General features: G+C 68.8%; 47 protein-coding genes and 2 tRNA genes (1 of these 49 running past the window's edge). 23 read left to right on the top strand and 26 right to left on the bottom strand.

The annotated features are described in order from the left end of the window. Together ABFX36_RS15030 and nuoN are read left to right on the top strand one after the other, a co-directional pair. On the top strand, positions 1-1,077 hold the 3' portion of the coding sequence (locus ABFX36_RS15030; protein WP_346077036.1) for an NADH-quinone oxidoreductase subunit M. The gene continues 513 nt to the left of window position 1, outside the view; the window shows 1,077 of its 1,590 coding nt (coding positions 514-1,590); its start codon lies off the left edge, out of view; its stop codon occupies positions 1,075-1,077. Next, positions 1,074-2,738 (top strand): NADH-quinone oxidoreductase subunit NuoN, encoded by a 1,665-nt coding sequence (gene nuoN, locus ABFX36_RS15025; protein WP_062367589.1) that lies wholly within the window; start codon positions 1,074-1,076, stop codon positions 2,736-2,738. The genes ABFX36_RS15030 and nuoN overlap by 4 nt, the downstream gene beginning before the upstream one ends. On the opposite strand, the gene ABFX36_RS15020 is transcribed toward nuoN, so the two are convergent. From ABFX36_RS15020 to ABFX36_RS15000, 5 genes are all read right to left on the bottom strand, one after another. After that, complete coding sequence (locus ABFX36_RS15020) at positions 2,694-3,224, bottom strand: NUDIX hydrolase (protein ID WP_278126990.1); 531 nt, start codon at positions 3,222-3,224, stop codon at positions 2,694-2,696. The two genes, nuoN and ABFX36_RS15020, sit on opposite strands and share 45 nt — an antisense overlap. Before the next feature lie 10 nt (positions 3,225-3,234). Beyond that, a complete protein-coding gene (locus tag ABFX36_RS15015) occupies positions 3,235-3,543 on the bottom strand; it encodes a 4a-hydroxytetrahydrobiopterin dehydratase (protein ID WP_278126989.1) in 309 nt (102 codons plus the stop codon). 3 nt (positions 3,544-3,546) lie between these two features. Next, positions 3,547-4,491 carry an esterase/lipase family protein gene (locus tag ABFX36_RS15010; protein ID WP_375002194.1) on the bottom strand — a complete coding sequence of 315 codons (945 nt, stop codon included), beginning with the start codon at positions 4,489-4,491 and terminating at the stop codon, positions 3,547-3,549. A 4-nt stretch (positions 4,492-4,495) separates the two neighbouring features. Continuing rightward, positions 4,496-5,044, bottom strand: a complete 549-nt coding sequence (locus ABFX36_RS15005; RefSeq protein WP_062367587.1) for a GNAT family N-acetyltransferase — start codon at positions 5,042-5,044, stop codon at positions 4,496-4,498. A gap of 66 nt (positions 5,045-5,110) precedes the next feature. After that, positions 5,111-5,878 carry a crotonase/enoyl-CoA hydratase family protein gene (locus ABFX36_RS15000; RefSeq protein ID WP_346077032.1) on the bottom strand — a complete coding sequence of 256 codons (768 nt, stop codon included), beginning with the start codon at positions 5,876-5,878 and terminating at the stop codon, positions 5,111-5,113. An 82-nt stretch (positions 5,879-5,960) separates the two neighbouring features. On the opposite strand from ABFX36_RS15000, the gene ABFX36_RS14995 reads away from it, so the two are divergent. The 3 genes from ABFX36_RS14995 to ABFX36_RS14985 all read left to right on the top strand — a co-directional run bounded on the left by ABFX36_RS14995 (position 5,961) and on the right by ABFX36_RS14985 (position 9,082). Beyond that, complete coding sequence (locus ABFX36_RS14995; RefSeq protein WP_062367586.1) at positions 5,961-7,169, top strand: acetyl-CoA C-acetyltransferase; 1,209 nt, start codon at positions 5,961-5,963, stop codon at positions 7,167-7,169. Positions 7,170-7,291: 122 nt separating this feature from the next. Then, complete coding sequence (locus ABFX36_RS14990) at positions 7,292-8,260, top strand: acyl-CoA thioesterase (protein ID WP_346077030.1); 969 nt, start codon at positions 7,292-7,294, stop codon at positions 8,258-8,260. A 54-nt stretch (positions 8,261-8,314) separates the two neighbouring features. Then, complete coding sequence (locus ABFX36_RS14985; RefSeq protein ID WP_346077028.1) at positions 8,315-9,082, top strand: YggS family pyridoxal phosphate-dependent enzyme; 768 nt, start codon at positions 8,315-8,317, stop codon at positions 9,080-9,082. A 19-nt stretch (positions 9,083-9,101) separates the two neighbouring features. On the opposite strand, the gene ABFX36_RS14980 is transcribed toward ABFX36_RS14985, so the two are convergent. Continuing rightward, positions 9,102-9,878, bottom strand: a complete 777-nt coding sequence (locus ABFX36_RS14980; RefSeq protein WP_082781307.1) for an IclR family transcriptional regulator — start codon at positions 9,876-9,878, stop codon at positions 9,102-9,104. 159 nt (positions 9,879-10,037) lie between these two features. Between ABFX36_RS14980 and ABFX36_RS14975 the strand changes: the two genes are divergently transcribed. Beyond that, entirely contained in the window at positions 10,038-11,318 is a 1,281-nt protein-coding gene (locus ABFX36_RS14975) for a DUF6986 family protein (protein WP_346077026.1), read from the top strand. A 30-nt stretch (positions 11,319-11,348) separates the two neighbouring features. Beyond that, a complete protein-coding gene (locus ABFX36_RS14970; protein WP_006896556.1) occupies positions 11,349-12,173 on the top strand; it encodes a bifunctional allantoicase/(S)-ureidoglycine aminohydrolase in 825 nt (274 codons plus the stop codon). 89 nt (positions 12,174-12,262) lie between these two features. Here the strand turns inward: ABFX36_RS14970 and ABFX36_RS14965 are convergent, their stop codons facing one another. Both ABFX36_RS14965 and ABFX36_RS14960 read right to left on the bottom strand, forming a co-directional pair. Next, positions 12,263-12,985 carry an aspartate/glutamate racemase family protein gene (locus tag ABFX36_RS14965; RefSeq protein WP_346077024.1) on the bottom strand — a complete coding sequence of 241 codons (723 nt, stop codon included), beginning with the start codon at positions 12,983-12,985 and terminating at the stop codon, positions 12,263-12,265. Positions 12,986-13,032: 47 nt separating this feature from the next. Then, the gene (locus tag ABFX36_RS14960; protein WP_346077022.1) at positions 13,033-14,586 is read right to left on the bottom strand and encodes an NCS1 family nucleobase:cation symporter-1; all 1,554 of its coding nucleotides are present in this window, start codon (positions 14,584-14,586) and stop codon (positions 13,033-13,035) included. 245 nt (positions 14,587-14,831) lie between these two features. Between ABFX36_RS14960 and allB the strand changes: the two genes are divergently transcribed. Next, on the top strand, positions 14,832-16,223 hold the full coding sequence (gene allB, locus ABFX36_RS14955; RefSeq protein ID WP_346077020.1) for an allantoinase AllB: 1,392 nt from the start codon (positions 14,832-14,834) through the stop codon (positions 16,221-16,223). 213 nt (positions 16,224-16,436) lie between these two features. Then, positions 16,437-17,132: a DUF4352 domain-containing protein gene (locus ABFX36_RS14950; RefSeq protein ID WP_346077019.1), complete on the top strand. Its 696-nt coding sequence runs from the start codon at positions 16,437-16,439 to the stop codon at positions 17,130-17,132. Between the two features lie 4 nt (positions 17,133-17,136). On the opposite strand, the gene ABFX36_RS14945 is transcribed toward ABFX36_RS14950, so the two are convergent. From ABFX36_RS14945 to ABFX36_RS14935, 3 genes are read right to left on the bottom strand one after another with little or no spacing between them, the layout of a single operon-like run. Continuing rightward, positions 17,137-18,588, bottom strand: coding sequence for a wax ester/triacylglycerol synthase domain-containing protein (locus ABFX36_RS14945; protein ID WP_375002203.1), 1,452 nt, complete (start codon positions 18,586-18,588; stop codon positions 17,137-17,139). Continuing rightward, positions 18,578-20,086 carry an HAD-IB family hydrolase gene (locus ABFX36_RS14940; protein WP_006896550.1) on the bottom strand — a complete coding sequence of 503 codons (1,509 nt, stop codon included), beginning with the start codon at positions 20,084-20,086 and terminating at the stop codon, positions 18,578-18,580. The genes ABFX36_RS14945 and ABFX36_RS14940 overlap by 11 nt, the downstream gene beginning before the upstream one ends. Then, on the bottom strand, positions 20,083-22,356 hold the full coding sequence (locus ABFX36_RS14935) for a glycerol-3-phosphate 1-O-acyltransferase (RefSeq protein WP_006896549.1): 2,274 nt from the start codon (positions 22,354-22,356) through the stop codon (positions 20,083-20,085). The genes ABFX36_RS14940 and ABFX36_RS14935 overlap by 4 nt, the downstream gene beginning before the upstream one ends. A gap of 170 nt (positions 22,357-22,526) precedes the next feature. Between ABFX36_RS14935 and ABFX36_RS14930 the strand changes: the two genes are divergently transcribed. Together ABFX36_RS14930 and ABFX36_RS14925 are read left to right on the top strand one after the other, a co-directional pair. Then, positions 22,527-23,867 (top strand): MFS transporter, encoded by a 1,341-nt coding sequence (locus ABFX36_RS14930; protein WP_006896548.1) that lies wholly within the window; start codon positions 22,527-22,529, stop codon positions 23,865-23,867. Further along, a complete protein-coding gene (locus ABFX36_RS14925) occupies positions 23,864-25,378 on the top strand; it encodes a pyridoxal phosphate-dependent decarboxylase family protein (RefSeq protein ID WP_006896547.1) in 1,515 nt (504 codons plus the stop codon). Before ABFX36_RS14930 ends, ABFX36_RS14925 begins: the two co-directional genes overlap by 4 nt. Here the strand turns inward: ABFX36_RS14925 and ABFX36_RS14920 are convergent. From ABFX36_RS14920 to ABFX36_RS14910, 3 genes are all read right to left on the bottom strand, one after another. Next, positions 25,359-26,501, bottom strand: coding sequence for an acyl-CoA dehydrogenase family protein (locus ABFX36_RS14920; RefSeq protein ID WP_006896546.1), 1,143 nt, complete (start codon positions 26,499-26,501; stop codon positions 25,359-25,361). The two genes, ABFX36_RS14925 and ABFX36_RS14920, sit on opposite strands and share 20 nt — an antisense overlap. Positions 26,502-26,729: 228 nt before the next feature. Continuing rightward, positions 26,730-27,938, bottom strand: a complete 1,209-nt coding sequence (locus ABFX36_RS14915) for a L,D-transpeptidase (RefSeq protein WP_006896545.1) — start codon at positions 27,936-27,938, stop codon at positions 26,730-26,732. Positions 27,939-28,109: 171 nt separating this feature from the next. Then, positions 28,110-29,405, bottom strand: a complete 1,296-nt coding sequence (locus ABFX36_RS14910; protein ID WP_006896544.1) for an NAD(P)/FAD-dependent oxidoreductase — start codon at positions 29,403-29,405, stop codon at positions 28,110-28,112. 133 nt (positions 29,406-29,538) lie between these two features. On the opposite strand from ABFX36_RS14910, the gene ABFX36_RS14905 reads away from it, so the two are divergent. Next, on the top strand, positions 29,539-30,405 hold the full coding sequence (locus tag ABFX36_RS14905) for a LysR family transcriptional regulator (protein ID WP_278126966.1): 867 nt from the start codon (positions 29,539-29,541) through the stop codon (positions 30,403-30,405). Between the two features lie 71 nt (positions 30,406-30,476). Here ABFX36_RS14905 and ABFX36_RS14900 read toward each other — a convergent pair. Both ABFX36_RS14900 and ABFX36_RS14895 read right to left on the bottom strand, forming a co-directional pair. Next, positions 30,477-30,549 (bottom strand) — tRNA-Lys (locus tag ABFX36_RS14900). A 139-nt stretch (positions 30,550-30,688) separates the two neighbouring features. Further along, a complete protein-coding gene (locus tag ABFX36_RS14895) occupies positions 30,689-30,910 on the bottom strand; it encodes a DUF3618 domain-containing protein (protein WP_006896542.1) in 222 nt (73 codons plus the stop codon). Between the two features lie 112 nt (positions 30,911-31,022). Between ABFX36_RS14895 and bcp the strand changes: the two genes are divergently transcribed. Both bcp and ABFX36_RS14885 read left to right on the top strand, forming a co-directional pair. Further along, positions 31,023-31,496 (top strand): thioredoxin-dependent thiol peroxidase, encoded by a 474-nt coding sequence (bcp, locus tag ABFX36_RS14890; protein WP_006896541.1) that lies wholly within the window; start codon positions 31,023-31,025, stop codon positions 31,494-31,496. A gap of 19 nt (positions 31,497-31,515) precedes the next feature. Further along, positions 31,516-32,166 (top strand): TetR/AcrR family transcriptional regulator, encoded by a 651-nt coding sequence (locus ABFX36_RS14885; RefSeq protein ID WP_006896540.1) that lies wholly within the window; start codon positions 31,516-31,518, stop codon positions 32,164-32,166. On the opposite strand, the gene acpS is transcribed toward ABFX36_RS14885, so the two are convergent. Together acpS and ABFX36_RS14875 are read right to left on the bottom strand one after the other, a co-directional pair. Continuing rightward, a complete protein-coding gene (gene acpS, locus ABFX36_RS14880) occupies positions 32,163-32,564 on the bottom strand; it encodes a holo-ACP synthase AcpS (protein WP_006896539.1) in 402 nt (133 codons plus the stop codon). The genes ABFX36_RS14885 and acpS overlap by 4 nt on opposite strands. Then, the gene (locus tag ABFX36_RS14875) at positions 32,561-41,812 is read right to left on the bottom strand and encodes a fatty acid synthase subunit beta domain-containing protein (RefSeq protein WP_346077013.1); all 9,252 of its coding nucleotides are present in this window, start codon (positions 41,810-41,812) and stop codon (positions 32,561-32,563) included. Before ABFX36_RS14875 ends, acpS begins: the two co-directional genes overlap by 4 nt. A gap of 333 nt (positions 41,813-42,145) precedes the next feature. On the opposite strand from ABFX36_RS14875, the gene ABFX36_RS14870 reads away from it, so the two are divergent. The 4 genes from ABFX36_RS14870 (at position 42,146) to ABFX36_RS14855 (ending at position 44,629) form a co-directional block, all read left to right on the top strand. Continuing rightward, complete coding sequence (locus ABFX36_RS14870) at positions 42,146-42,943, top strand: SCO4651 family lipoprotein (protein ID WP_045536681.1); 798 nt, start codon at positions 42,146-42,148, stop codon at positions 42,941-42,943. Between the two features lie 28 nt (positions 42,944-42,971). Beyond that, complete coding sequence (locus ABFX36_RS14865) at positions 42,972-43,376, top strand: DUF4189 domain-containing protein (protein ID WP_346077011.1); 405 nt, start codon at positions 42,972-42,974, stop codon at positions 43,374-43,376. A gap of 81 nt (positions 43,377-43,457) precedes the next feature. Beyond that, positions 43,458-43,883, top strand: a complete 426-nt coding sequence (locus tag ABFX36_RS14860; RefSeq protein ID WP_006896535.1) for an HIT family protein — start codon at positions 43,458-43,460, stop codon at positions 43,881-43,883. After that, the gene (locus tag ABFX36_RS14855) at positions 43,880-44,629 is read left to right on the top strand and encodes an SIR2 family NAD-dependent protein deacylase (protein ID WP_346077009.1); all 750 of its coding nucleotides are present in this window, start codon (positions 43,880-43,882) and stop codon (positions 44,627-44,629) included. The genes ABFX36_RS14860 and ABFX36_RS14855 overlap by 4 nt, the downstream gene beginning before the upstream one ends. 357 nt (positions 44,630-44,986) lie before the next feature. Here ABFX36_RS14855 and ABFX36_RS14850 read toward each other — a convergent pair whose 3' ends face one another. After that, positions 44,987-46,777 carry a DEAD/DEAH box helicase gene (locus ABFX36_RS14850; protein ID WP_006898244.1) on the bottom strand — a complete coding sequence of 597 codons (1,791 nt, stop codon included), beginning with the start codon at positions 46,775-46,777 and terminating at the stop codon, positions 44,987-44,989. A gap of 141 nt (positions 46,778-46,918) precedes the next feature. On the opposite strand from ABFX36_RS14850, the gene ABFX36_RS14845 reads away from it, so the two are divergent. Then, positions 46,919-48,706, top strand: coding sequence for an AMP-dependent synthetase/ligase (locus tag ABFX36_RS14845; RefSeq protein ID WP_062367946.1), 1,788 nt, complete (start codon positions 46,919-46,921; stop codon positions 48,704-48,706). 170 nt (positions 48,707-48,876) lie between these two features. Beyond that, positions 48,877-50,109, top strand: a complete 1,233-nt coding sequence (locus ABFX36_RS14840; protein ID WP_346077006.1) for a trans-sulfuration enzyme family protein — start codon at positions 48,877-48,879, stop codon at positions 50,107-50,109. Here the strand turns inward: ABFX36_RS14840 and ABFX36_RS14835 are convergent. After that, a complete protein-coding gene (locus tag ABFX36_RS14835) occupies positions 50,106-50,627 on the bottom strand; it encodes a TetR/AcrR family transcriptional regulator (RefSeq protein ID WP_346077004.1) in 522 nt (173 codons plus the stop codon). The two genes, ABFX36_RS14840 and ABFX36_RS14835, sit on opposite strands and share 4 nt — an antisense overlap. A 63-nt stretch (positions 50,628-50,690) precedes the next feature. Between ABFX36_RS14835 and ABFX36_RS14830 the strand changes: the two genes are divergently transcribed. Both ABFX36_RS14830 and ABFX36_RS14825 read left to right on the top strand, forming a co-directional pair. Continuing rightward, positions 50,691-51,341 carry a lysophospholipid acyltransferase family protein gene (locus ABFX36_RS14830; protein ID WP_006898240.1) on the top strand — a complete coding sequence of 217 codons (651 nt, stop codon included), beginning with the start codon at positions 50,691-50,693 and terminating at the stop codon, positions 51,339-51,341. 3 nt (positions 51,342-51,344) lie between these two features. Then, the gene (locus tag ABFX36_RS14825) at positions 51,345-51,959 is read left to right on the top strand and encodes a LysE family translocator (protein WP_346077002.1); all 615 of its coding nucleotides are present in this window, start codon (positions 51,345-51,347) and stop codon (positions 51,957-51,959) included. A gap of 31 nt (positions 51,960-51,990) precedes the next feature. Here ABFX36_RS14825 and ABFX36_RS14820 read toward each other — a convergent pair whose 3' ends face one another. Next, complete coding sequence (locus tag ABFX36_RS14820) at positions 51,991-53,493, bottom strand: DUF7782 domain-containing protein (protein ID WP_346077000.1); 1,503 nt, start codon at positions 53,491-53,493, stop codon at positions 51,991-51,993. 32 nt (positions 53,494-53,525) lie between these two features. Here ABFX36_RS14820 and ABFX36_RS14815 point away from each other — a divergent pair. Next, positions 53,526-53,613: transfer RNA gene (locus tag ABFX36_RS14815), tRNA-Leu, on the top strand. On the opposite strand, the gene ABFX36_RS14810 is transcribed toward ABFX36_RS14815, so the two are convergent. From ABFX36_RS14810 to ABFX36_RS14790, 5 genes are all read right to left on the bottom strand, one after another. Further along, a complete protein-coding gene (locus ABFX36_RS14810) occupies positions 53,576-55,327 on the bottom strand; it encodes a recombinase family protein (protein ID WP_346076998.1) in 1,752 nt (583 codons plus the stop codon). The genes ABFX36_RS14815 and ABFX36_RS14810 overlap by 38 nt on opposite strands. Before the next feature lie 31 nt (positions 55,328-55,358). Next, positions 55,359-55,769: a helix-turn-helix domain-containing protein gene (locus ABFX36_RS14805; protein WP_346076996.1), complete on the bottom strand. Its 411-nt coding sequence runs from the start codon at positions 55,767-55,769 to the stop codon at positions 55,359-55,361. 180 nt (positions 55,770-55,949) lie between these two features. Continuing rightward, positions 55,950-56,228: a DNA-binding protein gene (locus tag ABFX36_RS14800; RefSeq protein WP_005208753.1), complete on the bottom strand. Its 279-nt coding sequence runs from the start codon at positions 56,226-56,228 to the stop codon at positions 55,950-55,952. A gap of 143 nt (positions 56,229-56,371) precedes the next feature. Continuing rightward, complete coding sequence (locus tag ABFX36_RS14795; RefSeq protein WP_346076994.1) at positions 56,372-56,956, bottom strand: antirestriction protein ArdA; 585 nt, start codon at positions 56,954-56,956, stop codon at positions 56,372-56,374. Next, positions 56,949-57,545 (bottom strand): DNA methyltransferase, encoded by a 597-nt coding sequence (locus tag ABFX36_RS14790; RefSeq protein ID WP_346077055.1) that lies wholly within the window; start codon positions 57,543-57,545, stop codon positions 56,949-56,951. Before ABFX36_RS14790 ends, ABFX36_RS14795 begins: the two co-directional genes overlap by 8 nt. Positions 57,546-57,671: the final 126 nt, after the last annotated feature.

Below are 57,671 nucleotides of genomic sequence, written 5' to 3'. Positions count from 1 at the left end.
CGGGCGGCCGTCGAGTTCCTGCTCTACAACCTCTTCGGCGGGTTGATCATGCTGGCGGCGGTGATCGGGCTGTACGTGGTGAGCTCCCGGTCGGGTCTCGGTCCGGACGGGGCCGGGACATTCAGCTTCTCCGACCTCGCCGCGGCCGCGTCCGCCGGTGGCCTCGACGCCTCCCAGGCGACGCTCGACCTGCTCTTCCTCGGATTCTTCTTCGCCTTCGCGGTCAAGGCACCGCTGTGGCCCGTGCACACCTGGTTGCCGGACGCGGCGGTGTCGACCACGCCCGCGGCCGCGGTGATGATGATGGCCGTCATGGACAAGGTCGGCACCTTCGCGATGCTGCGGTTCTGCATCGGTCTCTTCCCCGACGCGTCGGCCCGGTTCGCACCGTGGATCTCCGCGCTCGCCGTCGTCAGCATCGTCTACGGAGCGCTGTGCGCCATCGGGCAGCGCGACGTGATGCGCCTGATCTCGTACACCTCCATCTCACACTTCGGGTTCATCGTCCTCGGCGTCTTCGCCCTCACCGGGCAGGGACAGTCCGGCTCGGCGCTGTACATGGTCAACCACGGTCTCTCGACGGCCGCGCTGTTCCTGGTGGCGGGATTCCTGGTGAGCCAGCGGGGCAGCTCGCTGATCGCCGATTACGGCGGGGTGCAGAAGCTCGCCCCGATGCTGGCAGGCACGTTCCTGGTGGCCGGTCTGGCGACTCTCTCCCTTCCCGGACTGGCGCCGTTCGTGAGTGAGTTCCTGGTCCTCATCGGCACCTTCACGCGGTATCCCGTCGCCGCGATCGTCGCCGCGTCGGCCCTGGTGCTGTCGGCGGTCTACATCCTGTGGACGTATCAGCGCATGATGGGCGGACCCGAACGGCTCAGCGCCACGGTCGACGCCGGAGCGCAGGTGCCGATACGGGATCTCGATCTGCGGCAGAAGGCGGTCGTCGCGCCGTTGATCGTCGGACTGCTGGTGCTCGGTTTCTTCCCGCGGCTGGTGCTGGACTACATCGATCCGGCGGTGTCCCCGGCCCAGATCAGCACCCCGGCCGTCAGTGCCGGTGAAGGAGGTCATCGATGACCCTCGCGAGTGCTCTCGACGCTCACAGCATCGACTACTTCCGGCTCTCCCCCATGCTGATCGTCTTCGGCGCCGGAGTGATCGCGGTCCTGGTGGAGGCCTTCGCTCCGAAGCAGCGGCGCTACCGTGCCCAGCTGTGGCTGGCCGGAGGCGCCCTGGTGGCGGCCTTCGTGGCGCTGATGTTCGTCACCGCGTCCTTCATGGCGGACGGCGCCTCGGTGGCGATGTCCGGTGCCGTGGTGATCGACGGTCCGGCGCTGCTGCTGCAAGGTGCGGTGCTGGTGGTTTCGCTGGGCTCGATCGCGGTTATGGGCGAGCGCCGGCTCGACCGGGTGTGGGCGCCGCTGGAGGTGCGCACCGCGGCGGGCGAGCGCATCGCGGTCGGCGGGTCGAGCGGCGACGCCGCCGACGCCGATCTCCCCGCCGACGCCTTCACTCCCTCCGGCGCCACCGTTCCCGGCTCCCCCGACGAACTCGTCGCCGGGCGCGCGGGGGCGATCACCACAGAGGTCTACCCGCTCGCACTGCTCGCCGTCGGCGGAATGATGCTGTTCGGCGCGTGCGGCGATCTGCTCACCATGTTCATCGCGCTCGAGGTGCTGTCGCTCCCGCTGTACCTGCTGTGCGGACTCGCACGGCGACGCCGGCTGCTGTCGCAGGAGGCATCGCTCAAGTACTTCCTGCTGGGTGCGTTCTCGTCGGCGATCTTCCTGTTCGGCGCCTCGTTCGCCTACGGCGCGACGGGATCGCTGTCGCTGTCGGCCATCGGCGACGCCGTCGCGGGCGGTGAGCTCGAACCGGCCGCCGACCGCACGCTCGCGGTGCTCGCGGTGACCCTGCTCGCCGTCGGACTGCTCTTCAAGGTGGGCGCGGTGCCGTTCGGCTCGTGGGTACCCGACGTCTACCAGGGCGCTCCGACTCCGGTCACCGCGCTGATGGCCTCCGCGACCAAAGTGGCGGCGTTCGGCGCACTGCTGCGGGTGCTCCACGTATCGTTCGGCGCGCTGGAGCCGCAGTGGCGGCCCGCCCTGTGGGCGGTCGCGATTCTCACGATGGTGGTCGCGACGCTCATGGCCGTCACCCAGGGCGACCTGAAGCGCATGCTCGCCTACTCCTCGGTGAGCCACGTCGGTTTCGCGCTGGTCGGGGCGATCACGATGTCGCAGGCCGGCGTGGCCGCCACGCTGTTCTACGTCTGCGCCTACGCGTTGTCTGCTTTCGGTGCTTTCGCGCTGCTGTCGGTGGTCCGCGACGGCGCCGGGCGCGAGAGCACCGAGATCGCCTCGTGGGCCGGGCTCGGCCGCAGGCGACCCCTGGTCGGGGCGATGATGTCGCTGTTTCTGCTCTCGTTCGCCGGCATCCCGCTCACCAGCGGATTCATCGCCAAGTTCGCGGTCTTCGGCGCGGCCGGCGACGACGGCGCCTGGCCGCTGGTCATCGTCGGCGTCCTCTGCAGCGCCGTCGCCGCGTACTTCTACATCCGGGTCATCGTCGCGATGTTCTTCTCCGATCCCCCGCAGGATGCTCCCGAGGTGGTCACTCCGAGTCTGCTGACCTCGGTGCCGATCGCGCTGTCGGCGGCGCTGACCCTCGTACTGGGTCTGTTCCCCCAGTGGCTACTCGACCTCGCGACCTCCGCCGCCGCCTTCTACCGAGGCTGACTCAGCGCCGCCGAAGGCCGTCGCACCGGTGCCACTGACTGCGAGCTCGATCCGCTTCCTCAGGTCGTCGGAGCCGAGATCGTCGAGGTCGTCGAGACGTCGCCACATCACCTCGGTCAGTTCGCCGTCGGACGGTACTGGGTCGCCCGACCGCCAGCGGCAGCGGAACGTCAGATCGAGGTAGTCCACCTGGTCGCCGTTCACGTGCGTGCGCCGGGGCAACTGGTGCACCCACGCCAGCCGCTCCACCTCGATGTCGACTCCCGCCTCCTCCAACGCCTCCCGCCGCGCGGCCGTCGCGGGTTCCTCACCGGGATCGACGATCCCGGTGATGGGCGCCAGCGCGCCGTTGTCCGACCGACGTCCCAGCAGAACCCGTACTTCGTTCGCGTCCTCCCGCAGGATCACGGCGGTCACACCGATCAGCACCAGCGGGTCATGACCGATGTGCTCGCGCAGCTTCAGGACGTACTCGGGGGTCGGCATGAGCGTCAGGCTACGCGGGCTCGATTCCCTTCTCCGCGGCGATCGCGTCGATCCGCTGCGCCAGCGCGACGTCGAAGGAGGTCAGCTGACCGACGCTGTGCGTCACCAGCCGGAAGGCCACCGCCGGATACCGCAGGTCGACGTCGGGGTGATGACCGGCCTCCTCGGCCGCCGCCACCACGGCGGTCACCATCTCCAGACCGCGGACCATGTTGCCCGGCCGGTACTCGGCCACGAGCATCCCGTCGTCGACGGTCCAGGCATCGGGGGTCTGGGCGAGCGCCTCCGCCCGGGTCACGGGCTCCGGTTTCTGCGTCATGATTCATCCTCCTGTCACCGGTGACACGTCGACGCAGGGCACCGGACGCGGATGCGCCGGATCCAGGGCGTTGAGTACCAGCGCCGCGCTGCGTCTGTTCGACGTGATCGACATGTGGTCGGAACGGTCGCGGGAGCAACCGTCCTGTACGACGATGTTGCGCACCCGGGTGCCGGGCGGACCGTCGAGCAGCCCGGCGGTGTACGGCGTCACGATCTCATCGTCGCGGGTCACGATGTTGGTGTAGGCGACGCCGGGCAGATACGGCGTCGGCTCGCGGACGGCTCTGTTGAAATCGAGATCCTTCGGCGGCGACGAACACTCCGGGCAGGCCGGCCGGACGGGTTCGGCGATGCCGAGGCTCCGGCGGAACGACGCGATCGCCTCACCGCGCGCATCGTCGTCGTCGGGGCCCTGCCGCCAGTACGGCGCCAGGGAGACGTAGTGCGCCACCTCTCCCCGGCCGCCGAGGTACTTCATCCAGTACGTGGGGATCTCGGTGCCAAGCGAGTGCCCGACCAGATCCACCTGGTCCGCGCCGGTGGCGGCCCGCACGCGGTCGATGAATCGCTTGACGTCCCAAGCACTGTCGAGCTTGGGACCGAGGCCCCCGAGCGCGGAGACCGGCCAGACTCGCGCGAGCGCACCGTAGGTCGGGGCGAAGACGCAGTAGCCGTCGTTCTTGAGTACCGGAGCCAGTGTGGCCCAATTGGTCTGGCGGCCGCCGCCGCTGCCGTGCAGCAGCACCACCGGGTGCGGGTGACGCGGCGTCGGTCGGCACGAGAAGTCGTTGGTGCCCGGCAGCGAGCCGCCGGGGTTCGCCAGCTCGGCGCGGATTCCGGCGAGGAAGTCGTACGGGACCGGCAGCCGGGCCGGAGCCGCGGTCGCGGTTCCGGGGACACAGGCCAGCGCGACGAGGAGAATCACCAGTGAAAGCCGCGCCGCCACCGTCTCAACTCCTCGCGGCGGCCAGGTAGTCGTCTTGGAAGATGCCCATCCGCGTGGCGTCCCGGTAGGCGCCGTCGGCGAAGAACTCTCGGCGCAGCACCCCCTCGACGACGAACCCCGCCTTCTCGTACACGTGGATGGCCGCGGCGTTTTCGGTGTCCACCAGCAGGTACACCTTGTGCAGGTTGAGCGAGCGGAATGCGAAGTCGAGCGCCGCGCGCGTCGCCGCGCCGGCGTATCCGCGTCCCTGCTCGCCGGGCGCGATGATGATCTGGAATTCGCAGTTGCGGTGCACCTGGTCGATGTACACCAACTCGACCAGCCCCACCCGGCGTCCGGCGGCGTCGACGATGAAGCGGCGCTCACGGTCTCCGCACCGCTGCTGCCGGACGAATGTCTCCTCGAGGTCGGTGATGGTCACGTGCGCCGGCTCGAACCAGTAGCGCATCACCTCGGGATCGTTGAAAAGGCCGTGGACGAACTGCAGATCGGCCCGTTCCAGCGCCCGGAGCCTCGGCGCTGCGAAGGTCTCCGGAGTCGTAGCGTCACCCATGTCTGAGACCCTACTGCGACGCGGCCCGGCGCGGGAGTGCCGGATGCCCGACTCAGGGTGTCCGGGTCAGATGTCGTCGAACGACCCGCCGCGTCCCCTGCCCGCCGCGAAACGCTGCGCGCCGCCGACACCGTCCGCACGCAGCGAGGTCATGCCGATCGCGAACTCCCGGCGCAGCGCGGCCTCCTCGGAGTCCGCCCATTGTGCGCGGGCCGAGCGACGGTCGCCGCGCATGCAGGTGGCGGGCATGCGCGCGATGTCGTGGGCGAGCGCAACCGCCGCCTCGCGTGCGGTCCCCGCCGGGACCACGCGGTTCACCAGACCGAACGTCAGCGCCTCCGCGGCGTCGACGGGACGGCCGGTCAGGATGAGGTCCATCGCACGGCTGTGTCCGATCAGGCGCGGCAGGCGGACCGTTCCGCCGTCGATCAGCGGTACGCCCCACCGGCGGCAGAACACGCCGAACGTGGCGTCCTCGTCGGCGACCCGGAGATCGCACCACAGTGCCAGTTCCAGCCCGCCGGCCACCGCGTGCCCGTTGATCGCGGCGACGACCGGCTTGTCGAGGTCCATCCTGGTCGGTCCCATCGGGCCGTCTCCGTCCGGCGTCAGCACATTGGTGCGCTCGGTGCCGACGGCCTTGAGATCGGCACCGGCGCAGAACGACGGACCGTCGCCCGCCAGCACCGCCACCCGGGCGTCGGAGGCCTCGAATTCGCGGAAGGCGGCCGCGAGTTCGCGCGCCATGCCGGCGTCGACCGCGTTGTGCCGTTCCGGCCGGGCCATGATCACCACCGTCACGTCGCCGTCGCGCTCCACCCTGACGTCGTTCATCACTGCACTCCTTCGCCGGAAACCCCGATCTTTTGGGGAGTTCGGCGTTCTGTCAAGGCGACCGCGTGACAGGCTGGCCGATATGCGCGATGTCGTCATCTGTGAACCCCTCCGCACTCCGATCGGCAGGTACGGCGGTGCCCTCAGATCGCTGTCGGCGGCCCGGCTGGGCGAGATCGCGCTCCGCGCACTGATCGAGCGCACGGGTCTGGACCCGGAAGCCGTCGACGACGTGGTGCTCGGCAACGTGTACCCCACCAGCGAGGCCCCCGCCATCGGACGCGTGGTCGCACTCGACGCCGGACTGCCGGTGACGGTGCCCGGCGCGCAGGTGGACCGCCGCTGCGGTTCCGGTCTGTACTCGGTGATCATGGCCGCCATGCAGGTGGCCACCGGCGCGTGCGGCTTGGCCGTCGCCGGCGGAACCGAGTCGATGAGCAACGTCCCCTTCTACAGCACCGACATGCGCTGGGGCGTGCGCGGGCCTGGTGTGATGCTGCACGACGGCTTGGCGCGCGGGCGTGTGACCGCGGGTGGGCGCCATCACCCGGTCCCCGGCGGCATGCTCGAGACCGCTGAGAATCTCCGCAGGCGGTACGGGATCTCCCGCACCGACCAGGACGCCCTCGCCGTCGAATCGCATCGGCGAGCGGTGGAGGCACAGCGGTCCGGCGTGTTCGCCGAGGAGATCGTGCCCGTCACGGTTCCCTCGAAGGCGGGCGACATCGTCGTCGACTCCGACGAACATCCCCGTGCCGATACGACGATGGAGACCCTCGGGCGGCTCCGGCCCATCCTGGCCGCCTCCGACCCCGACGCGACGGTCACCGCGGGCAATGCCAGCGGGCAGAACGACGCGGCGGCGGTCTGTCTGGTGACGCACCCCGAGCGGGCGCAGGAGCTGGGTCTCGAGCCGATCGCACGCCTGGTCTCGTGGTCCGTCGCCGGAGTGGACCCGGCGTACATGGGCATCGGACCGGTTCCCGCGACCGGCGCCGCCCTCGCCCGCGCCGGGCTGTCCCTCGCCGATATGGATCTGATCGAACTGAACGAGGCCTTCGCCGCCCAGGCTCTCGCCTGCACTCGCGAGCTGGGTCTGGGAGCCGACGATGCCGCTCGGATCAACGTCCACGGTTCGGGCATCTCGCTGGGGCATCCCGTCGGCGCCACCGGGACCCGGATGCTCGGCACGCTCGCCCGCGAGCTGCGCCGCCGCGACGCCCTGTACGGTCTGGCCACCATGTGCATCGGCGGAGGTCAGGGGCTCGCAGCGATCATCCAGCGCGTCTGAGGGCTACCGGCCGATGTCGCCCGCGTTACCCGCGGATCACGGAGTTCTCGCATCGGCACCCCGCTCGCCGGTGCGTTCGGCACGTGGTCCAGCATTGCCGAATCCACGAACAGGAGAAGGCGATGCACCTCAGCGACCGGCAGATCACCCTGCGTTTCATGGCGGCCCCGACCGATGTCGCGACCCTCGGCGGCGGTGTCCGCGGCGGTCGGATCCTCGAATGGGTCGACAAGGCGGCCTACGCGTGCGCGGCGGCCTGGTCCGGCGGCTACAGCGTGACCGCCTACGTCGGGAACATCAGCTTCGGGCGGGACATCGATTCCGGCGACATCGTCGAGGTGACGGCCACTCTCATCCTCACCGGCCGATCGAGCATGCACATCGAATGCCGGGTGGCCTCGGCCGATCCGCGGCTCGGCGAGTTCACCGAGGCGAGTCGCTGCATCCTGGTGTTCGTCGCCGTCGACGACGACGGCACGCCGACACCGGTCCGTCAATGGCGGCCCGTCCTGCCCGACGACCTCGACCGCGCCGCGTACGCCGCCGAACGCACCGAGGTCCGCAATCGGATCACCGCGGCGATGGCCGGGGCCGACTACGGCGCGCCGTCGACCGCACCCGAGGCCTCCACCCGATTCCTCGCCGCCCCCACCGACGTCAACTGGGGCGGCAACACCCACGGCGGCCGGGTGATGGGCTGGATCGACGACGCCGCGTACCTCTGCGGGGTGCGGTGGTGCGGCGGCGAAGCGGTCACCGTCTACATGGGCGGCGTCCGCTTCTACGAGCCGATCCGCATCGGACAGGTGGTCGAGGTCAGCGCCCGTCTGATCCACACCGGCCGCCAGACCATGCATGTCTCGGTGCACGTCCACGCCCACTGGCCGCGCGACGGGCAGCAGACGCGCCGCCTCGCGGCCCACGGTCTGACGGTGCTGGCAGCGCTCGACGCGGACGGTGACGCCGCGCCGGCACCGACGTGGACGCCGAGGCTTCCCGGCGACGTCGCCCTCGACCGACACGCCCGCGAACTGATCGCGATCCGCGGCCAGCGGCGCCCGGCTCGCGAGCACCGGATGGTGGAGATCTGACACCTGGCGCGGGCCCGGCGCGCCGTGGCGTGCCGGCCCGGGATAATCGGTGCCATGACCGAATCCGCCGAGCAGAGCCGTCAGTACACCACCGCCGTCGCCGTCGAGGACTTCCGGCGCAACATCGCCGCCGTGCAGGCACGGATCGACGCCGCCGCGCGTCGGGCCGGACGTGATCCGGCTCAGGTGCAGCTCCTTCCGGTGTCGAAGACGGTGCCCGAGGAGCGGATCGTCAACGCCGTCGCCGCCGGCTGTCGTCGCCTCGGCGAGAACAAGGTGCAGGAGGCCAAGCGAAAGCACGGCGCCCTAGCCGACCTCGACGTCTCCTGGTCGGTGATCGGGCACCTGCAGACCAACAAGGCCAAGGACGTGGCCGCTTTCGCCGACGAATTCCAGGCGCTCGACAGCCTCCGCGTGGCCGAGGCGCTCGACCGCAGGCTGCAGGCCGCGGGCCGCGGCCTCGACGTGTACGTGCAGGTGAACACCTCGGGCGAGGACAGCAAGTACGGGCTCGCGCCCGACGAGCTGCCTGCGCTGCTCAGGCAGCTGCCGAACTACTCCGCCCTGCGCGTTCGCGGACTGATGACGCTCGCGGTCTTCTCCGACGACACCGATCGGGTGCGCTCGTGCTTCCGGCTGCTGCGCGACCTCCGCGACCGGACCCGCGACGTCGACCCGGATCTCCTCGGCGACGGCGGCCTCTCGATGGGCATGTCGGGCGATTACGAGCTCGCCGTCGAAGAGGGCTCCACCTGTGTCCGGGTGGGCCAGGCGATCTTCGGCGCACGGGCGACTCCGGACAGTATGTACTGGCCGGGCTGACCGCGGCCGGTCGCGTGGCTCAGGCCTCCCTGGCGCCGATCAACGCCTCCGAGATCACGCCGGTGGCCCGCCGGAGCGCGAGGACCGCCCGCTCCTGCAGTTCATCGTCCATCCGCGACGTCGGACCGGAGATCCCGACGGCCATCGGGGTCGGCGCCCCGGGAACCGCCATCGCGACGCAGCGGACGCCGAGTTCCTGCTCCTGTTCGTCCACTGAGTAGCCGTTCGAGCGCACCCGTTCCACCTCCGCGAAGACGCCGGAGAGGGAGGTGACGCTGTATTTCGTGGTCGCGGGCATGCCCGCCTGCGACACGAGCTTGAGGATCCGGGCGTCGTCGAGCTCTGCCAGAATCGCCTTGCCGACCCCGGAATTGTGCAGGTTGACCCGTCGTCCGACCTCGTTGTTGGTGCGCATGGTGTGCGGCGACGGCACCTGGGCGGTGTAGATGACCATGTCTCCGTCGAGGACCGCGAGGCTCGCGGTCTCCGACAGCTCGGCCACCAGCGCCTCCAGTACCGGATCCGCGACCGCGCCGAGCTGCCGGTTGGCGACCTCGCCCAAACGGATCAGTCGAGGTCCGAGCGCGTACCGTTTGTTCGGCAGCTGCCGGACGTATCCGATGCCGACGAGCGTGCGAAGCAGCCGGTGGATGGTCGGCGGAGGCAGCGGCGACTCGCCGGAGAGGTGGCTGAGCGAGCACTCGCCGCCGGCTCGGCCGATCAACTCCATCAATTCGAATGCGCGCTCGACGGACTGCACGCCGCCCGTCTTGCTCTCGCTTGCCGCTGCGGCCACCGTCTCGCTCCTCAGTTATGGGACACCAGAACTCTATCTTCCACCATGCGGAACACAAAGCGTCTCCACAATCCGTGTCCGCTTGTGTGAAGTGCACAATTCGCACTAGACTCCACGATGCGGAATTGCAATTCCGTATTCGACTGACCGGGAGGGTGAATGACCAGCGGCTATCTCAGCGACTCCTTTCTGGCCGACGTCGACAGCCGATTGTCGGAGGCGGACGAGGACCTGGTACGCCGCTACCCCGGCGACGACGGTCGACGCCAGCCGGTCCACACCGTGTACGTTCCCGCCGACCGCTACGCACCCGAACTCCCGCGACAATGGGGCGCCGCCGCACTGGACACCGCGCGCGCGGCCGGCGGCCTCGACGCGGTCGCGGCGATGATCGGACTCGGCGCCGCGCCCGAGTCCACGCCGGAACGGCTCGCCGATCTCGTCGCGGCCAAACTGAGGTCCGAACCCATCGAGGACCTCCGTCTCGACTTCGAGGACGGATACGGCGACCGCGGTGACGCCGCCGAGGACGCCGACGTCGCATCCGCCGCCGCAGCGGTGCGCTCCGCGAACGACTCCGACGCGCTCCCGCCGTTCATCGGCATCCGCTTCAAATGCTTCGAGGCTCCCGTCCGGCGCCGCGGGCTGCGCACGCTCGACGCCTTCATCGGCGCCTTGGCGGCCGGAGGGCCGCTGCCCGACGGCCTCACCCTCACGCTCCCGAAGGTCACTTCGGTGGACCAGGTGGAGGCGATGGTCCAGGTCGCGGCAGCACTGGAACAGGCGCACGGCCTCCCGTCCCGGCGCATCCGGTTCGAGGTCCAGGTGGAGACGCCGCAGGCCGTCCTGGGCCCCGACGGCACGGCTCCGGTGGCGAGACTGATCCATGCGGGCGACGGACGGGTCAGCTCACTGCACTACGGCACCTACGACTACTCGGCGTCGCTCGGCATCGCGGCGGCGTACCAATCGATGGAGCACCCGGCGGCCGACCACGCCAAGAACGTCATGCAGCTGGCCGTCGCGGGCACCGGCGTTCACCTGTCCGACGGTTCCACCAACGTCCTGCCCGTCGGCGACGACCGGGAGCGGGCGGCGGCCTGGCGGCTGCACGCCCGACTCGTCCGCCGCCACCTGGAGCGCGGCATCTACCAGGGGTGGGATCTGCACCCGAACCAGCTCGTGACCCGTTTCCTGGCCACCTACGCCTTCTACCGCGACGGCTTCGCTCCCGCCGCCGCGCGTCTGCGGAACTACATGCACCGCATCGACTCCGGGATTCTCGACGAGCCGGCCACGGCCCGCGCACTCGCCGGTTTCATCGACCGCGGCGCCGTCTGCGGCGCACTCCCCGCCGACGATGTGGAAGCCGCCACCGACCTCCCGATGGAGACGGTCCGGGCCGTCGCCCTCGGTCGCATCACCACTCCGCTCGCCTGAACCGAACTCACACCCCACAGAGGAGACGTCGTGACCCCACCGCAGAAAGCGTCGTACTACACTCCCCGCGGCGGCCTGCCGCCGCAGACCGCGCTGCTCACGGATCGGGCCGTGGTCACCGAGGCGTACACGGTGATCCCCCGCGGTGTCCTCTCCGACATCGTCACGTCGGTCTTCCCCGAGTGGACCCGCACGCGCGGCTGGATCCTGAATCGGCCGGTCGCCGGCGGTTCCACCACGTTCTTCCAGGCCATCATGGAGGTCCAGCCCGGTGGAGGCGCCGACCGGCCCGAGCCGCAGCCCGAGGTGGAGGGTTTCCTGTTCGTCACCTCCGGCGCGCTGTCGGTGGTCGCCGACGGACATGCGCAGACGCTCACCGAGGGCGGGTTCGCCTACCTCCCCGCGGGCACGGCGTGGTCGGCACGCAACGACGCAGACGCCGACGCGACCTTCGTCTGGATCCGCAAGCGTTATCAGCCCGTCGACGGCCATGCGCCGTCGGTCCGCTTCGGGAACGAGCGGGACATCGAACCGTCCGCGATGCCCGGCACCGACGGCAAATGGCGCACCACCCGCATGCTCGATCCGCAGGACCTCGCCTACGACATGCATGTCAACGTCGTGACCTTCGAGCCCGGCGCCACCATCCCCTTCGCCGAGACGCACGTCATGGAGCACGGACTCCTGATGCTGGAAGGCAAGGCCGTCTACCACCTCAACGGCGACTGGGTGGAGGTGCAGGAGGGCGACTACCTCTCCCTGCGCGCGTTCTGCCCGCAGGCCTGCTACGCCGGTGGGCCGTCGAACTTCCGGTATCTGCTCTACAAGGACGTCAACCGCCAGATCCTGCTCTGACTTCAGGCAGATCGTCTCCCCGCACTCCGCCCGGTACGCGTGCTCCCCCACCGCGTGCCGGGCGGTTCCATGCTTCGGTGGTCGGCGGATCAGATCTGGAACGGCCAGCCCACGACCTTCTTCTCACGCGGCGGTGCGTACGTGCGCACCTTGGAGGTCGACAGTCCCATGCGGACGAGCCCCTCGGCGACGGTGACCGCCGAACGCACGCCGTCGACGATGGGAACGCCGGTCGCGGCCCTGACCTTCTCCTCGAGCTCGGCCATTCCGCCGCAGCCGAGGCAGATCACCTCGGCGTGATCGCGCTCGACCGCTTCGCGCGCCTGCGCGACGATCGCCTCCACGGCACGCTCCGGGTCGGACTCCAATTCGAGGACGCCGAGGCCGGACGCCCGCACCGACGCGCAGCGCGTCGCGAGACCGGCGAGGCGCAGTCGGTCCTCGATCAGCGGAACGGTGCGGTCGAGCGTCGTGACGACCGAGTACTTGTGACCGAGGTACATGGCCGTCGAGGCGGCCGCCTCGGTGATGTCGACGACGGGCACGTCGAGCAGTTCCTGCAGTCCCTCTCGGCCGTGTTCGCCGTAGCCGGCCTGGATGACGGCGTCGAAGGGCTCGGGATAGGACGTGATCGCATCCATGACGGCGATAGCGGCGAGGTACGACTCGAAGTTGCCCTCGCAGGAGTCCGCGCCGAAGCGCGGAGTGACGCCGAAGATCTCGGTCCCGGGCGCGGCGACGGCCCGGGCCGACTCCGCGATCGCGTCGGTCATGGACTGCGTGGTGTTGACGTTGGCGACGAGAATCCGCACGGATTCGCTCCTTCGGGGGAATGGACGGGAATGGGGCGTGCCGGACGTCAGTGCGTGCTGGCGACGGCGATGGCCTCGCCGGAGACGTCGGCGAACGGTCCCTTGCGATCGGCGACGAGCAAATAGACGATCGCACCGACGGCGGCCCCGATGAACCACGAGTACTCCGAGACCACTTCGAAGGCCGGCACGAAAGCCAGGACGAGAGCGAACGCCGCCGTCGGGATCAGTGCGATCACCGCGCGGGGGTTGACGCCGCCCCGGTAGTGGTAGGCGCCGTCGGGGTCCTCGGTGAACAGCTCGGGAACATTGACCCGCGATCGCCGGACCAGCCAGTAGTCGGCCATCACGATGCCGAACAGCGGGCCGAGCAGGGCACCGAGTCCGCCGAGGAAGTAATTGATGACCGCGGGCGAGTTGTAGAGGTTCCACGGCAGGATCACCAGACCGATGACCGCGGAGACCAGCGCCGCGCGCTGGAAGTTCAGCGTCTTGGGGAACAGATTGCTCAGCGCGTAGATCGGTGCGACGAAGTTCGCCATCATGTTGACCGCGACCGTCAGGATCAGCAGCGCGAGGCAGGCGAGCACCAGCAGGAACGTGTTCGGCACGGCCTGGACGATGTCGGCCGGCGATTCGATGACCCGGCCGTCGATCCGAAACTGCGCGCCGGCGAGGGTGATGACGATGCCGCCGAAGAGCAGCATGTTCAGCGGAATGCCGAAGAAGTTGCCCCGCACGATGGAGCCCTTCGACTTCGCGTTGCGGGTGAAATCGCAGAAGTTGAGGACGAACGTGCCGTAGATCGCCACCCAGAGGCTGGCGCCGCCGACGATCTTGGCCCACATCTCACCGCCGGTGAGCGAGTCCGGCGTCGTCCACGCGATGGTCCAGTCGGCCTGGCTGAGCATCCAGACGGCCAGCGCGATCATGGTGATGAGAATGACGGGTCCGGCGAAGGCCTCGTACCGGCGAATCATCTCCATGCCGTAGCTGACGATCACCAGCTGGATCACCCACAGCGAGACGAACGAGATCCAGCCGAGGGTGGAGAGTCCGAGGAAACTGTTCGCATCGAGGTTCTGGGCCGACGGGATCAGCGCGACGATCAGGATGCGCAGCACCACCGACGCGAGGAAGGTCTGGATGCCGAACCAGGCGATGGCGACGGCGCCGCGGATGAGGGCGGGGATCTGCGCACCACGGATGCCGAACGAGATCCGGCTCATCACCGGGAACGGGACGCCGGTCTTCTCGCCCATGAATCCCGAGAGATTCAGGAGCAGGAACAGGAACAGTCCGCCGAGGCCGAGGGCCAGCAGGATCTGCCATCCGCCCAGGCCGAGCGCGAACAGGCCGATCGCGAACGCGTAGTTGCCGAGGCTGTGCACGTCGTTGGCCCACAGCGTGAAGATGTTGTACGCGCTCCATCGTCGTCCGGCCCGCTTGGTCGGAGCCAGATCGGCGTTGTAGAGGGCGGGACTCACGCATTCCGGCAGTCCCTGCTCGGTCCGCACGGCGACGTCGTCGAACGACACCGCGGACTCAGTGCGGCCGGCGGGGCCGGCGTCCTCGATCACTCCGGATGATTCGGTGCTCATGGCAGGACTTTCACTCGTCGCGGAGGACCTTGCCGCCAACCGCTGATTCCACTGTGTGGAATTAAGATTCCGTGGTTTTGAACATTTACGCCTACCGCTCGGTCAGATGTCAACCCCCGAGCACGTCGCACGCCCGCTGGGCGCCGTTCCAAAAAACGACGATGTGATTCCACCATGAGGAATTACTCTGCGGTATTCTCTCCTCGACAGATCTGTCCGGCGACCACGTGGAGGAGCAGCCGCACATGAGTACCAGCCCGGAGAGCAACGAGACGGCGCAGTCCGTGTCCGCCGAGCCCGCGACCGCGTTCGATCTGGTCCTGCGCGGCGAGCAGATGTTGACGACGGCGGGGATCGTGGCCCGCGAGATCGGCATCCGCGACGGCCGCGTCACCGCGATCGAGCCGCTCGGCAGCGGCCTGCAGGGTGCCGAGGTCATCGAACTCGCGTCGAATCAAGTGATGATTCCGGGGCTGGTCGACACCCACGTGCACGTGAACGAGCCGGGTCGCACCGAATGGGAGGGCTTCGAGTCCGCCACCAAGGCGGCCGCCGCGGGCGGCGTCACCACGCTGATCGACATGCCGCTGAACTCGATTCCGTCCACCGTCACGGTCGAGGCGCTCAACATCAAGCGGCGGGCCGCCGCGGGCAAGACCTACATCGACGTCGGCTTCTGGGGCGGCGCCATTCCCGGCAACGAGGGCGACCTCCGCGGGCTGCACGACGAGGGCGTCTTCGGTTTCAAGTGCTTCCTGCTGCACTCGGGCGTCGACGAGTTTCCGCATCTCACCGCCGACGAGATGGAAGCGGATATGGCGGAGCTGGCGAAGTACGACTCCCTGATGATCGTTCACGCCGAGGACTCGCACGCGATCGACCACGCGCCCACCGCGGAGGGCAACCAGTACGCGAACTTCCTGGCCTCCCGCCCGCGCGGCGCAGAGAACGTGGCGGTCGCCGAGGTGATCGAGCGCGCCCGCTGGACCGGCGCCCGCGCGCACATCCTGCACCTGTCGTCCTCGGACGCACTGCCGATGATCGCCTCGGCGCGCCGCGACGGCGTCAAGCTCACCGTCGAGACGTGTCCGCACTACCTGACGCTGCTCGCCGAGGAGATCCCCAACGGCGCCACCGCGTACAAATGCTGTCCGCCGATCCGCGAGGCGTCGAACCGAGAGCTGCTCTGGCAGGGGCTGCTCGACGGCACCATCGACTGCATCGTGTCCGACCACTCGCCGTCGACGGTCGACCTCAAAGACGTCGAGGGCGGCGACTTCGGCGTCGCCTGGGGCGGCGTCGCATCACTGCAACTGGGACTGTCGCTGATCTGGACCGAGGCCAAGCGCCGCGGCATCGGCCTGCCGCAGGTGATGGAATGGATGTCGGCCAAGCCCGCGGCTCTGGCCGGGCTGACCAACAAGGGCCGCATCGCCCTCGGCTGCGACGCCGACTTCGCGATCTTCGAGCCCGATTCGGCGCAGGTGGTCGACGTCCGCAACCTGCATCACAAGAACCCGATCAGTCCGTACGACGGCCGCGCCCTGGCCGGCGTCGTCACGGGCACCTGGCTTCGCGGTCAGAAGGTCGACTTCGAGAACCCCCGCGGCCGGATGCTGCGCCGCGGAGACGTCTGATCCCATCACCTGGTCAGACAACGGAAAACGACTTCGCCGGCGAGGCACCACCTCGCCGGCGAAGTGCGTTGTGGCACAGCGAACTTCCAAACGCTTGTCGGCTGATCGGTCTAATCGTCCACCGGGCTCGCTGATATCCCCGAACAAGACATTGCCGACTCCTAAGATTCGTACGGTTTCCGCGCATTGCGCACACGCACATTCAGGAGCACGATGACCAACCAGCCACCCCTTCCACCGAATGGCCCCTACCCGCAGTATGGCCATCCACCCGTCGGCCCAGGGATGCAACCGCCCGTGCCGCCGGCCAAGCAGCGCAAGAAGTGGCCATGGATCGTCGGCATCGTCGTCGTAGTGGTGATCATCGCGGCGGCGATGAGCGGCGGCGATGACGACAAGTCCACTGACAAGACTGCGAAGAGCGCGGCGACCGTTTCCCAGCGAGCCGACACAGCGACCGCTGTCCCAGACGATGAAACGAACGAGAAGTCTGACAAGAAGTCGAAGGATGCGGGGCTCAACACTCCCGTCCGGGATGGCAAGTTCGAGTTCACTGTCACCGGTGTCGAGAAGGGCGTGCCCTCTGTGGGTGACAATCCCTACCTCACCGAGCAGGCTCAAGGGCAGTTCGTCATCCTGTCGGTCACAGTGAAGAACATCGGGAAGAAGCCCCAGTCCTTCTCTCCGACCGCCCAGAAGCTGACCGACTCCGAAGACCGGACATTCGAGCCCGACACGACAGCGCAGATCGCGCTCGGCGGGTCGGACATCACCGTCTGGGACAACATCAACCCGGGCAACGCAGTCGACGTCAAGCTCGTATTCGATATGCCGAAGGGCGCTGTTCCCGCAGCCGTGGAACTGCACGATTCGATGTTCTCGAATGGAGCCTCGGTGGATCTGGCCTAACCGCCTACACCACCCGCTTCAGGCGGTCACCCGGGTCATCGCCCAGGTCCAGCACCTCGTTGAAGCCGTCGACGAGGCACTCGGCGAATAATTCCGGCTCGGTGACGGCGGCGGCGTCGAAGTTCAGGCCGAGGCACGCCGTGCCGTTGTGCGTGATCATCGTGGCCATCACCGCGCAGCCGGGCAGCGGGCCGAAGGGGAACATCCGCTCCACACGGGCGCCGGCGACGAACGTCTCCCACGGAATCCCCGGCACATTGCTGGCCTGCAGATCGTTCTGCGACGTGGTGCCGCTGAACTGCGCCAGCAGCGGGCCGGGCAGCCAAGCCGCCACCGGCCCGATGGTGTTGAGGATGTCGACCGCGGGCTCGGCGCGCGCCGCGCGGACCTGCTCCCGGATGGTCAGCACACGCTCGAACGGGTCGTCGATCCCGATCGGTCCCGCGAGCCGCCCGACGGCGATCCGGTTTCCGCCATCGGGATCGCCGGGTTCACGGACCGAGATGGGGATCGCGACGGGAATCGTGTCGACCACCGTCCCCATGCTCTCGTGGTACCGCCGGAAGCCGCCGATCAGGCCGCCGAGGTAGACGTCGTTGATCGACGCGCCGGTCGCCGAACTCACGGCGCGCAGCGCGGCGAAGTCCACCTCGAACGCACTGAACCGCCACGAGAGGCTGCGAGCCGCCAGCAGCGGTGATCCGGGCGGACTGATCATTCCGGCGACTCGCGGAACCGATCGGCCGTACCGAAGCACTCGGCGCAGGGTCCGCTTGGGATCACCGATCGCCCGGACTCCGGCGACGGCGAGTCCGGCCAGTTTCGGCAGCCGGCGGATCTCCTCTCCGATCTGGCGGCTCAGCACGTCGAGAGACGACAGATCCCCGGGTGCGGGGGCGGGCGGCTGCGGCTTGCCCGGTATCGGCTCGCGGCTGGTGGAATGCAGTTGCGCGAGAACGAGAATCGCACCGAGTCCGTCGGTGAGAGCATGATGCGCCTTGAAGAAGTACGCGGTCTTGCCGTCGGCCAGCCCGTCGATGAGGTAGCCCTCCCACGGCGGTCGAGCCGAGTCGAGCGGTGTCATCGCCAGCTGTTCGCAGAGGGTGAGGACCTCGCGCATCGATCCGTCGCCGGCCACCCGGACGCGCCGCAGGTGGTAGTGCAAGTCGAAGTCGGGGTCCACCTCCCAACTCGGGGTGCCGGTGCGCAGCGGCGATTCGATCACTCGCTGACGGAACCGCGGCGCCATCCGGCTTCCCCAGTCGTGCGCCGCCACGAGCCGATCCCAATCCGGTTCACAGTCGTAGACCTCGAGCATCGAGATCGTCGACCGCAACCGGCGGTCGGCGTCGCCGCGCCACATGACCGTGTCGACCGCACTCATCTCCGGTTCGGTGCCCCATGCAAGAGGCCGGTCCACCACCGGCTCGCGCGGTGCGCCGGAATCACTCGTCACCTTCGGACTCCTGCCACTCGAAGACTCCCATCGTCCTGGTCATCCGGCCGTCGTCGAACGCGGTGACCGGCCAGTCGGCCAGCGCGTCCAGGAACTGCTGTCGCACCTGGCTCGCGTACTCGCCGACCTTCTCGGGCACCCACGAGGAGGTGTCCACCGGCGGCAGCACTCGGACCTCGACCGTGCCGGGTTTGATCAACTGCGCTCCGCGCCACATCAGCTCGCCCGCGTTGCGCAAGACCACCGGCACCACCGGCACGCCGGCCTGCATGGCGATGTGGAACGGTCCCTTCTTGAACTCACCGATCCGCGGCGTCGCCGACCTCGTCCCCTCCGGGGCCACGACGAGCGAGAACCCCTCGTCGACCACCTTCCGGACCACCGGTTCCAACTGTTCGATCGCCCGGCCGGCGTCGGCGCGGTCGATGAACGCCACACCCCCGACCTCCAGGATTCTGCCGAACAGCGGCAGGTCGCGGATCTCCTTCTTCGCCACCCCCGTGGCCTGGCCGCGGATGAGATGGATCATCACCGGGAGATCGAGCTTGGACTGGTGGTTGAACACGAAGACGCACGGTCGAGCCGACTGCAGATAGCCGCCTCCGTCGAGGACGTCCACCCGGACCCCGGCGAGTGCGAAACCGGTGTCGATCCCCGACGAGACAGCCTTCTGCATCACCTGCGTGCCGTCGTCGCTGAGCACTCCCCTGGCGAATCCGACGGCGGCGCCGCCGAGAAACGAGCCGTAGAAGGCACTGGTGCGGGCGAGCATGCCGAGCCTGTTGTGCGACGGATTCCGCAGTTCCAGGATCGGCCAGCCACGCGATTCGGCGACCGCCCGCAGCCCCCGCTGGGGCGACACCGCCGCCGGATGTCCTACCGCCTCCAGATAGGGCACATCCTCGTTTCCGTCGCTGTAGGCGAACGACGACGCCAGGTCCAGATCGTGCTCGGCGGCCAGGCGCCGCACCGCGGCGGCCTTGCCGGGGCCCCACAGAGGTCTGCCGAGGATCTTGCCGGTCGCGATCCCATCGATCACCTCGACGTCGGTCGCGAGCGCGTCGTCGGCATCGATCTGCCGGGCGATGGGCTCGATCTGAAAGCGCGTGGCCGAGGACGCGATCACGATGCGGTGTCCCTTGGACCGGTGCGCGCGAATGATCTGCCACATCTGCGGCCGCAGCTTGGACGCCGTGTCCTCTTTGAACAGCCGCTCGCCCATCGCCAGCAACTCGGCGTAGGTCTTGCCCGCGAACGCCGGCCGCGTGGCTTCGAGCACCTCGGCGAAGTCCTGCTCCGACGAGCAGCCGCGCAGGGCGATCATCAGTCCGTCGAGGAGTTCGCCGGGCGTGAACTCGAGGCTGCGCAGACGCGCCCGCAGGATCGCCGTGGCCGAGAACCCCTCGATCAGCGTGCCGTCGTAGTCGAAGAAGGCACAGACCCGCCCGCCCTCGGGCGCGGACCGGATCGCCCGCAGCCGCTCCGCCAGCGCACTCATGCGTCCGCCTCCCGCGCTGCGGCCTGCGCCGCTTCGATCTCGGCGATCCGGGCGAGCCTGCACCGCATCTCCTCCACCTCGTCGAGCCAGGCTCTGCGGCGGGAGGCCACCTCGCTCGCCGAATCACCGTGCACCGCGCCACGGTTGTCGGCCAGCCGGTACGCGCCGTCGTACAGTTCCCGGGACACCGAGTCCTTGCTGTGCACCACGCCCTGCAACGACAACTGGCGGCCCAGGCCGAGACACTCGGTCAACACCTCCTCCTTGTCGAGTTCCTCGGATCCGAGGGCGACCAGCCGGGTCGCCACCACCAGCTGCGCGTCGAAGAAGGTCTGCAGCGTGCGGCGGGCGAACAGTTGCCCCGCGCTCGCCAGCAGCGCCGCATGCACCCATTCCTTGGTCCGCCGGTCGGTCCGCCAACCGGGAGCGAGCAGATCCATCTCGGCTCCGAGCCGATGGAGGAACTCCTGCTTGGCGGGGAAGAAGAACTCGAACTTGAGCAGATCGCGGATGCGGAGCACCTCCTGCTGCGCGGGAGCGAGCAGCCCCTCGTCGGCGCCGGCCTGCGCGTCGGGCGCCGGGCCTCCCTCCACCACGTCGCCCGCCGACACGGCGAGCATCCCCAGTTCGACGATCGCCCGGCCGACGAAGTGGTGCAGCGCGCCGTTGCGGTAGTAGGCGGCGACCGCATGATTGTCGGGGGCGATGGACCACACCTGCTCCGGGCCGCCGTCGAAGGTCTCGAGGACACCGGCGTCGGTGAGTTCGCGGAGCGTGGTGAGCAGCCCGAGCCCGCGGCACAGCGACGGGTCGGGGCCGGGCAGGCCGCGGGTGTCGATGTAGGTCAGCAACGGCGCCAGAATCACCTCGATCTCCCGCGCCGTGTACGCCCGGTCCGCGGCGCCGAGCAATGCGAACCCGGCCAGAGACGTCGCCGAGATCGGAGTCGCGGCGTTGATCTCGTCCATGACCTTGAACGCGACCTTCTCCAGGCGTGCCCGCCCGGTCCCCGCCTCGGCCAGCGCTTCGCGGAGCGAGAACGGTTCACCGAACCGGACGCGGGCCTCGCCGCGATACGTCCGCTGGGCGCGAGCGTACTTGAGCAGCCACTTGAGGTCCTCGGGACTCTTGGTGCCCCCGGCCGACTCCTTCGCCATGGCGGCGATCTCCGGAAGCTGGTCGTAGACGATCGAGGTCGGCACCACCACCACGTCCGCGGCGTCGAGCGCCTCCACAGCGTCCGCGACGTAGGCGAGCAGACCGAGCATCGGCGGCCGCAGCTTGCCGGTCCGGCTTCGGCCGCCCTCGATGTACCACTCCAGATTGAAGCGCTTCTCGACGATGAAGGAGAGGTACGAGCGCATCGCCAGCTTGTAGACCGGGTCGGCGCCGAACTTGCGCCGGATGAACACGGTGCCCGCGCGGCGGGCGATCGGTCCCATCGGCCAGAACGCCAGGTTCTCACCCCCGAGCACGAGGTTCGGCGGAAAGTCGTGCTGATGCAGCACACTGGCCAGGATCAGCGAGTCGACGTACGACCGGTGCGAGGGCAGGAACACCAGCGAACTCGACTTGTTGACCGAGCGCAGACGTCCGAGGGTGTCCAGATCCGCCGACACCGACCATGCGCGCTCGTAAAGTCCGCTGAAAGTGGAGGTGAAGACGTCGCGGACCAGTCTGCTCTGGGTTGCGACGAAGGCGCTCATCTTGTCGGTGGCCTCCTGCGCCACGGATGCGGCGGACCGCCCGAGTTCGGCCGCGAGTTCGGCGGCCGCGGCCTGGAATCTGGCCGACGAGCTGATCTGCTCGGCCACCAGTCGCGGCACCTTGTACCGGGTTCCGACGAGTTCGAGTTCCGCGCGCTCGGCCGAGATCGCGGCCTGCATGCCGACGAAGCCTGCGAACGACGTCCCCTCGGCCTGCCGCTCGTCGTAGCGAGCGCCGAGTTCGGCCACTGTGGCGGGGACGCCCTGCACCACGCGGACCCGATCCGGTCCGTGCCTGCGGATGGCCGCCTGCCGGAAGGCCGGTGGGCGCCGCGGATTCGAGAGCACGATCGCGTCGGCCAACGCGACCTTGCGTTCACCGCGACGCACCGGCGGCAACCACACCACGCGCGCCGGAATCAGGGTGGTGTCCGGATCGAGAGCGGCCACGTCGACGTCCTCGAGCCTGACCACGCCGACACCCGGATGATGCTTCGCCGCCCACTCGTCGAGGATCTCCTGCTCCACTCCGGTCCGCACCTGCGCCAGTACGATCGCGCTCACCGAATCTCCTCGTCCGACGATCTGCCCCCGGACACGGCTGAGTTCCGGCGGGAACTGAATTGTCGCCGATCGCGGATCGGTCCGGGGCGGTATTCGATGCCGTTCGGTATTCCGGTCGAGCCGGCACCAAACACTCCCGCCGGTCTTGATCGTCTGATCTACTCGATCGTGTGAGTGTTTCGACCTCCGCGCCGCCGGTGTCACGCCGGGTCACCGCGGGCTTCGCGGCCGGCAGTCTGGGAACCGGTGGCTTCGGCGTGCTGCCCGGACTGGTGCTGGCGTACTACCTCACGGACACTCTCGCGGTCGGCGCCCTGCTCGCCTCGGCGATCGTGGTGATCCCCAAGATCGTCGACGTCCTGGTGAACCCGCTGATCGGCGCTCGCAACGACACCGCGTTCGCCGCCACCGGATCCCGCACGCGGTTGATGTGGATCGGCACCCTCGCGATCGTGCCGACGTTCATCCTCACCTTCGCCGCACCGACGGCCGCGCCGCCCGCGGTGGCCGCACTGTGGGTGCTCGTCTTCTTCACCACCGCTGCCGTGGCCTACGCCTGCTTTCAGGTCCCGTACATCGCGCTGCCCACCGATCTGACGCCCGACTATCACGCGCGCACACGTCTGATCTCGGCGCGGATCGCGGTTCTCGCGCTGGCGATCCTGTTGATCGGCGCGGGCGCTCCCGCGGTCCGCGATGCGCTCGGGGGCGGCGCCGCCGGTTACGCGGTGATGGCTGCGGTGTCCGTGGCCGTGATCGCGGGAGGCATGGCCGTCTCGACAGCAGTCGCCGGCGCCGCGGGCCGTCGGGCGCCGATCCGGGCGCGGACCGCGACGCACGCGGTGGGCGGAGCCGCGGCGTTCCGGGCCGTCCGCGATCATCACCACTATCGGGTCCTGTTGTCGGTCTTCGTGATTCAGGCGCTCGCGAGCGCGGTGATGCTCGCCGGAGCGCAGTATCTGGCGACCTACGTCCTCGACAGCTCCGCCGCGCTGACCCCGCTGTTCGTCGCGCTCGTGGCACCGGCGCTGCTGGTGATGCCGCTGTGGGTCCGTGTGGGACGACGTTTCGGGAAGCTGCGCGGTCTGTACGCGGCGTCGGCGTTGTTCCTGCTCGCGGACGTGATCCTCGCTTTCGCGATCGCGGCGCCGGGGGCGTGGGTCTTCGGAGTCCTGGCGATCACCGGCGTCGGCTACGCCGGCATGCAGACCTTTCCGCTCGCGATGCTTCCCGACGTGATCGACGAATACTCCGCGCGCACCGGCCGCGAGCAGGGCGGCGCCCTGTCCGGCCTCTGGACCGCGGGCGAAACGCTGGGCATGGCCGTGGGACCGGGTCTGTACCTGCTGGTGCTCGCGGCCACCGGGTTCGTCTCGTCGACGGCCGACACGGTCGCCGATCAGCCGCGCAGCGCGATCATCGGCATCACCGCGGGATTCTCGGTGCTGCCCGCAGTCCTGGTGACGCTGAGTCTGGTGCTGCTGACCCGCTACGAGAGGAGACACCCGTGACGAGCCGCGACCCGGACGAGGTACTGGCCAGACTGCGCCGACTGCGCGAATCCGACGCGCCGACCCACGGCGGCCGGATCCTCTCCTACGTGTACGACAGCGGGCTGGGCGTCCTCGACCGGCTGGCCGCGGACGCAGCCGAGCTCGTCCGTCCGGTGAACGGACTCGATCCCACGGTCTTCGGATCGGTCGCCGCGATGGAACGCGATCTGATCGAGTTCTCCCGGAGCGCGTTCGGCTCCCCCGACGCCGTCGGGACGGTCACCTCCGGCGGCACCGAGAGCTGCCTCCTCGCCGTCGCCGCGGCCCGCCGGACCTCCGGGCTCCCGCGCGGGCACGGAAATGTGGTCGCGCCGTCGACGGCGCACGCCGCCTTCGACAAGGCCGCCGAACTGCTCGGCGTCGATCTACGACGAGTTCCGGTGGATCCCGACTCCACTCGACCGTCCGCCGCCGACGTCGCCGCGCACGTCGACGACGAGACCTTCCTGCTGGTCGCGTCCGCTCCGAACTATCCGACCGGAACGATGGACCCGATCGCCGAGTTCGGCGAGCTGGCGCTCGAACGCGGGCTGCCGCTGCACGTGGATGCCTGTCTCGGCGGCTTCGCACTCGCCTGGTGGCCCGAACCGTCCGATCCGTGGGACCTGTCCGTGCCCGGTGTCACCAGCCTGTCCGCCGACTTCCACAAATACGGCTACGCCCCGAAGGGCGCGTCCATCCTGTTGCACACCGATCGGGATCGGCACCGCGCCGGCTACTTCGCCACCGCGGACTGGCCGGGCTATCCGGTGGTCAACCCGACGCTGCTCGGGTCGCGATCGGCCACCGGCACCGCCGCAGCGTGGGCGATCACCCAGTTCCTCGGCCCCGAGGGGTTCGCCGGACTCGTCGGCGACATCGCCGCCGCGCGCACGGTGCTCCTCGAGCAGGTCTGCGCCATCGACGGGCTCCGGGTGGTCGGCGACCCCTTCGGTCCGGTCTTCGCGGTGGCCGCCGACCACGCGTCGGCGCGGCCGATCGACCCCCACCGGTGGGCCGACGAGGTCCACGCGCGTGGATTCACCCTGCAGGCGCAGCCCCGCTACCGGCAGTCCGACGGCTCCGAACTCGCCGCGAGCACCCACCTGACGATCACTCCGGTGACCCGGACGGTGGCGGCCGAGCTGTCGGCCGCGATGGTCGACGCCGCGACCGCGGCTCGTGCACTTCCGCCGATCGACGCACCGGGCCCGCTCCGCGAGCTGGCCGCGGCGTTCGAGTCGGGAGCCGTCACGGTCGAGGACGCCGTCGGGCTGGACTCGGCGGCCACCGAGGCCGTGCTGATCGGAGCGGGGATCGACCCGCACTCCGACCCGGCGCGGTCGGAGGAGGCGCTCGACATCGGCGCCGTGATCGCCGCCATCGACCTCCTCCCCCGACCGGTGACGGCGAAGATGCTCATCGAGTTCCTCGCCGCCTTCACCAATCCGCCGCCGGCCGGGACGGGCACTACAGTGCGCGCGAGATGATCTCCTTCATGATCTCGTTGGTGCCGCCGTAGATCATCTGGACGCGGTTGTCGGCCCACATGCGGGCGATCGGGTACTCGTTCATGTAGCCGTAGCCGCCGAAGAGCTGCAGGCAGGTGTCGGCGACCTGCATGGCCTTCTCGGTGGTCCACCACTTCGACATCGCCACGGTCGGGATGTCGAGTTCTCCGCGCAGGTGCTGCTCGATGCAGTCGTCGATGAACACCCGGGCGACGTGTGCTTCGGTCGCGACCTCGGCGAGCTTGAACTTGGTGTTCTGGAAACCGTAGATCGGACGGCCGAAGGCGGTGCGCTCCTTGGTGTACTCGAGCGTCTTCTCCAGGGCGACCTCCATTCCCGCGACGGACGCGACACCGATGATCAGGCGCTCCTGCGGAAGCTGCGTCATCAGCTGGATGAAGCCCAGCCCCTCCTGGTCGCCGAGCAGATTCGACTGCGGCACACGCACACCCGAGAAGTTCAGCTCGGCCGTGTCCTGGCCGCGCATGCCGACCTTGTCGAGGATCCGGCCGCGGCTGAAGCCCTCGCGGTCGGTCTCGACCAGGATCAGCGAGATGCCCTTGGCGCCCTCGTTGGTGTCGGTCTTGGCGACGACGATCACCAGATCGGCCTGGCCGCCGTTGGTGATGAAGGTCTTGGAACCGTCGATGACGTAATCGTCACCGTCCTTGATCGCCTTGGTCTTGACGTTCTGCAGGTCCGATCCCGTTCCCGGCTCGGTCATGGCGATCGCACCGACCACCTCTCCCGAGGCCATCTTCGGCAACCAGTGCTGCTTCTGCTCCTCGGAGCCGTACGCGAGCAGGTAGTGCGCGACGATCCCGTTGTGCAGGCTCTGGCCCCATGACGAGTCGACGGCCCGCGCCTGCTCCTCGATCAGGACCGCCTCGTGGGCGAAGGTGCCGCCGCCGCCCCCGTACTCCTCCGGGATCGACATGCAGAGCAGGCCCACCTCGCCCGCTTTGAGCCACAGATCGCGGTCGACGTGGTGCTGCTCGATGAAGCGTTCGGTGTTCGGAGCGAGCTCCTTCTCGCAGAACGCGCGCGCCATGTCGCGCAGCGCGGTGAGTTCCTCGGTCTCCCACGAAGGACGTCGTGCCATGAGTTGAGCTACCTATCTCGAGTGCGGTGTTCGACGCTGAGCGTGCCGCCCAGCCCTACCGGCGACTATACAGTCGTACCGTATTTTGAGTGCCTCGCGAGCTTAACATCGCTCGATGTCAACGTCGCGTCCGGGGCGGCGCCGACCGCCGCTCCGACCACCCCGCGCACAACCGGAAACGCCCGGAACCAGGCGGTCCCGGGCGTTTACGGGGACGAGAGATGCAGGTCAGGCGTTGCCCTTAGACCACGTCGACCAGGGGATGTTCCAGTCGCCGAGACCGTCGGTGCCGGGCAGTTCGGGCCCGATCGTGTTCTTCACCGTCACCGGGTCGCCGCGCAGCGTGTTCCGGACCACCCAGAGGGCGTCGTCCGGGCTGAGGTTCAGGCACCCGTGGCTGGTGTTCGTGTTGCCCTGCGCCCACACCGACCACGGAGCCGAGTGCAGGTAGATACCGCTGTACGACATCTGGGTCGCGTAGTCCACGGGGGTGCGGTAGCCGTCGGCGGAGTTCGTCGGGACGCCGTAGGTCGAGGAGTCCATGATGATGTGATCGAGACGGTCACCGATGATGTAGATGCCGTTGTCGGTGGGGGCGCTCTCCTTGCCCATCGAGGTCGGCATGGTCCGGATGACCTTGCCGTCGCGCTTGACGGTGACCATCTTGGTGTTGTCGTCCGCGAACAACTCCATCTGGCGGCCGACCTTGAACGACGACGAGACGTTCTCCTGGCCGAAGAGCCCGTCGCCCAGATCGATTCCGAAGGTGTTGACCTTCACGCTCACCTTGGTGCCCGGCTTCCAGAAGTGCTCGGGACGCCAGCGGACCTCCTGGTCGCTGATCCAGTAAAAGGCGCCCTCCACCTTCGGGGTCGAGGTGATCTTGATGGCGGCCTGAGCCGCCTTGCGGTCCGGGATCGCCTCGTCGAAACGCACACCGATGGTCTGCGCGATACCGACGGTCTCACCGTCGGGCGGGCTGATGTACGCCTGCGTCACGTTGTTCGGAGCGCGGGTGGTGAAAGTGCTCTTGCTGGTCGTGGTGCCGCCGACGCCGATCGCGTCCGCGGTGACCGTGTACGACCTGTCGTATCCGAACGGCTCGGCACTGGTCCACTTGGTGCCGTCCTCGCTCAGCACGCCCTTGATCGGCGTGCCGTCCGACTTCGGGATGTTGACATTGCGGATGGTGCCCTCGGTCGCGGTCACGACGATCGGCGCACCCGGCTGGACGCCCACCTCACCCTTCTGCAGAGGCTTGCCCGACTCGTCGGTGAACGCGAGTGCAGGCTTGATCATGTCCCCGAACTCACCGTTCGCGTGGACCTGACCGTCATAGCTGCTGCAGGACGAGATCAGCGCGATGGCGGCAAGCATGGCAAAAACGGCAGTGACCTTGGCCCCGAACCGACGGCCGCGCATCCGACGAAAACGCATTGTGCTCCCAAGAAGAATTCAGCGGGCTCCGCAGAGACGGAGCCTGTTCCGGCTGCCCATTGTACGAGAGGCGCCAGACCGCCTGCACCTCGGACGCGTGTGGAGCGCCACACATCATTCACGCGAACGACCTGCGCACGTTCCCGGCGTCGAGCGGTCGTCCCGGACGGCTCAGGCCGCCGACTCCGCGAGCGGGCGGCGGTCGCCGGTCCCGTCGGCGCCGCCGGCGTCGGCGACGCGCCCGGCCGAGCGGTCCACCTGCGCGAATCCCGGCCGAGCCGAGCCCGCGAAGGAGCGGAACCAGGACAGCACGGCGCCGACCCTGTTCCGGAATCCCACTAGGTAGAACAGGTGCACCCCGAGCCACGTGAGCCAGCCGAGGAAGCCGGTGAGCTTGATGCCGAACGGCGCGTCGACGACGGCGTTATGGCGGTTGATCACCGCCATGCTGCCCTTGTCGAGGTAACGGAACCGGGTGCCGCGGACCGTGTCACCGCGGATCATGTCGGCGGCGTGACGGCCCTGCTGCATCGCGACCGGACTCTGGCCGGGCAGCCTGTCGAGGCTCGTCATGTCGCCGATCGCGAAGACGTCGGCGCGGCCGCCGACCGTGAGGTCGGGGTTGATGAGCAGTCGTCCGGCGCGGTCGGTCTCGCATCCGGTCGCCTCGGCCACCACCTGCGCGAGTGGCGTGGCCTTCACTCCAGCCGACCACACCACCGTCCGCGCTCGCAGAACCCGCTCGGTTCCGTCGGCGGCCCGGACGGTCACCGCGTCGCCGTCGATATCGGTCACGACGGTCTCGGTCATCACGTCGATTCCCGACTTCTCCAGCGTCTTGCGCGCGAAGTCCGACAACTTGCCCCCGTACACGGGAAGGACGTCGCCCGCCCCCTCCACGAGGTGGACGGTGGCCGGCGCGTCGGTGAAATAGCGCAGGCCCAGCTCTTGGATCTGGCCCGCGATCTCGACACCCGTGGCGCCGGCGCCGACGACGACGAAGGTGTGCGCGGTCTCGTCGGCGAGCGGAGCCTCGAAGCAGTCCAGCAGGTGCGCCCGCAGATCGATCGCGTCGTCGCGCGTCTTGAGCGAGAAGGTGCTCTCAGCCCACTCGTCGTGGCCGAAGTATCCCTGGCTCGCGCCGGCGGCGACGATCAGGAACTCGTAGGCGATCTGCTCGCTGCCGTCGTCGGTGCTGTAGGTGATCACCTTGCGCTCGGCGTCGAGCGCGGTGACGTAGCCTTCCACGACGTCGATCGACTTCTTGTCCGCGAGAACATCGGCGATCGACGGCGCGATCTCCTGCGCCGGGAGGACGCCGGTGGCGACCTGGTACAGCAGCGGCTGGAACAGATGCTCCGGCGTCGCGGAGATCAGCACCGTCTCGACCTTCGACTTCGCCAGCTGCTTGGCTGCCGCCAATCCGCCGAATCCCGAGCCGATGATCACGACCTCGGTGCTGCGCATGTGCCTCATCTCCTGTGCGTTGTCCGCCAATTGCTTTCACTGATCACAGTGCCGGATAGCTACGTTGCCCCTCAACCCGATTGACCACTCGTTTACCGATGACATTTATCTGTTCTACTCATACAGTGAGGGAATGGAGTTCCGGCAGCTCGAGTACCTGACCGCGGTCGCCGACACCGGCGGCTTCTCCAAGGCCGCCGAACGGTGTTTCGTCTCGCAGTCGGCGATCAGTCACCAGATCGCCGCGCTCGAGCGCGAGCTCGGAACCGAGCTCTTCGACCGCTCCACCCGCCGGGTCCGACTGACCGAGGCCGGCGAGACCCTGCTGCCACGCGCGCGGGAACTGCTGGGCTTGCGCGATGCCGCGATCGCCGCCGTGAGCCCACAGCCCAACCGGATCCGGATCGCGGCGAACATGTCGTTCGCCGGTTCGGCGCTGGCGGCCGTGTCGGCGATCCGCGACCGGCATCCGGACGCAGAGATCGACTTCCTCATCAAACCCTTCGCCCAACGGATCGAGGCCGTCGCCGCCGGCGACGCCGACATCGCACTGATCCGCGGCAGCCTCGACCACGAGGGTCTCTACCTCGATCCGCTGTGGATCGAGCAACCCGTCGTCGCATTCAGTCCGCGTCACCGTCTCGCCAAGCTCGGAAGGCCGCCCCGGCCCGAAGAACTCGCCGAGTACCCGCTGCTGCTCCCGCCGATCGAGAAGCAGGTTCTCCTGCACCGTCTCGTCGAGCGAGTCTTCGCCAAGGCCGGAGTCGCCACCCTGCTCGGTCCCGAGATCCGCGACGGACACCCGGTGACCTTCGATCTCATCAACCGGCCGGAGTCGTGGACGCTGCTGTACGAGGATCTCAAACAGCCCGGCATCATCTGCAGGCACAATCCGGCGTTCACGCTGACGGTCTCGGCGGCGCTGCGCACCGACGCCGCACCGAACCCACTGGTCGCCGACCTGCTCACCGAACTCTCGGGAGGGTATCGGCGCGGCTGACCGGGGGAGCAGGCCCTGGGAACGAGAAGAGCCCCCGTCGAACCGAGTGGTTCAGACGAGGGCTTCTACTGTGCGCCATCAGGGACTCGAACCCCGAACCCGCTGATTAAGAGTCAGCTGCTCTGCCAATTGAGCTAATGGCGCTTGGCCTTGCTGCATCGCCGTGGCGGTCTGCGCCGCTGCGGCCTTGCGGAGAAAACATTAACACCATGGTTGCCGAGATTAAAAATCGGCTGGTCAGATGCAGTTTCGCGTCATCTTCCGCGGTTGCAGCACGTGCGGCTCAGCGGAGGATCTTGCGCACCACCACGACCGCGACGAGCGCTCCGACGGCGATGAGTCCGTACTTGACCGGCGGACGGCTCACGATGGCGACGGCCTTGGTCTTGGCGTCGTCGGCCAGCCGCTGCGGATTAGCTCGCTCCACGAGCTGGTCGAGCGTGCCGGCGAGTTCCTCGCGGGCCTTCGTGATCTCCTGCTCGATGCGTGCGGTTTCGTCGGCCACTGCGATCCTCCGTGATCTGTCGGGACGTATAGACGGCTGTACGCTGCGCGAGTACACAACGGTTCTGAGCCTACAGAGTCAGACGTCGATTCGAATCCGATAGCCTGGCCGTATGTCTGCCAATGGACGACTTTCGGTCGGAGACAAGGCCCCTGCGTTCACTCTTCCCGACTCGACGGGCAAGCCGGTCTCGCTCTCGGACTACGCCGGCCGCAAGGTGATCGTGTACTTCTACCCGGCCGCGATGACGCCCGGATGCACCAAACAGGCCTGCGACTTCCGCGACAACCTGGCCGAACTGAACGACGAGGGCATCGACGTCATCGGTGTCTCGCCCGACAAGCCGGAGAAGCTGGCCAAGTTCGTCGAGCGGGATCAGCTCACGTTCCCGCTGCTGTCGGACCCGGAGAAGGAGGTCCTCGCCGCGTGGGGCGCCTTCGGTGAGAAGAAGCTGTACGGGAAGATCGTCAACGGCGTCATCCGCTCCACCTTCCTGGTGAACGAGGACGGAACCATCGGTGCCGCGCAGTACAACGTGCGCGCGACCGGCCATGTCGCGAAGCTGCGCCGCGACCTGTCGATCTGATCGACCCCGGCATCACTTCATGTCCGAGCATTCGACGTCCGACATCAGTTCCCCGGAACCGCTCGTCCCCCGCAAGCGGCCCACCCAGGAACGGAGCAGGCGCACCTTCGAGTCGATCCTCACCGCGGCCCGCGAGGTGCTCATCGACGTCGGCTTCGAATCGCTGACATGCGAGCAGATCGCCGCACGCGCCGAACTGCCGATCGGCACCATCTACCAGTATTTCGCGAACAAGTACGTGGTGGTCTGCGAACTGGACCGCAACGATTCGAGCGCGGTGCGCGACGAACTCACCTCGTTCGCCTCGGAGATCCCGTCACTCAAGTGGCCGGAGCTGCTGGAGAAGTTCCTCGACCACCTCGCCGAACTGTGGCGCACCGATCCCTCGCGCCGCGCGGTGTGGCTGGCCGTGCAGTCGACCCCCGCGACGCGCGCGACGGCCTCGATCAACGAAGGGATCCTCGCCGACCAGGTCGCGCGGATCCTGGCGCCGTTGACGCCGGATCAGCGCGACCGTCGGGCGATGATGGCCCAGGTGCTGGTCCACACCGCGTACTCGCTGCTGAGCTTCTCGGTCCAGGACGGTCACGATCATGAGATGACCGTGTACGAACTCAAGCGGATGCTCGGCGGCTATCTCATGCTCGAAGAGGTCTCCGGCCGGAGCTAGCTCTCGCTTCGATCCTCGAGGATCGCCACGGCGGCGGCCATGTCGCCGTCGTGGGTGAGCGATACGTGGATCGACAGTCCCGCGAGTGCCTGGGCGATGTCGCCGTGCAGCCGGATCCGCGGGCGTCCGTGAGCGTCCGACTGCACCTCGACGTCGTTGACCGCGGACTCCGGAAGGAGCGGCGCCAAGCCGAACCGGCTCGACGACCACGCCTTCACGACCGCCTCCCTCGCAGCCCAGCGGGCCGCGAGGTGACGCGCCTCGTCGCCGGTGCGCTCGGCCGCATCCCGCCGCTCCCCCACGCTGAAGTGAGCGCCGAACGAGGAGCCCGGAGTGCGGAGTTGCTCGGCGAACTCCGGCACCGACACCATGTCGATGCCGACCCCGACGATGCTCACCGGGCGAGACCGTCCACGGCGTAAGCGCCCTCGTCACCGAGGCGGACCTCCGGATCGAGCAGGAGCCCGGCTTCGGTCTCGTGCTCGTCGCCGTCGCCGAGGCGGCGGTCGGCGGGACGCTGGTACATCGCATCGCCGCCGCACATCGCCTGCAGCAGACGCTGACGGCCGTCGCGCAGACGCCGGGCGCTCTGCTCGCGGTACGTCGCCCGCTCGGACTCGTCGAGAGTGGCGACGAACGCCTCCGGATGCACCACCGCGATGAGACCCGAGACGTGACCGAAGCCCAGCGAGGTCAGCAGTCCGGCCTTGAGCGGGAAGCGTCCGCCCATGCGGAGGGTCTCGCGCGGCCACACCAGGTGCGGGTACTCTCGCATCTTCTCGTCGACGCAGTCCAGGCTGCGGTTCGGCGGGATGACGCCGTCGCGGAGCACCTGGCACAGGCCGATCAGCTGGAAGGCGGCCGCACCGCCCTTCGCGTGACCGGTCAGCGACTTCTGCGAGACGACGAACAGCGGCGCGCCGGTGTTGCGGCCGATCGCCTCGGCCAGACGCTCATGGAGTTCGGACTCGTTCGGATCGTTGGCGCGGGTGGAGGTGTCGTGCTTGGACACCACGGCCACGTCGTCCGGGCTCACCCCCAGGGCTGACAGCGCGGACGCCAACGGCGAGGCCTTCTCGCCGCGGGCCGCGCCGAGCGCCCCCAGTCCCGGCGCCGGGATGGAGGTGTGGACCCCGTCGCCGAAGCTCTGCGCCCAGGCCACCACGCCGAGGACCGGCAGTCCCAGCTGAGCTGCCACATCGCCGCGCGCCAGCAGCACCGTGCCGCCGCCGGCCGACTCGACGAAGCCGCCGCGCCTGCGGTCATTGGCTCGGGAGAACCGTCGGTCGTCGATGCCCTTGGCGGTCATCTTGGCCGAGTCGGCGGTCGCCGACATGTCACCGAATCCGACGATGCCCTCGATGCCGAGGTCGTCGAATCCGCCGGCGACCGAGAAGAGTGCCTTCCCGAGGCGGATCTTGTCGACGCCCTCCTCCACCGAGACGGCGGCGGTGGCGCACGCGGCGACCGGGTGGATCATCGCGCCGTAGCTGCCGATGTACGACTGCACGACGTGCGCGGCGACCACGTTGGGCAACGCCTCCTGCAGGATGTCGTTGGCCTTCGACTCCCCGAGCAGGGTGTCGACGTACAGCGACCGCATCGACGTCATGCCGCCCATGCCCGTGCCCTGAGTGTTGGCGACCAGACCCGGGTGCACCCAGCGCATCAGCTCCGACGGCGAGAAGCCGGCGGTGACGAAGGCGTCGACGGTCGCGACCAGGTTCCACAGGGCGACGCGGTCGACCGACTCGGCCATGTCCGGAGAGACGCCCCAGCGGACCGGATCGAAACCGGTCGGGATCTGGCCGCCGACGGTGCGCGACAGGCTCGCACGGCGCGGGACGCGGATCTCGGTGCCCGCCAGGCGGGTGACCGTCCAGTCGCCGGTCTCGGCGTTGGGTGCGATCCGGGTGCGTTCGGGGTCGGCCGAGACGAACTCGCGGGCCGCGGCCTCGTTCGGGACGGTGAAGGTCAGATCCTGGTCGAGGAACACCGACTCCAGCAGCGGCGAGGTGTTGTCGACCATCGCCCCCTCGTCGGCGTAGCGGCGGATGCCGCACCGTTCGACGACGGCGTCGTGATAGCGCTCGGCGATCTCCGACTCGGCGACCGGCTCACCGGACTCGACGTCGTACCAGCCGGCCTTCGGGGTCTCCTCCCACGTCACCAGACCCGTGGTCCACGCGAGTTCGAGGACGCCTGCGGCCGAGAGCTTCTCGTCCACCTCCATCTCGAATCGGGTGCGTGCCGAGCCGTAGGGGCCGACCTCGCCTGCGCCGACGATGACCACCAGATCCTCGGGGCGCGAATCGAGTTCGGGCCACGCGTGCTCGATCGGGACGTCGGCGCGGGCCGGCGCGGGAAGCGCCGCCACCGTGACGCCCGCGGTGCTCGCAGCGCCGTTCTCGTCACCGCCGTTATCCTCAGGGCCGTCCTCGGTCTGTGCCTCGGCGGCAGCAGCCGCCAGGGCCCGCAGATCGATCTTCTCCGGGTCGAGCCCGGCCGTCAGATCGGCGATCAGCGGCTCGGCGACCGCGCTCTCACGCGCCTGCTCCGAGCACAGTTCGACGAGGGCCGCGGCCATCTCGGGCGTGCTCCAGGTCTTGACGCCCGCGGCTTCGACGGCCTCGACGAGTCCGTCGTTGTGGCCCATCAGTCCGGTGCCGCGCACCCAGCCGATGAGGGCGTGCGCGAGGGTGGTCCGCTTGTTCCAGGACTCCTCGGCGCCCCACCGGGTGACGAGCGCGTCGAGCGCGGCCTTGGCCTCGCCGTAGGCGCCGTCCCCGCCGAACATGCCGCGGTTCGGCGATCCCGGCAGCACCACGTGCAGGCGGGCGTCGATGTCGTGGTCGGCTCCGATGGCCGACAGACCGGCGATCAGCCGTTCCACCGACCACAGCAGCACCTTCATCTCCAGTTCGGCGCGCGAACCGGCGTCGGTGAGATCGCCCGCCACCCGCGGCGCGGCGAACGGGAACAGCAGCGTCGGGCGCATCACCGGCTTGACGACGGCAGTGCTGGCACCGAGGTTCTCGGTCTGTTCGGAGCCGAGCCACTCGATCAGTCCGTCCACATCGCCGTACGACGCGAGGTTGGCCGGCACCACCCACAGCGCGGCGTCGTGCCGTGCGTGAGTGCGGTAGAGCTCCTTGTAGAAGTCCATCCGGTCGCTGTTGAGGCGCGAGGTGGTCGCGACCACCGTCGCGCCGCCGGCGAGCAGCTCGCCGACCACGGCCGCGGCGATCGATCCCTTCGACGCACCGGTGACGACGGCGATGTCGTCGGCGAACCGGCCGGGCTCGGGCAGCTGGGCCGCGTGGGCGATGGCACCGTACACATCGGCGTGCTCGCTGTATCCGAGGGCCAGGGCCTTGCCCTGCCACCAGGTGGCGTGCTCGGCGACCTGGTCGCCCGCACCGGTCATCGCCTCGGCCAGCTCGTGATGACGTCCGTGGACGTCCTCCTCGGAGTCCAGCCACAGGCGGGCGAGATCCTCGCGGGCGGTGGCCCAGCGGTCGTCGAGCAGCACCGCGCGCTCGGCGTCGAACGCCGGGGCGACGGTCCGCTGCCAGTCGGAGCCGAGCTCGCTGCTGACCAGGTCGGCCAGCTCAGCGGTGGGGTCGGTCTCGGCCTGCGAGGCGTCGACCACATCGGTCAGCCCCAGCTGATCGAGGATCGTGTGCGCGGTGCGCGCCAGGACGCCGCTCGGGCCGGTGATCTGCTCGGTGAATTCGCCGAGCGCCGCCGCGTCGACCGTCCCGCCGGAAGCCGAGGCCGCGGCGGGCAGTTCCACGGCGATGCCGCGGGCCTGGCCGACGCTGCGGACCGCGCGGTCGATCAGCGCGTCGAAGTCGGCGGCCGAGCCGACCGCGCCGTCGAGCAGATCGCCCAAGTCGCCGCCCCGGACGCTGACGCCCTCGCGGGAGCCGAGGGCCACGGCCACCAGCGTGTGCCGACCCCAGCCCTCCCCCAGCTGCCAGGCGTTGGTCACGCGATCGGTGATGTACGAGGCGCGCTTGCCGATGGGACCGGCGATCTTGCGGATCTGGTCGCCGACGGCGTCGGTGAGCACGTCGCCGAGCGGCTTGTAACCGCGGGCCAGGGTGCTGACCGTGGACGCGAGCGCCCCCATGTCGGCCTCGGCTGCACCGTCGATTGCTCCGAGTCCGAGCTCGGTGCCGATGTCGAGCAGCAGCTGGTTGCGCCGGGACGACACGCCGTCGCACAGCGATTCGATGGTGTCGGCCGGGCCGATCTGCGCCGGCGTCATCTTGGTCCACAGGGCGATCACCGCGCGCACCGCGTCGGCCGGGCCGAACGCGATGTCGTCCGGTCGGGGCCCGGCGGCAGCCGCCGGAGCCGGAGCGGGAGCCGACGGTGCCGGAGCCGCGGCGGCAGCAGTCTCCGCCGGCGCCTCCTGCACCACGTCGTCCTCGACCGGCTCGGGTGCGGAGTCCTCCGCGCGCAGCACCGCTGCGTCGGACTCGGCGTTGAGCACCTCGGCGGCGGCTGCCGCGTAGTCGGGCAGCTTCAGGGTGTTGCGGGCCAGGCCGGAGAGCGTCGGGGCGTTCTTGACGCCCACTTCGACGAACCGGTCGATGCCCAGGCCGCCGTCGGCAGCCGGTGTGAACAGCAGATCCTGCGTCTCGATCCAGCGGACCGGGCTGGCGAACTGCCAGGCCAACAGCTCGATCAGGATGACGCGCGTCAGCTCGGAGGGCCGTGCGGCCCACGAGTCCCACTCGGCGAGCACCGCGTCGAGCGGATCGGACGGCACCAGTCCGGCGATCTCGGTGACGAACTCGCGGCTCAGGTTGAACAGTCGAGGCACCAGGTTCGGAATGTAGCGGCCGACGAGGATGTCGGGATCGATGTCGGCGGGCAGGAGTTCCTCGAGCTTGCCGCGGAACTCGGGCACGCCGGCGCGGAGCACCGTGGAGTGGAATGGCACGTCGATGCCGGGCACCAGGATGAAGGCGCGCTTGCCTCCGAACTCCTCGACGCGGCGGACGATCTCGGCCTCCAGCCGCTCCAGTCCGCGGACGGTACCGGCGATCGCGTACTGCGAACCGAGCAGGTTGAGGTTCACCACCTCGAGGTACTCGTCCACCTCGCGGCCGACGGACGCGACGAACTCCTCGACGTCGGCGTCCTTGAGACCGAACTGGCTGGGCCGGATGGCGGCCATGCGGTAGTCGGAACGGCCCTGCTCGTCGCGCGGAACCAGGTGGTGCATCGCGGAACCGCGCTGGAACACCACCTCGAGCACCGCCTCGAGCGGAAGCACGCCGGCGCAGGCGGCGAGCGCGTTGTACTCGCCCACCGAGTGACCGCAGGTGATGGATCCCTCGACGAAGGCCCCGGCTTCACGGAGCTCGGCGATCTGCGCGACACCGAGCGTCGCCATCGCGACCTGGGTGAACTGCGTCAGGAAGAGCACGCCGTCGGGGTGGTGGTACGTGGTGCCCTTCGCCACCAGAGTGGTCGGGTTGTCGCGCACCACTGCGAGGATCGAGAAGCCGAGCGCCTCGCGGGTGTGCTTGTCCGCGCGGTCCCAGACCTCGCGGGCGGCCGCCGAGCGCGAGCGTGCCTCCAGGCCCATGCCCTTGTGCTGAATGCCCTGGCCCGGGAAGGCGTACACCGTGCGCGGGGCGTCCAGCAGCGCGGTCGCCGCCATCACCAGTTCGCCGTCGACCTTGGCGGTCAGTTCGACGGTCTCCCGACCGGCATCCATGCCGACGCGGTCGATGCGGATGTCGACGGTGTCGCCGAGCCGGACCATGCCGAGGTAGCGGGCGGTCCAGCCACGGATGGCGCGCGGAGCGGGAACCGGGTTCTCCCGGTCGCCCGCCGCCAGCACCTGCTGGGCCGCGGCCGAGAGCCACATACCGTGGACGATCGGATCGCCCAAGCCGGCCAGCCGGGCCGCCAACGCGTCGGTGTGGATGGGGTTGCGGTCTCCGGAGACCACGGCGAATCCGTTCATGCGGGCCGGTGCGGTCAGCGAGGCCGAGCGGAGGAATTTCCGCGTTCCCGGCTGCTCACCGGCGGCCGCGCCGCCCGCGCGGACCGGGTCGGGCAACGCGGCCGAACCGATCCGGCCGCGGATGGCGAAGCGCTCACGCAGCACCGCGATCGGAGAGTCGGCGGCGGCGGCGACCTCGACATGCACCTCGACCACTCGGCCGACGCCGGTGTCGGAGACGCCGATGAGGCGGGCGGTCACCGTCAGCTCGGTGTCGACCGCGGGGATCTCACCGGTGAGCTCGACCGCGTGGTCGAGGTGGACCAAGTCCAGCAGACCCTCGACCACGGGATGGCCCGCGTCGGTCCGGGCGGCGCCGATGACGCTGAAGACGCTGGGCCAGCAGGCGACGACGAGGGTGTCGGGCACGGCAAAACCGTTCGGGGCCACCGGCGTGGTCGGGGTCAGCGGGCCGGGCAGGCTCGACGCGGTCGCTCCGCTGTGGTCGGCGACCGAGTCAGCCTTCCAGGCGACCGTCGACGTGACGACGCCGTCGACCGAGTCGAGCAGCGAGCCGCCGGCCGCGACGGTCAGGAGTTCGGTCATCGCGTCGGCTGCGCCGGCCGTGGTGATCCGAGGGCTGCCGCCGTCGGTCGCCCGGAGGTCGCCGGTGAACGGAATGCGCAGAATCGAGCCCGACACCGGGACCACCAGGTCGAGCCGGATCTCATCGTCGGCCGTCTCGGCATCGGGGACGAAGGCGACCATCGCGCCGCTGGGGTGTTCGGCGTACTCGCCGTCGTAGAGCTTCCAGGCGTCGCGGTCGCCGAGCAGAGCGATCGGGTTGCGGACCTGTCGGCCGGCCCACAGCACGTCCTCCGCTTCGATGAGAACGCTGAGCGGTCCCGACTCCGGGACGATGTCGCGGTGACGGCGGGCCGCGACCACCCGTGCCTGCTCACCGGCGGCCCGCAGGTCGGCGGTGACCTGCGCCTCGAAGCGGTTCAGCAGTTCGCCGACCGGCTCGTCGACGCGGGTGATGCCCGCGACGGCGACGGTGCCCGGGATGATGCAGACCTGGTCGGCCGAGTAGCGGGCGTCGTGCGCCTGCCACAGCGAGTCGCTGCGGTACCAGCGACGGACGTCCTTGTCGATCACCGGAACGAAGTTCACGGGCTTGCCGGGCGTACGGCACAGCTCGAGGAAGAACGCGACGTCGGCCGGGTGGAGGATGTCGGAGTCGATGGCCGGGTACAGTTCGGCCAGCTCGGCGATCGCCTCGTGCGGGTTCGGGACATCGCCGGCGAAGGCGGAGACGAACTCACCCGAATCGAGCTCGTTCATGCGCGCCTCGGTGCGCCGCAGCATGTCGGAGAAACGCTGCTCCCAGGTGATGTCGGCCCACTCGAGGGGCGCCTGCGCGCTGCCCACGGCGAGTTCGGCGTAGCGGTCGAGCCACTCGCGGTACGTCATCGTCGCGACGTCGCCGAAGTACGGCTTCGCGGTCGCGGCGAGGGCCTCGATGATCTCGTCGCGGCGTTCCGCGACGGCGGCGGCGTCGCCGGCCACCTCGTCGAGCAGGCGGCCGGTGCGCGAGGCGGAGTTGTCGATCTCGTGGATGTCGGCACCCAGCTGGCTGCGGCCAGAGGCCATGCCCGCCTCCGCGTGACCGGCACCGATCCAGGTGTCGCAGCCCTGGGTCTCGACGAGGAGCTGCTTCACCTCGGGCGCGGTGGTGGCCTCGAGGGTCGCCATCGCCGCGGTGCCGACCAGAATGCCGTCGAGCGGCATCGCCGGGTAGCCGTGCGCTGTGGCCCACGCGCCGGTCAGGTACTCGCTGGCACGCTCGGGCGTGCCGATGCCACCGCCGACGCAGAGCACGATGTTGGGACGGTCGCGCAGTTCGGCGTAGGTCGCCAGCAGCAGGTCGTCGAGGTCCTCCCAGGAGTGGTGACCGCCTGCGCGTCCGCCTTCCACCTGGACGATCACCGGGAAGTGCGGCACCTGCAACGCGATGCGGACCACCTGACGGATCTGGTCGACGGTGCCGGGCTTGAACGCGACGTAGTGCAGGCCGGCCTCGGTGAACTCGTGGACCAGGTCGACGGCCTCATCCAGTTCGGGGATGCCCGCGGTGACGATCACGCCGTCGAAGGGCGCTCCCTTGGCACGTGCCTTCTGGACCAGCTTGTTGCCGCCCAGCTGCAGCTTCCACAGGTACGGATCGAGGAACAACGAGTTGAACTGGACCTGGCGGCCGGGTTCGAGCAATTCCTGCAGCCGCGCGAGGTTGCCCTCGAAGATCTCCTCGGTCACCTGACCGCCGCCCGCGAGCTCGGCCCAGTGGCCGGCGTTGGCGGCCGCGGCCACGATGGCGGGGTCGACAGTGGTCGGGGTCATGCCCGCGAGCAGCATCGGCGAGCGGCCGGTGAGACGGGTGAACGCGGTGTCGACCACGGTGCGACCGTCGGGCAGGTTCACCAGGCGCGGCGCGAACACCGACCACGGCCGCGAGACCTCCGGAGCCGAGCCGGGGACGAAGAGGTTGCGCTGACCGCCGCGGGTGGCCGCGGCGATCACGCCGACGCCCTGCCCGCGCAGGTTCGGCGCCGACAGCCGCGACGCGAGATCGGCGGGTCCGAAGTCGATCACCCAGCGAGCGCCGGAGTCGACGGTGTCGCCCACCAGCTCCACCCAGTTCACCGGGTCGACGAGCACGGCCGCGGCGTGCCTGCGGACCAGCTCGGTGTCCAGACCGCAACGCTGAGCCCAGTCGACGGCCAGTTCCACCGCCGGTGCGAGATCAGGGTGATGGAAGGGGACGGTGACGTTGAGGTCCTCGATGACCGGCGAGAAGGGCGTGCCGCCGGTGACCTTGCGCTTGCGTTCGTCGGCCTCGGCGGCCGCGCGGAGCTCGGCGAGCGCACTGAACGCCGCGAGATGGCGCGGCGAGCCCGTCAGCACCACGGTGCGCCGGGAGTTCACGATCGCGACGGTCGGCAGTCCCGTGGCGTCGGCGGGCTGTCCCGCGACGTACTCGGCGAGCAGTTCGTCGATCTGCGCGGGGCTCACGCCGGCGACGGAGATCATGGGGGCGGCCTCGTGGGTGCCGAGCAGACCCGTCCGGCGGGACACGACGGTGGCCGCCGCGCCGATCAGCTGAGCGATCGCCAGCAGGTCGGACTCCGCGACTGCCGGCAGCTGGCCGTCGGCGGCCACGGCCTCGGTGGCGAGGATCCCCTGCGAGTGGCCGATGACGGCGCTCGGCGGAAGAACCGTGGTGTCCAGCCCCTGCTTGCCGAGGTTCGACACGGCCGCGAGCTGGGTGAGCAGGATCCCGGGCAGCGAGACGAGCGCGTCGGCCAGTTCGGTCTCACTGGAAACCGGCAGTTCCTCGTCGTGCGCGCGGATCCAGGTGAGGGGCTCGAAGCGGTCGGCGCCGGCGGCGGCGAGCTCGTCGGCGACCGGCTCGAGGACCTCGCGCGCGTCGTCGGCGATTCCGGCGATCGTCTCGCCGAGATCGGCGTCGTTCACCAGTTCGGTGAGCGTCGGCAGCCACGCGCCGCCCTGTCCTCCGAAGCAGATCGCATAGCTCTCGCCTGCGGCGAGACGGTCGAGCAGACTTCCGGAATCGATTCTGTCGGTGTGCTGGCCGGTGCGGTGCTGGTCGAGGGTCACAAGCTCTCCTGTCGATGCGTCACGTCGGACATGGCCCGTCGCTGGAACGTGGCCAATCGTCGCACAGAAACATGAGGCATCCCTCATGTTTGTTGGCGACCGACAGGTATACCCGCTGGTAGACCGGCGGGTAACCGCCTCGGCCAGCGTCGAAGGAATTTTCGTGACCGTTATCACATTCGGGTCCGGGCTCCGCGTGTCATCCCGATGATCGACTCATTCTTCGCGCAGGTCACTCATCGCTGTAAGTTCCGTTGCAGGGAAATTCGCGACAGCCGTCCAGATCCGCTGGAGGGGCCTGCTGCGGGGAGAAAATCAGGAGGATCCCACTTCATGAAACGTTCGAAGCGATTCGCGCTTGCCTCGGCGGCAGCCGTCGTCACCGCCGCCGTCGCGCTGACGGGATGCTCCAGCAGCGACAGCGGCGACACCGACTCGACGACCACGTCCGACTCGGCCGCCACCACCTCACTCGATGCGGCCGCCGACACCGCCGCCGCCCTGACCGGTGCGAAGGTCGACATCGAGGTGGAGGGCTCGCTGCAGGGCCTCAACGCCTCCGAGGTCGAGGCGTCCATCGGAACCAAGCCGAAGATGGTCGGCGAAGGCACCGCGACACTCGACATGGGCGGCAAGTCCGTCGAGGCGCCGTTCGTATACGTCGACGACCACATGTACGCAGACGTCGACGACAAGGGGTACATCGACTACGGCAGCGGCCGGTCGATCTACGACGTCTCCAAGATCCTCGACGTCAACGAGGGCGTGCCGCACGTCCTGCGCAGCATTCAGGGAGCGAAGGAGGAGGGCAGCGAGACCGTCGACGGTGTCGAGGCCACCAAGATCACCGGAACCCTCCCGGCCAAGGATCTCGCGGGCCTGACGGGAACCTCACCTCAGGCCAAGGGCCTCGACGGCGACATCCCGGTGACCGTCTGGGTCACCAAGGACGGCAAGAACAACGTCGTGCGCGTCGCCTCCGAACCCGCCAAGGGTGCCTCGATGACCGTCACTCTGAGCGACTGGGGCAAGACCGTCACCGTCACGAAGCCGGCCGACGTCAAGTCGCCGAGTGCCAAGCCGTCTCACGCACCGAAGTCCGGTGAACCGACCCGCAGCCCGGTCGGCTGATCGCCGCCGATCCAGAGAAGAGAAGACCATGAAGACTCGTCCGATCAGCCTGCGCAAGCGCCTGGCCACCGCGGCACTCGTGACCGCCGGTGTCGGTGCGGCGCTCACCGTTCCCGCCGCGATCACGCCGGCCCCGGCCCACGCGGCCAACTACTACGGCGCCATCGCGCTCTCACCCAGCACCGGAGCCACCGGTCGCGCCATCGACTATCCCGACTGGTCGAGCGCGTCCAACGCGGCCCTGTCGTGGTGCGGCTACAGCGACTGCCAGGTGGTGGTGCAGATGCGCAATGCCTGCGGCGCGATCTCCAAAAGCAGTTCGTACTGGGGTTACGCGTGGGGCGCTGACCTCTACACCGCGGAGTCGAACGCCCTGTACTACTCGGGCGGCGGATACATCCACGACTGGGCCTGCACCTCGGGACACCAGTAGCCGAAGCAAGCGCGAGCGCCGGGACACCCTCATCGGAGGTCCCGGCGCTCGTGTCGTTGCGGGCGGTTACGCTCGGGTGCCATGACCGACTGCGTCTTCTGCGGCATCGTCTCCGGCGTCTCCCCCGCCCACGTCGTGTACTCCGACGACGACGTGATCGCCTTCCTCGACCTCTCACCGATCACGCGGGGACACACCCTGGTGGTCCCGCGAAAGCACTCGTCCGGTCTCGCCGATCTCGATCCGGAGATCGGCGGAAAGATGTTCGGCGCGGGTCAGCGGATCGCCGGTGCGATGCGGTCGAGCGCGATCGGCGCCGACGGAGTGAATCTCGCGATGAACGACGGCCGTGCCGCGTCCCAGACCGTCTTCCACTCGCACCTGCACGTGGTGCCCAGGCATGCGGGCGACAAGCTGACCTTCGCTAAGGGGTTCCTGACGCGTCGTGCCGGCGACTTGGAGTCGACCGCCGCGGTGTTGCGATCGGCGCTGGAGTCGCAGTCGTGACCAGGACTGTCACTCCCGAATCGCTGGCGCAGGCAGCCGCACTGATCGCCGCCGCGGACCATGTCTGTGTCTTCTCCGGCGCGGGGATGTCGGCCGAGAGCGGGATTCCGACCTTCCGCGACGCTCTGACCGGACTGTGGGAGAACTACGATCCCGCCGATCTCGCCACGCCCGAGGCGTGGCGGCGCGACTCCGACCTCGTGTGGGGCTGGTATCGGGACCGCGCGGCGCGTCTTGGCGAGGTGGAGCCGAACGCCGGGCACCACGCGGTGGCCGAGCTCGGCCGGAAGAAGGAGTCCGCGGGCGGTCGTGTCAGCGTCATCACGCAGAATGTCGACGATCTCCACGAGCGAGCTGGGTCGACGGTCGACGCTCATCTGCACGGCAGTCTCAAGGCTCCGCGCTGCGAGGCCTGCCCGCATCGCGCGGATCCGGACGTCGCACTCGAGTCGGTGCGCCCCCGATGCCCCGAGTGCGGCGCGAGTCTGCGCCCCGGCGTCGTGTGGTTCGGCGAATCGCTTCCGAACCTCGATTGGCTGACAGCGTCGCAGACGGTCGTGGCCTGCGATCTGCTGATCATCGTCGGCACCAGCGGGGTGGTCCACCCCGCCGCGGGACTGCCGATGCTCGCCGCCGAGGCGGGCACGCCGATCATCGAGGTGAATCCCGAACCGTCCGCGCTCACCCCTCTGGCGACCCTGTACCTTCCGACGACCGCCGCCGCGACGCTGCCGCTGATCCTCTGACGGCGTCGGGTGTCGCCTCGTTGAGCGATTCCCCGACCCCGCTGGTTGAGCGAGCGGAGCAACACCCCGCTGATTGAGCGTCCCCAGCGACATCCCGCTGGTTGAGCGAGCGGAGCGAGTCGAAACCAACCCGCCAACCCGAGAACCTCAGCCGACGATCATCAGCAGCGGCGCGACCAGACCCATTCCCGCGAACCAGCCGGGCTGCTTCTGCTCGAGCGTCTGAGGGGGAAGGCTACTCGCAAAGCCCCATGGGACAGAGCAGCCGCACAAGATTGACCGCTCACGTCCCGCACCTGTGAGAACAGGCATCCCGGGTCGTGAGCGGTCAATCTCATGCGGCAGTGCGCCGTGAGCCTAGCGGCTGTCGCGACCGCGGCCGGCGACGCGGGCCGGTCGCTTGCCGAACTTGTCGCCGCCCTTGCGGTAACCGCCCTTGCGGCCGCGGTCTTCGTATCCGCGCGCCGATCCGCGAGCGCCTCCCCGACCGCGCGGCGGACCCATGTCCGGGCGCAGGTCGATCGGATGCTTGCCGATCTTGGTGTGCTTGAGCATCCCGAGCGTCTCGGCGTCGAGATCGTTGGGGAGTTCCACGAGGCTGAAGTCGTCGCGGATGCTGATGTTGCCGAAGTCACCGCGAGTGAGGCCGCCCTCGTTGGCGATCGCGCCGACGATCGCGCCCGGCGACACCTTGTGCTTGCGGCCGACGGCGATGCGGTACGTGGCGAAATGACCGCCGCCGCGCGGTGCACGGTCACGCCGGTCCCCGCGATCGCCCCGCTCACCCTTGGGCGGATCGGGAGCCATCAGGAAGCCGCCGTCGCGGGTCTCCAGGGCCAGCGCCGCGGCGATGTCAGCCATCGCGACGTCGTTCTCGCGGGCGTAGTTCTCCACCAGCCCGCGGAACAGATCCAGATTGTCGGAGGCGAGGTTCTCGGTGATCGAATCGGCGAACTTGGCGACGCGCTGGGCGTTCACGTCGTCGACGCTCGGCAGATCGATCTCTTCGAGATCCTGCCGCGTGTGGCGCTCGATCGACCGCAGCAGATGACGTTCGCGAGGCGAGACGAAGAGCAGCGCGGTGCCCGACCGCCCGGCCCGGCCGGTACGCCCGATGCGGTGCACGTACGACTCGACGTCGTGCGGGATGTCGTAGTTCACCACATGCGAGATGCGGTCGACGTCCAGTCCTCGAGCGGCCACGTCGGTGGCCACGAGGATGTCGAGCGAACCGTCCTTGAGCTGATTGATGGTGCGCTCACGCTGGGCCTGGACCATGTCGCCGTTGATCGCCATCGCGCTCAGGCCGCGGGCGCGCAGCTTCTCAGCGAGCTCCTCGGTGGCCGACTTGGTCCGGACGAAGACGATCATGCCGTCGAACGGCTCCACTTCGAGCACCCGCGTGAGGGCGTCGAGCTTGCGCTGGTGCGATACCTGCAGGTACTTCTGCGTGATGTTCTGCGCGGTCGCCGTCTTGTTCTTGACGGTGACTTCCTGCGGGTTGTTCAGGTACTTGCGCGCCAGGCGGCCGATGGCGGCCGGCATGGTCGCGGAGAACAGCGCGACCTGCTTCTGATCCGGGGTGTCGGCGAGGATTCGCTCGACGTCCTCGGCGAAGCCCATCGTCAGCATCTCGTCGGCCTCGTCGAGCACGAGGAACTCGAGCTGCGACAGGTCGAGGGTGCCCTTGTCGAGATGATCGATCACGCGGCCCGGCGTGCCGACGATCACCTGGGCTCCGCGGCGCAGGCCGGACAGCTGGATCCCGTAGCTCTGGCCGCCATAGATCGGCAGCACCTTGACCTCGGGAAGGTACGTCGAATAGCTGCCGAAGGCCTCGGCCACCTGCAGCGCCAGTTCGCGCGTGGGCGCGAGCACGAGGGCCTGCGGCTTGCGGGCCGAGGTGTCGAGTCGGGTGAGGATCGGCAGTGCGAAGGCAGCGGTCTTGCCGGTGCCGGTCTGCGCCAGTCCGACGACGTCGCGTCCCTCCATCAACGGAGGGATGGTCGCCGCCTGGATCGGCGACGGCGTCTCGTAGCCGACGTCGTCGAGCGCCTTGAGCACGCCGGGGTCGATGCCGAGGTCACCGAAGGCGGTGGACTTCTCGGCCGCGGGCGCGGTAGAGCTGGTGTTCTCGGATTCGCTCATCGGCGAACATTCGTAGTCATCGGGTGTAGATAATACCCCGCCGACACCCTGTGACGCCCCTCACTGAGATGTGCGGTACGGTTCCATCACTTGGATCGCGTTAGACAGATCAAGCAATTCGTATCACAAGGGGACGTCACCATGCAGGAGTTCACTGCTCCATCCATCACGACAGTTGATGAGAACGCCACCACGATCACTGCTCTGCAGCGCTACCGGAAGGACCGCCCGACTCTGCCGCTGTTCCGCAGGCGCGCGGACTCCGGGCAGTGGATCACCGTCACCGCCGGCGCTTTCGCCGACGACGTCGACGCCGTCGCGAAGGGCCTGATCGCCGCCGGCGTGAGCCGTGGCGACCGCGTCGCGCTACTGTCTTCCACCCGGTTCGAGTGGAGCCTGATCGACTACGCGATCTGGCGCGCGGGTGCCACCACCGTCGCGATCTACGAGACCTCGTCCCCCGACCAGGTGGAGTGGATCCTCACCGATTCGGGCGCATCGATACTGATCGTGGAGACCGCGGCCAACCGGTCGACCCACCAGGAGGTGATCGCGACGGCGCCCGAGCTTCGCGAGACCTTCGTCATCGACGACGGCGCGATCAACGCGCTCCGCAAGCGCGGCGCCGACCTCCCCGACTCGGTGCTCGACGAGCGGGAATCGCAGGCCCGGGCCTCCGACGCCGCCACGTTGATCTACACCTCCGGGACCACGGGCCGGCCGAAGGGCGTCGTCTTGACGCACGACAACTTCCTCGCCGAGTGCGCGGCGACCGCCGAGGCCGTCGGCACCGGCCTCGAGGAGGGGAAGTCGACGCTGCTGTTCCTGCCCCTCGCACACGTCTTCGCACGGGTCGTCGCCGTGGGCTGCGTGGAGAACGCCGTGGTACTGGGCCACACCAACGACATTCCGAATCTGATCGCCGACCTGGCCGTATTCAAGCCGAACTACGTGCTGTCGGTCCCGCGCGTCTTCGAGAAGGTGTACAACACCGCCGAGCAGAAGGCGATCGACGGAGGCAAGGGCAAGATCTTCGCGAAGGCCGTCGACACGGCGATCGAGTACAGCCGGGCGGTCGAATCCGGCGACGCGGGCGTCCTGCTCAAGGTGAAGCACGCGGTCTTCGACAAGCTGGTGTACGGAAAGCTGCGCGCCGCGCTCGGCGGCAACTGCGAGGGCGCCATCTCCGGCGGCGCCCCGCTCGGTGAGCGGCTGGGCCATTTCTTCCGCGGCGCCGGGGTGCCCGTGTACGAGGGCTACGGCCTCTCCGAGACCACCGCCGCGGTCACCGCCAACAACGAGGAGCACAGCCGCATCGGTTCGGTGGGGCGTCCGGTGCCCGGCGTCACGGTGAAGATCGCCGACGACGGCGAGATCCTGCTCAAGGGGCCGATGGTCTTCTCCGGCTACTGGCGCAACGAGCAGGCGACGGCCGACGCGATCCGCGACGGTTGGTTCCACACCGGCGACATCGGCCGCCTCGAGGACGGCTACCTGTTCATCACCGGGCGCAAGAAGGAACTGATCGTCACGGCAGGCGGCAAGAACGTCTCGCCCGCCCAGCTGGAGGACACCATCCGGGCGCACCCGCTGGTGAGCCAGTGCCTCGTCGTGGGCGATCAGAAGCCGTTCATCGCCGCACTCGTGACCCTCGATCCCGAAGCGGTCCCCGGATGGCTCGAGCGCAAGGGGCTGCCCGCGTCGACGCCGTTGTCGGAGCTGATCCGGAATCCGGAGCTGCGCGCCGAGATCGACGCGGCGATCGCCGGCGCGAACAAGACCGTGTCCAAGGCCGAGGCCATCAAGAAGTACGAGATCCTCGAGACCGACTTCACGATCGAGACCGGTGAGCTGACGCCCACGCTCAAGCTGAAGCGGAACGTGATCCACCAGTCGTACCAGGAGGCGATCGCCGACCTGTACAGCTGAGCGGCACGTCTCGACGTCGACTCCCGCGGCGGCGCACCGGCATCGATGCCGGTGCGCCGCCGTTCGTCGCGGGGACCTGCGCGGACTGCGCGCTTCGCCCGGTCTTACGCTGGCGGTGCCGCAGCGCTGCGGCCGCGAGTGGGCAGGTGCCCGGAACGGAGTACGACGAGATGAACAGGCCCGATAAGTGCGTCCCCGGGTCACTCGGTGAACAGACGCTGAGCGTTCACGGCGGCAATCACGCCTCCGGCACGGGCACCGACGGCGACGGCGCGGCGATTCGCGTGCCGATCATCATGGCGAACTCCTACAACCTGCCGCCCGATCCGTCGACCATGGACTGGTCGAACCCCGAGCACCTCACCTACACCCGCAACACCGGGATCAATCAGATCGCGCTGCAGGACAAGCTCTGCGCGCTCGAGCACGGTGAGGACGCCGTCGTCCTCGCCTCCGGCGTCGCCGGACTGCACGCGGTGTTCTTCGGGCATGTCAACGCGGGCGATCACGTCGTCGTCTCCGACACCACCTACGAGGCGACCTACAAGCTCTGGACGTCGCTGCTGCCTCGCAAGTACGGGATCGAGGCCACGTTCGTCGACATCACCGACCACGACGCCGTGATCGCAGCGATCCGTCCCGAGACCAAACTCATCACCACGGAGGTGATCGCGAACCCCACCACCAAGGTCGCCGACATCGCCGCGCTGGCGGAGATCGCGGACGCCCGCGGCATCATCCTGATGGTCGACTCCACGTTCACTCCCCCGCCGCTGTACCGCCCGCTCGACGACGGCGCCGGCCTGGTGGTGCATTCGCTCACCAAGTACATCAACGGCCACGGCGACGCGATGGGCGGCGCGGTGATCGGGCGTGCCGATCTCGTGGAACCGATCCGGTCGGAGGCGATGGTGGACGTCGGCGGCGTGATCTCGCCCTTCAACGCCTGGCTCATCATGCGCGGCTCGGTGACACTGCCGCTGCGCCTGCGGCAGCATCAGGAGTCGGCGCTGGAGCTCGCCCGGTTCCTGGAGGCCGACGAGCGCATCGCCTACGTGGCCTATCCCGGTCTGGAGAGCCACCCGCAGCACGAGCTGGCCAAGCGTCAGTTCGGGGCGGGTGACCGCGGCATCGGCGGTTTCGGCGGCATCATGTCGTTCGCGCTGAAAGGCGATCCGGACCTGCAGAACCGCTTCGTGAACGACCTGAAGGTCGTGACGTCGGCGGTCTCCGTCGGCCACGACGAGTCGCTGATCGTGCACGTGGGCACCAGCGGACCGCGCGTCGCCGCCTACCCGGAGGGCTTCCGCGAGTACGGGCACCTGCGATTCTCGGTCGGCCTCGAGGACGTTGCCGATCTGAAGGCCGACCTCGCGGCCGCCCTCGACTCGGCCGCGGGCTAACCTCGCGCCCGGTCCTCGGCCACTCGCCGCACCACGCTCTCGTCGATCTCGAACCCGAAGGCCTCTGGTGCGCGGGTCGCGGCCAGCACGCACAGGCCGTGCACGGCGGCCCAGCACGACATGGCGCGCAGTTCGTCGCCGGTCGCCTCGACCAGGGCCGAGAACCAGCCGCCCGTGGTCTCGCGGAGGCGGCCGCCGGCCGAGTCGAGCAGGTCGTGCCGGAAGATCAGCGTGAACATGCCCGGCCGGGCGCGCGCGAACCGCCAATAGGCGACGGCGCCGTCGCCGATGCCGTTCGCGATGGCGGGTGCGAGAGCGGCGTTGAGATCGGCCACGCCTTCGGCGGCGATCGCCGCCAGCAGACTCTCGAGCGTCGGGAAGTACCGGCGCGGAGCGCCGTGCGAGACGCCTGCCCGGGCGGCCACCGAACGCACGCCCACCGCACCGAATCCCGCGGTGTCGACGAGGTCGACCCCCGCGGCGACCAGCCGTGCGCGCGTACTCGGATCGTCAACCACGTTGACAGTGTCTACGGCCGCCCCCCACACTGTCCAGTAGACACTGTCTACGAAAGGCCTCCCGTGCTGTATCCGCTCTGCAAACACGTTCTGATCGGCCCCGCACTCCGGCTCTGGGTGCCGATCACCGTCGACGGCGCCGACCGCGTTCCCACCAGTGGCCCGGTCATCGTGGCGGCCAACCACCTGGCGGAGATCGACTCCCTGGTCCTCCCGCTGGCCATACCCCGCCGACTCTCGTTCTTCGCCAAGGCGGAGTACTTCCGGGGTTCCGGAGTCCGCGGCGCGGTCAGTCGTGCGTTCTTCCGCGGAACCGGTCAGATCCCGGTCGACCGGTCGGGCGACGACGCCGCGCTCGAGGCTGCGGCGCAGTTGCTCGCCCGGGGCGGAGCGTGGGGCATCTACCCGGAGGGCACGCGCTCGCCCGACGGGCGTTTGCACCGCGGACACACCGGGATGATGCGAGTCGCGGCGCGAGTCCCGGGCACCGTCATCGTCCCCGTTCTGCTCTCGGGAACACGCGAGGTGAATCCGCCCGGCACCCGGCGGATCGGTCGCGGACCGGTGCGAATCCGCATCGGCGACCCGATGCCGGCCGATGAGTTGCTCGGCGCCTCACACGACGTCCGCGGCGCCACCGACGCCGTCATGGCCGCGATCGCCGCACTCGGCTCCGTCGCCTGCGTCGACGAGTACGCGCGGCCCTACCATTGACGGATGCTGTCGTCTCTCGCGTCGTTCACTCTCGCGTCGACGCTCCTGGTACTGCTGCCCGGCCCCGACTCCCTCGTGGTGATGCGCGGATTGGCCCGCGGCGGCAGGGCCGGCGGGGTCCGGACGTCGCTGGGCGTGATGACCGGACTGCTGGTCTGGATCCTCGCCGCCGTCCTCGGTCTCTCGGCGATTCTGCAGATGAGTGAGATCGGTTACGAGGTGCTCAAGATCGTCGGCGGCTGCTACCTGGTGCTGCTCGGCGTCCAGACACTGCGCTCGATCCGGTCCCTGCGCGGCGGGCCGTCGGCCGATGAGGCGCCGTCGTCGCGCCGGGCGGGCTTCCTCACCGGATTCACGACCGACATCCTCAATCCGAAGATCGGCATCATGTTCATCACGCTGCTGCCGGGCTTCGTTCCGGACGGTGCGCCCGTCGCATGGACGACGCTCGGCTTCGGTCTGGTCTATCTGGCGCTCACCGGCGTCTACTTCGCCGTGCTCATCGTCGCCGCCGACCGGATCGGCGCCTGGATGCGTGCGCCCCGCATTCGGCGCCGCATCGATCTGGTGGCCGGTCTCGCGCTCGTCGGTTTCGGGCTGAGGCTGGCGACGGAGTAGCCGGGGCGTCGTTCCGCTACCAGCCCGACGTTCAGTCGGCCCGGTAGAGGATCCCGCGCCCGATGGCTTCGCGGATCGCCGGCATCGCCGCCGCGGCGAGCGCGTCGGCGTCCACGCCGTGGAAGTCGGCCAGCAGTGAGATCAGCGCGGCCAGCGGCACCTGGCCGCGACAGCCGGCGAGAAGCGACGTCAGCACCTCGTCCACCGGAAGCACCGCTCCCGGACCGCCGGGGCGGGTCACCGAGGCGCTCACCTGCTGCCAGCCGTCGTCGCCGGGGAGCGCCTGGGTCTCCAGAAACACCGGTGAGGTGCTGAGCCGGGAGGCCAGCAGGTCGGCGTCGGAGTTCTCACGCAGGAAGTCGCGCCGCGCCCAGAAGGCCTGCGCTTCGAAGCCGGTGACCTCCTGGCCGGCGGCGGTGATCTCTTCGATCACCACATCGGCCGGACGATCCTCGACGGGTCGGCGGAAGGTGATCGAACCCATGCCGACGGCGACGATCCCCTCGGACTCGAACCAGTCGAGCCACCGCGCACCCCGCTCGGCCGCGTCGACCACCGACTCCCCCGCATCCGAGACCCAGAGCGAGACATAGCTGATGGGATCGGCCAGTTCCCGCTGGACCACCCAGGCGTCCAGACCGCTCGCCTGCACCCACTCCCGGACCCGGTCGTCCCATGCGTCGAGGTCGCGCACCTCCCAGTTCGCCAGGATCTGCGCGATGCCGCCCGGATTCAGATGTTCGCCGATCCGCTCGATGAGGCTTCGGCTGATGCCGTCTCCGGCCATCCCGGAGTCGCGGTAGATGTAGTCCTGCGCACCGCTGCCGACGACGAACGGCGGATTGGACACGATCAGGTCGAATCTCTCGCCCGCCACCGGCTCGAACAGGCTGCCCTCCCGCAGGTCCCAGTCCAGTCCGTTCAGCCGCGCCGTCGCCGCCGCAAGTGCCAGCGCCCGCGCGTTGGTGTCGGTGGCGACGATCGTCTCGCAGTGCGACGACATGTGCAGCGCCTGTACGCCGCATCCGGTTCCGAGATCGAGAGCCCGCGCGAACGGCGTGCGGATCACCGCCTGCGCCAATGACATCGACGCCCCGCCGATGCCGAGCACGTGGTCGTGGGCCACGGCGCCGGGACGCATCGAGGCGTCCTGATCGGCGACCACGAGCCGGTCGGCGTCGTCGCTGCCGTGCGGCCGGATGTCGAGGACGGCGCGCACACCGCCGTCCGCGGGCTCGATCACCTGCTGGTCGACGAGGGCGACAAGTCCGACGCCGGGCAGTGCGGCGGCGACGTCGTCGGCCGGTTCCGTGGAGCCGAGCAGGAACAGCCGGATCAGAGTCGCGAGCGGCGCGCGGTCGGGGGCCGCGCGCCGCGTCTGACGCAGAGCGGGCCACCACACACCGCTCACCAGCGCTTGGCCGGCCTCCTCGCCGAGGAGGTCGGCGATTCCGTCGGAGGTGTAACCGGCGGCGCGCAGGTCCGCCCCGAGGGCGTCGACGATGTCCGGAGCGTCCAGAGGGTAGCGAATCACCGCACGAGCGTACCGGTACAGTTGCACTGCACGCGCGAGTGGCGGAATTGGCAGACGCGCTGGATTTAGGTTCCAGTACCCACTAGTGGTGTGAGGGTTCAAGTCCCTTCTCGCGCACCAGAACGTTCTTACTCGAACCGACACGGAACATGTCGGCGAGCCGGAACCGATGGTTCAACCCAGACTCCCCGGAATCTCCGGGGAGTCTTTGGTTTTTCAGCACGTTAGAGACGCGCAGCGCCTCGACGTCACGGGCCTCTGCGTCGACGCCTTGCCAGCGTGTGAACGCATGTGCTGCGTCGCGCAGCTCGTGGATCGCTGGCGTGAGTTCGTCGGTGACGACACCGCTGTCGTCGAGCCAGAGCTTGCTGAAGCTGGCGGTGTTGAGGTCGCGTCGCCCATCCTCGGGGGCACGCAGGTAGAGCGCCTGCGGGTCGTCGAGCAGGTCGAGGTATTGCTGGAGCTTGCGGGCGCCGAGTTCGAGTTGGTCGCCGGTGTCGTCGAGGCCTTGCTGCGCTCGGGTGCGTTCGACCTGGATCTTGCGCAGCCGTGCGCGGATCTTGTCGGGCGCGAGCTCGCCGTCCGAGGCGAGATCGATCAGTCGCTCCTCTTGCTGGGCGAGCTTGTCGAGCTTCTTGCGGTACGCGGCATACAGGTCACGGACACGAGCCTGCGCATCTGCCATCGCGACGTCGATGGCCTCGCGGATGTAGTCCAGGAACTTTGGAGGTAGGCCGAGCTTGGCGTAGTGGTCGAGGACGTACCACTCGACATCGAGCACTGGCAGGTGTGGGAGATCGCATTCACCGCGTTGGCGGGCCAGGCACAGGTAGTAGGCGTAGTTGCCGCCGTTTCCTTTCGCTTCGGTGTAGACCAGCCGGGAGGTGCGGCCGTTGGCGCGGCAGCGTTCGCAGTACAGCAGGCCCTTGAGGTAGTGGTAGAGGACTCGGTCACGTTGCCCTCTGGCGGAGCGGTCTTCGATGACCTTCTGGACGCGCTCGAACAGGTCGGCGGGGATGATCGGCTGGTGTCGGCCCGGGAAGGTTTCGCCCTTGTAGCGGACGATGCCGATGTAATACGGGTCGCTCAGCATCCGGTGCAGGTGAGACCGGGACAGCTCCGTGGCAGCGCTGCGCCCCTGCGGTCGGGACTTGAGACCAAGATCGGCCATGGCCTCTTGGAGGCGGTCGATGGAGTAGTCGCCGGTGGCATACATTTCGAAGGCCTGCTTGATCAGCGGTGCGCGTTCCTCATCAACGGCGATGCCGTTGACCTGCCGCCCGTCGTGCTCGAGACGCACGTTGCGATAGCCGATCGGAGCGCGGCCGTTGGTGCCGCCCATCTGCGCCTTGTGGCGCATCTTGACCTTGATGTCTTCTCCGGACATCCGCACTTGGACTTCGTTGATGATGTCGGTGACCGCTTCCATGGCGTCAGCCATGATGCCCTCGCCGAAGTCTTCCTTGGCGGAGACGAGCTTGACGCCCATCGCTTCGAGTCGTCGCTTGGTGATGACCGCGTCGCCGAGGTTGCGGAAGGCGCGCGAGCGCATGTAGATGATCACCAGCGAGACATCCGGATTCTCGCCGAGGTAGGCGAGCAACTGCTTGAAGACCGGTCGCTTGTCGATGGTCTGTGCCGAGGCACCCGGCTCGACGAACTCCTTCTCGATCAGGGCGCCCATCCGTGCAGCCTTGGCGTTGTTGGCCTCGCGCTGGGTGGCGATCGAGTTGCCTTCGGCGTCGACGTCGGCACCGGTGTCCATCTGTCTCGTGGTCGAGACGCGCAGGTACGAGACGGCGATCTGCGGACCGGTCGTGGTGTGGCTTGTCATGTCCCTGTTCCTCCTTTCTGCCCGAGCTGGGCTAGTTGCTGGTCGCCGGATCGATGTCGTACACGGGTTCCGGTGCGAGTTCGGTCGTGGTCGTGTCCAGTAGGCGTTCGACGTAGTGCTCCAGGCGGGCGACCGCATCCGGTGATAGCTGGCGGATTTTCTCTTCGAGGTCGTCGCCGAGCTGTGACAGCGATGCGGGAGTTTTGTAGCCGGCGGCCGCGTACATGCTGTACAGCGATAGCCCGAGCGGTTCAGCGAGTGCCGCAATATGCGCCGGATTGACCTTCATCACCTGGCCCTTTTCCAGCTTGGAGATCTGTCCCTGCGCGACGCCGGAGGCTTCCGAGAGGGCACGGAACGTGAAGCCCGCATTAAGGCGTGCATCGTGAATGAGGCTGCCGAGAGGATTGTCGGCAGCCGATTGAATTGTATTGCTTGTCATTGTTGGATTCCTCCCATTCATTTCCTATTTTATAGAAATTGTTTCGAAATGGGAATGATGATTGTTCATTCCACATCGAATTAAGGGGAGTCTTCCCTTGTTGGTGTTGAATTGGCGGGAGCCAGCGAGTCCTTGCGGAACTCGGGGCTGGCTCCCGCCGATGATGGACGGCCCGGCGGGCTATCCCTTGGTGCCGCGACCACGGGTGGTCTTCGGCGCTTGCGTTGTGGACGAGCCGAACAGGGCCGAGAGGGCCTGTCGCTGCAGTTCGGCATCCTTCTCAATCTCGGCGCGAAGTTCCTCGGCCTTGGCGGTGATCGCGGGATCGTTGGCCAGGGTGTCGAGGTGCTTCTCGATGGCGGTGCGAATGGTGTCCGTGACCGTCATGCCGCTGAGCTTCGACAGCATGCCGATGCGAGCGTGCAGTTCGTCGTCCAGTCGGACGGCAAGGGTCTTCATGACCGTCTCCTCCTTCCTGAGGGTGTTCGTCCGAACGGTTCCGCGCGGGCGTCGTTCGGCCACTTCCTCGGGGTGGTGCGACCGATGAGGGCGGGATGCCTTCACGATTTCGGCCGCAGGCCCCCGACGAAGGGCCCTCCCGTCTACGGGATGGTGAAGACGTAGACATGACCGTCGGGCGAGCGTTCGAAGTGCACGTCACCGGACAGCTCGGCGTCGCGGGCGAAGCCGGCGTAGTTGATCGCAACGTAGCCGCGTAGCGCATCGGGCACTGCCCGGTCGATTTCGGTTTCAAGCCCGTCGTGCAGCACGTCGCGCGCCCAGTCCTCCGGCGAGTCGTATTCGCCGCCATAGGAGTCGGTGAACGAATCGAGCATGTCGGGATCGGCATCGTGCAGCTGTGCGTAGGCCGCGAACGCCGGACCGTGCTCGGCGATACCGCGCGCCACCCGGGCCACCACGTCGAGCTGCTCGTACTCACCGACCTGGAACGGGCCGAACTCGTCGTAGTCGAAGATGCCGTATTCCTCGGCGTCCGGCTCGTGGCTGCTGGCCAGGATGCGCTGAACGGCGTCGTGCAGCTCCTCGTCGGTGACGGTGGCATCGAGCCAGTCGCCGTGCAGGCGCCCGGCGTTGTAGTCGGCCAGGCTGCCGACCCAGATGCGCGGCTGCAGAGTCGGCTGCTGCTCGCGCTCGGGTTGCTGTGGTTGTTGATCTTTCTCATTCATGGATCACCTCCTTTCGTTTTCGGGTGGCGCGCTCGCCGTCGATGCGGTCGGTGGCCAGCGCGACGTAGGCGGGGTTGAGTTCGATTCCGAGCCAGTCGCGGCCGAGGGTTTCGGCGGCGATGGCGGTGGTGCCGGAGCCGATGAACGGGTCGAGCACCAGGCCCGGTTCGCTCGCCGCGTCGCAGTCGCACATCGCTCGCAGGGCAAGGCGGGTCGCGACTGCGCCGAGTCGCCGCACCGGACGTCTGTAGGCGATCCGACACTGGCTGCAGCATCGTTCGGGGCAGCCGGCCTCGACCATCCGCTGTGCCAGGTTGACCGGGAAGGTCGCGAAATGCGGGCCGCGGTAGCCGCTGACGGCCAGCCGCCAGACGTCGCCGGGGTTCTTGCCGAGCGGATGGCCGAGCAGTCCAGCGGCATGCAGTGCGGCCAGTCCTCGGTCGCCGTCGCTGTTTGGCCCCAGCCAGGCCGGTCGATCCGGCTTCCGCAATGCCGGCCTCGTCGACGCCTTGCGTTTTGGTGGGCGGCTGACGTGCGGCTCACGAATCGCGTCGAGGTCGAAGAAGTAGGTCGACGATCGGGCGAGTATGAAGCGCCCTGGGTTTGTTGGAGGCTCCTGACCTTGGAAACGAGGATGGAGTTATGCCGAAGGAACTGGCGAATGGGAAGCCGACGACTCGTCGCTACTCGGTCGAGGAGAAGGCCGCCGCGGTGC

This window comes from Gordonia cholesterolivorans (genome assembly GCF_039531975.1).
GTDB classification, from domain to species: Bacteria; Actinomycetota; Actinomycetes; order Mycobacteriales; family Mycobacteriaceae; genus Gordonia; species Gordonia sihwensis.
The sequence above is the reverse complement of the archived record's forward strand: the minus strand, read 5'-3'. Positions and strand labels throughout refer to the sequence as shown.

What these genes read in the sequence shown, in the direction of transcription:
- ABFX36_RS15000 (WP_346077032.1), bottom strand. Translation starts at nt 5,878, where the DNA reads ATGAACGACGTCAGGGTGGAGCGCGACGGCGACGTGACGGTGGTGATC.
- ABFX36_RS15015 (WP_278126989.1), bottom strand. Translation starts at nt 3,543, where the DNA reads ATGACGCAGAAACCGGAGCCCGTGACCCGGGCGGAGGCGCTCGCCCAG.
- ABFX36_RS14920 (WP_006896546.1), bottom strand. Translation starts at nt 26,501, where the DNA reads ATGGCACGACGTCCTTCGTGGGAGACCGAGGAACTCACCGCGCTGCGC.
- ABFX36_RS14870 (WP_045536681.1), top strand. Translation starts at nt 42,146, where the DNA reads ATGAAACGTTCGAAGCGATTCGCGCTTGCCTCGGCGGCAGCCGTCGTC.
- ABFX36_RS14990 (WP_346077030.1), top strand. Translation starts at nt 7,292, where the DNA reads ATGCACCTCAGCGACCGGCAGATCACCCTGCGTTTCATGGCGGCCCCG.
- ABFX36_RS14940 (WP_006896550.1), bottom strand. Translation starts at nt 20,086, where the DNA reads ATGAGTGCGCTGGCGGAGCGGCTGCGGGCGATCCGGTCCGCGCCCGAG.
- ABFX36_RS14845 (WP_062367946.1), top strand. Translation starts at nt 46,919, where the DNA reads ATGCAGGAGTTCACTGCTCCATCCATCACGACAGTTGATGAGAACGCC.
- ABFX36_RS14795 (WP_346076994.1), bottom strand. Translation starts at nt 56,956, where the DNA reads ATGAATGAGAAAGATCAACAACCACAGCAACCCGAGCGCGAGCAGCAG.
- ABFX36_RS14910 (WP_006896544.1), bottom strand. Translation starts at nt 29,405, where the DNA reads ATGCGCAGCACCGAGGTCGTGATCATCGGCTCGGGATTCGGCGGATTG.
- ABFX36_RS14960 (WP_346077022.1), bottom strand. Translation starts at nt 14,586, where the DNA reads ATGAGCACCGAATCATCCGGAGTGATCGAGGACGCCGGCCCCGCCGGC.
- ABFX36_RS14985 (WP_346077028.1), top strand. Translation starts at nt 8,315, where the DNA reads ATGACCGAATCCGCCGAGCAGAGCCGTCAGTACACCACCGCCGTCGCC.
- ABFX36_RS14825 (WP_346077002.1), top strand. Translation starts at nt 51,345, where the DNA reads ATGCTGTCGTCTCTCGCGTCGTTCACTCTCGCGTCGACGCTCCTGGTA.
- nuoN (WP_062367589.1), top strand. Translation starts at nt 1,074, where the DNA reads ATGACCCTCGCGAGTGCTCTCGACGCTCACAGCATCGACTACTTCCGG.
- ABFX36_RS14950 (WP_346077019.1), top strand. Translation starts at nt 16,437, where the DNA reads ATGACCAACCAGCCACCCCTTCCACCGAATGGCCCCTACCCGCAGTAT.
- ABFX36_RS14800 (WP_005208753.1), bottom strand. Translation starts at nt 56,228, where the DNA reads ATGAAGACCCTTGCCGTCCGACTGGACGACGAACTGCACGCTCGCATC.
- allB (WP_346077020.1), top strand. Translation starts at nt 14,832, where the DNA reads ATGAGTACCAGCCCGGAGAGCAACGAGACGGCGCAGTCCGTGTCCGCC.
- ABFX36_RS14915 (WP_006896545.1), bottom strand. Translation starts at nt 27,938, where the DNA reads ATGCGTTTTCGTCGGATGCGCGGCCGTCGGTTCGGGGCCAAGGTCACT.
- ABFX36_RS14805 (WP_346076996.1), bottom strand. Translation starts at nt 55,769, where the DNA reads ATGACAAGCAATACAATTCAATCGGCTGCCGACAATCCTCTCGGCAGC.
- ABFX36_RS14810 (WP_346076998.1), bottom strand. Translation starts at nt 55,327, where the DNA reads ATGACAAGCCACACCACGACCGGTCCGCAGATCGCCGTCTCGTACCTG.
- ABFX36_RS14865 (WP_346077011.1), top strand. Translation starts at nt 42,972, where the DNA reads ATGAAGACTCGTCCGATCAGCCTGCGCAAGCGCCTGGCCACCGCGGCA.
- bcp (WP_006896541.1), top strand. Translation starts at nt 31,023, where the DNA reads ATGTCTGCCAATGGACGACTTTCGGTCGGAGACAAGGCCCCTGCGTTC.
- ABFX36_RS14885 (WP_006896540.1), top strand. Translation starts at nt 31,516, where the DNA reads ATGTCCGAGCATTCGACGTCCGACATCAGTTCCCCGGAACCGCTCGTC.
- ABFX36_RS14975 (WP_346077026.1), top strand. Translation starts at nt 10,038, where the DNA reads ATGACCAGCGGCTATCTCAGCGACTCCTTTCTGGCCGACGTCGACAGC.
- ABFX36_RS15020 (WP_278126990.1), bottom strand. Translation starts at nt 3,224, where the DNA reads ATGCCGACCCCCGAGTACGTCCTGAAGCTGCGCGAGCACATCGGTCAT.
- ABFX36_RS14860 (WP_006896535.1), top strand. Translation starts at nt 43,458, where the DNA reads ATGACCGACTGCGTCTTCTGCGGCATCGTCTCCGGCGTCTCCCCCGCC.
- ABFX36_RS14840 (WP_346077006.1), top strand. Translation starts at nt 48,877, where the DNA reads ATGAACAGGCCCGATAAGTGCGTCCCCGGGTCACTCGGTGAACAGACG.
- ABFX36_RS14995 (WP_062367586.1), top strand. Translation starts at nt 5,961, where the DNA reads ATGCGCGATGTCGTCATCTGTGAACCCCTCCGCACTCCGATCGGCAGG.
- ABFX36_RS14850 (WP_006898244.1), bottom strand. Translation starts at nt 46,777, where the DNA reads ATGAGCGAATCCGAGAACACCAGCTCTACCGCGCCCGCGGCCGAGAAG.
- ABFX36_RS15005 (WP_062367587.1), bottom strand. Translation starts at nt 5,044, where the DNA reads ATGGGTGACGCTACGACTCCGGAGACCTTCGCAGCGCCGAGGCTCCGG.
- ABFX36_RS14905 (WP_278126966.1), top strand. Translation starts at nt 29,539, where the DNA reads ATGGAGTTCCGGCAGCTCGAGTACCTGACCGCGGTCGCCGACACCGGC.